Here is a 57,671-nt window from a genome sequence, read left to right as displayed (position 1 = left end):
AGTTGAAAATGATACCTCAGTGTGTCAATGGTTGTCGAAACCAGGAATATGAACAAGAGTGGAGGGAAAAATTACGGATATGTATCTTATTGAGTCCCCACACACTGCGGAGGAGTGTCTGGGAGCTCTGGATGAATTGCTTGAGATGGGGCCTGCTGTATTGGAACAGTATCATTTTGGCTGCCTGGTCGGGGTGCATATGGGCTGGGCTATAGTTAATGCTGAGAGTGAAGCGGGAGCCCTGAAAATTGTTCCCGGGTCCCTGCGCAGTAAAGCACGTGCAGTAAAGTTAAACAAATTCACCGCCGATCAAATCAAGGAAGCCCACCGGGAGATGGAAGAAGTACCGTCAAAAACATAACAGTGATTTTATTTTTTTATTGAGCTTCTATTTTTTTTCATTTTTCAGGTTCCGGCGTTCTCCCCAGCAGCAGAGTGAAGCGAATCTGCCTGTTTTATCTGTAAAATTCCAAAATGTAAAAAAAGAAATGAAAGAAAAAAACTAAGAATTAAGCAGGTTAACTATTCACGATTTTTTTAATTCAACTCGAATTATCGATGTTCTTTCCTGCGCTTCCCATCTGGGGAATTCCGTTGTATTTCAGGCGGTTGTAGACGGGCTGGGTTGGAGCGATCCACACATGTCCGGTGCCTTCGAAGGTCTGGAGCAAGCCTTCTCCACTTGTCATGGAACCGAGGAGTTTTTTGCTTGAGCGCTGGACACTGAAGGCTACAGCGCCTGAACGAAGCAGGGTGAAATTCCCGTCAACCTGGATTCTTTCATTATTAAGTTCGTATTTAAGCACTTCTTCCATCGGGATTGGGATTTCGAGAACCACGGCACCCGTACCGCTGATCTGGGTCTGGAACCAGCCTTCTCCTCCCAGGAGTCCAGATGAGAGGTTTTTCTGGGAAGCTACCCCGATTTCCATCCCCTGTTCACAGCAGTAGAAAATCCCTTTGTCCACGACTATGGACTCGTTTTCCAGGTTCATGATGATGTAGTGGCTAAAGGATGGTTCAAGGAAGATTTCTCCTGTCCCTTTGTATATGGGTTTGAAGGTGGACTCACTGGTAAGCTTGCTTTTGATCAACTTTTTAGCAAGTCCGCCAACTCCTCCTATATTTGACACGCAGTCGATACACCCTTTGTGGAAATAGAGAGCCCCTGATTCGGTAATAAGTCCGCTGTCTTCAAGGGTCACCTTGACCATTTTCAGGGACATACCTGCATTCCGTATATAGAACAGGTCTTCTGCGAGGGCTGCATCTTTACTGCCTTTAAGGTGGTTGCATTCGAGAATTTCGACTTTGAAACCGTCTTTTTGAATAGAATCGACGATCTTTATGTTTGAGTAGAATTTTTCATCCATCGGCAAACCTCATTAAGAGTTTCACTCTATTAGTTATTTGATATATTAAAATAGTTTTACATATGTAAAAAATTATGGTTCATTCGTGGCGCTTTGTTAATTGTGCTGTGAACCCGGTTCTCCTATTCTCTATTACGGTCCATACCCTCCCCAATACCAGCATACCGGTTTCTTAGGAAAGGGTTATATCCTTTCCTCATAAACATAAAAATGGGAGGTCTGTTTTGTATGGAGTACACTCGTGTATATTCGGATTCTGACGGCATGTCATATTTTGAGGACAGGGATATTGAATTTGCAGAAGTCGATTTTTCCCCTCCGGCTCCTCCGCTTTTCCTTTCGTCTTTCCGCCAGGCATCGCAGTTCGCTTTCTGCCGGTTTCCGGCTGGCTGGTTCGGGGACTGGCACCCGACTCCGCATCACCAGTTTTTCTTCTTCCTTTCCGGGGAAATAGAAGTCGGAGTGAGTGATGGGGAAATGCGCAGATTCGGGGCCGGCAGCATTGTGCAGCTTGAGGATACGGGAGGAAAAGGACACGTCAGCAGAGTAATAGGGGATGAGGATGTGCTGGCTGCGGTTGTGCAGCTGCCGGACTGAAGACATAGCTGTGTTTTTTCGGATTGATGGTGGGAATTTGGGAGGCCTGGATGTCTCCTGAGACCGGGCTGTTATTTATTCCCGAGAATTTCCCCTCTTACAACTACATCATCGATATACCAGCCGGAAAACCTGCTGATTGCTCTGTCAGTTCCGAACCTGAACCGGATCTTTACGTTTTTTCTGTCAAATGCTGAAATGTCGAAAACGGCTTCATGCCATCTGGCGCCGGTATAACTGCTATAGGCAGGAACCGGACCGAGTGGGTTGCCATTGCTGTCATCTATAATCGCCGGGTATCCTCCGGATGGTGTTACCTGTGTCCAGGAACTGCCACCGTCACTGGATATTTCGACAATTGCCCCATCATATCCTGTGTCTGTGTTGTAAAAATGCTGGAATGTTAACTGCGCTGACCTGATTCCACTCAGGTTGATTTGAGGGGATACCAGTGAAGCGTTCATGGACTCTGTTCCGTAATTCCCTGAAAGGTTGGTTGCCCACACATTGGAGCCCGAACAGGCACATCCGGGGCCTGATGTCGGACTTCCGTATTCCCAGTTGTCCCCGGCTCCCGAATGCGTCCATCCTCCTATTCCGTTTTCCATGGTGTCCTGAAATACTATTACCGGAGTTGTTGTCGTTTCGGATACTTCCGATAACTTTGAAGGATTGCCTGCATTGTCGATCACTTTAATTCCAAAGTAATAGGTTGTGCTGTTAAAGGTGCTCCTGTTCAAAAGTCCTGTCACTTTAAATGTCTCGGAAGAGCCCGCTCTTTGTGGTTTCGGCTCTCCTGATACTTTTATTGCCGAATTCCAGTTCAGATCGGTGAGGGGAGACGTAGAATACCTGATATCATACAGTTTTGCAATCCCGGCGTTTCCGTCATCTCCGCTAGCCGTCCATGCCAGGGTTACGGAATAAAACGTCCTGTTAACAACGGTTAGGCTGGCGGCTTCGGAAGGAGGAACGGAATCGGCTTCCAGGCAATTATAGGCATTTAGCCTTCCCCCCGTAACTGTTTTTTCTTCCAGGGACGGGATCGGGTCTACTGCCGCCAGTAACTTTTCTTTTAACTCTTCACAGGAGAGTTCGGGATCCCGGGCTTTGATCAGCCCGGCGACGCCGGCTACATGTGGAACTGCCATGGAGGAGCCGCTGTTATATGCATAGGAATTTCCGGGGGCGGTTGAATAAATTTCAACTCCTGGAGCACCTAAATCTACTGATGAAGCTCCGTAGTTGGATAAAAAAGACAGCTGATCATTGTGATCTGTTGCAGCAACCGAAACTATGCAGGGAACGTCATAGCTTGCAGGGTAATATGGTGAATGGTCGGTATCAAGCCTATAATCACCTGCAGATGTAACGAATAATATCCCTGAATCATTGGCAGTCGATATGGCATCTTTCAAGTCCCGGTTATATTCGAGCTCTCCCCAGCTGTTGCTTATTATATCTGCGCCCATCATGGTTGCGTACTTTATGCAACTTATAGCATCATCTGTTGTGCCGAACCCATTGCTATCAAAAAATTTGAGCGGCATTATTTTTACATTCCAGTTGACGCCTGCTATCCCGGCGCTATTGTTGCCTGAGGCTCCTATTATTCCCGCACAGTGTGTTCCATGCCCTGTGTAATCGTCGTCATAGGGGTCATTGTCATTGTTTGCAAAGTCCCAGCCGTGGACATCATCAACAAAACCGTTCAGGTCATCGTCTATCCCATTGCCGGGAATTTCTCCGGGATTTGTCCAGATGTTAGCGGCAAGGTCCGGATGGGTGTAGTCAACTCCTGTATCAATAACCGCAATTATTACTGCATTATTGCTTCCTGTTTGCAATCCCCAGGCTTCCGGAGCATCGATGTCAGCATTAGGGACACCCCCGGTCTGCCCCATATTATGCAAACTCCACGACCTGTTAAAATAAGGGTCATCAGGGATTCGAGCAAGATTAACTATGTGATCGGATACCGAATTTTCATCGTTCAAATCGCTTCTAACTTCATCGTTCAAATCCCTACCAATTTCATTATTCAGATTTATTTTAGTTTCATCAACGGTATTCTCTAAATTGCCGTTCCCGGACATACCCTGAAATACTGCCGTTCCGATTATTAAGGAAATTATGATGAATATTAAGGCTATTAACTTCATGTTACCCAAGTGATTGTATGTAAAAAAGAAAGGGGAAAAAGGTTCCTGCGGGGAGGAACCGATTTATACCTCAGGAATGGTGTGGTTATGACTTGGCATCTGTGCCTGAGATAGAGTTACAGTTTCTGCTCCACCTGTATCTCCAAGCCTTACAGTTGAGAGGCCAGGTCCTGATCCCGCATGTACCGGCACACGGCCGCGAAGGTCAGGCAATCCGAAAGTGGTTCGGCCGTCTCCGCCGTAGGTCGTACCCAGGATAGAGAAGAGAGCCGTGTTTTGTGAAATGGGAAGAAGTTGCCCATCACAGAAAGCCCAGCCTCGAGGAGCAAAATTTCCTGCGAACATTCTAATTTCACCTATAAAGGGTTCTGAACTTCGGCTTGGGAACACCCCAACAAGTGCAATGATGTAATTAACTCCTAAATAGGGTTGCCTATTATCGAAAGGTTGGCTACCTCCAGTATATGTTGTATATAACCTATGTGTGTTGTTATCACGGGCATCAAAGACATTTACTACACCGTCTTCGTTAATGTCTTCTTCCGGATCAGCTATCCCGTTTTCATTCAGGTCCCAGCATGAAATTCCTCTCGGTCCCTGAGCATCGGAAACGTTTATCACACCGTCTCCGTTAATATCTTCTTCCGGATCAGCTATCCCATTTTCATTCAGGTCCCAGCTTGAAATACCGTCTGCACCATCAGCTCCAGGTAATCCTTGTGGCCCCACCGGTCCTGCCGGTCCCTGCTCACCTTGCGGTCCTACTGGTCCTTGGTCACCAGTGTCTCCTTTTGGTCCCTGTTCACCTTGTGGTCCTACCGGTCCCTGTTCTCCTTGCGGTCCTGCTGGTCCCTGCTCACCTTGCGGTCCTGCTGGTCCCTGCTCACCTTGCGGTCCTGCTGGTCCCTGCTCACCTTGTGGTCCTGCCGGTCCCTGCTCACCTTGCGGTCCTGCTGGTCCCTGCTCACCTTGCGGTCCTGCTGGTCCTTGGTCACCAGTGTCTCCTTTTGGTCCCTGCTCACCTTGCGGTCCTGCTGGTCCCTGCTCACCTTGCGGTCCTACTGGTCCTTCACTACCTCGACTACCTTTTGAACCCTTTTCGCCTTTCTCACCCTGCGGTCCCTGTTCACCTTGTGGTCCTGCAGGTCCTTGTGGCCCTACTATACCTTCCTGATTTAGTTGATCCTGTTCTTCTGTTCCCGGAGTTTCTTCCGAACCGAGAACTTGGGCTAAGTTGTCTATTTGTTCTTGCTGATTAGCAATCTGCTCTTCTATATTACTTATTTTCGTCTGTATCCCAAGAACCCCGAGCCACCAGTTCTCAAAGGTCGAATGTGTATTCGTATCTTTGCCATCCTGTTCATGAGCCTGGGCAGCTGCCAGGCCCGGAATCGAGGATATCATTATAAAAGCCATAAGGAAAGCTAAAATTTTTCCTTTGCACGTTTTCATTTTTTTTCCACCCATTTGTTTTAGTACATAGTAAAAAAATTATAAAAAAGTAAATATTGTTTTTATACTTTACTACCTTATACACATGTGTTTAAATGTAATTGTCACTCTATATCTATAATAAATGTATTAAAGAGTTATTACTCTTCAATTATAAAAATAGTACATGTACAGGACTAAATAAATTAACATATGTTTACCAGAAAAGCTTCTAAATCTCTAAATCGCAAATCCTCATTTCAGATTGCAATTTTATTATATAACTTGCAGAAAATTATTTATAAAATGTTAAGTCCTAATGCCAATTTTTAATGTTAATTTTTTATTAACAGTGATCGGGATGTTATATTTAGGACCTGAAGTAAATTTTTTGTAAAATTCATTTTCAAATAAGTTTTAAATAAGTTTCAAATAAAAATTTTAGTATGAAGGGTATATGGAAGGAAATTATGAAAAATAATGCTAACAATTCATTCCAGAACACCCGGATAAGGGAAATTGATTTTTTAAGAGGCTTTGCAATCTTAGCAGTAATAGCAATTCACTCGTCCACAAACTTCTCAAAAATATTCTATTTAAATTCCCTGGTAATATTTAACCTGTTCATTGATGTTTTTTCCCAGTATGGGGTTCCTCTTTTCATTTTCATATCAGGGTTTGTATTGTCAAATAAATATTACGGGCTCTTTTCGGTAAAGGAATTCTATAAAAAAAGAGTGATATCAATTATCCCACAATATCTTCTATTTTCAATTTTATATATTTCATTCTTTGCGATTCTATCCAATAACCTTCCGTCGTTTTCGGAAATTATTTTAAAAATACTTACGGCAAATAGCGCTATTCATATGTGGTTTTTTTTAACCATAACGGGCTTTTATATTTTCTATCCGGTTATAATATGTATTTACAGCCATTTTGATGAGCGGAATAACCTCTTTACTTTTCTGATGCTTTCATTAATTATCCAGGTTACATGGTCCATATCGGCACTCATTATTGAAACCGGTGGATACGAGCCATTATTCATATATCTGGCAAAAAGGATCTTTATTCCGTATCTTTTTTACTTCGTTTTAGGAATCTATGTTAGTAAGAATTTTCATTTTGTATATGCTTACATGGAATCAATAAAAAAATATAAAGTCATATTACTTTTGATTTTAGCCCTCATCACAATAATTATCTCATTTTTCTGGATAGTTGGCTTCGGGTATTACGTAAAAGGTTTTGATTCCTTTTATTCCATGTCAACCCTATATTTTATCATTCCAGTAATTATCGAGGTCCTATATTATCCGCTTATCTTCTTCCTTCTCTTTGAAGCATCAAGTAAAATCATGAAAAGAGAAAATCTGCTGACATCAATAATGTATTCTCTGGGCAGGCATTCTTTTGGAATATATTTAGTCCATTTTTTCTTCATAACTTTGATAATTATCCAGTTAGAGCATTTTAACATTTACAGTGATAATTGGGTATTTTATCCGATCCTTTTCGTGGGGACAACTCTGTTGAGTTTATTGAGTGTCAGCCTGATATCCAATTTACCATTCGGTGAATTAGTTATCGGGGGGACGGGTAATAAGAAAAGTATATAACGGTATAACAATTACATTTTTAGACAATAGATCTGCCTGGTAATGGGCAGTTAATGGGCAGGTACTTCGTCAGGTAATCCCTTAATTGGCAAATATCTCTAACCAGCAAATATCTCTAACCAGCAAATATCTCTAAAACAGTGATCGACTTGGCCGAAAACGAGAAAACAAAAGAAACTTCCACAAATTCCCTAAATGATGAACGTGGCAGGGGAGCAAAACCGGGTAAAACACTTAAAGATTATATCCCGTATCTGATTATTTTTGCCTCACTGTTGCTGGTTATCTTATACCTGCTCTTGAGCGGAGTACTCAGCCAGGATTCTTCTTCAAATCCCAATCTTGAGGGAGACGTCTACATTGAGCCTGTGCTGTACTCCGGCGAGGTCCCCGAGCCTGTCCTCAAGCCTGAATTTGCCTCTCTATTTCTTGATAACGTCCCGGATACAAGGCGTGTAAAACTCCTGATGGACCCTATGAATGTGGAAACCGAAGGAAAATTTGAATCCCTGGTGCTGGATCAGGCCAGTATCCTGTATATCAGTGATTCTGTCCGGACTGATTACGAGGTTGAATATTCCATATACGAAATGGAGAGTCCCGAAGCAGCCAGTCAGGTCCTGGACTATTATACCACAGAGAAAGGGTGGAATACGGTACCGATGCAAATAGGAAACGTTACGTTCTGGCTCTGGGAAGGCTATAAAGAAAATGCCCGCAGGCCAGCCAACATGGAAATATACTGGGACAACAGCAGTAACGGAGCCTTTCTTCCTATTGACCGCCGCGGCACTTATTACATTGCCCGATCAAGTGAAGAACTCATGTGCCTTCACGGGGAATGTGCTAAAGACAAATATTTCATCATGGTGGATATCCACGCTCCCATGTGGAAAGTGAATGACTTTGGAGACTATTTTTTTACAGAAGCTGCAGCAAAGCTAAACGCCCTGGATACTGCCAGCACAAAATGAAAGTAGGGCATATCACAGGAGTGATAGGGCTTGAGGATGTGCTGGCGCCGGCTGTGCAGTTGCCGGAATGAAGACAGAACAGCATTTTTTCGGATTGCTTTTCGAGTACCGGCGTTCTCACCGGCCGCTAGCGTAGCGAAGCGGGCGGCTTTTCCCGTAAATGAAAGAGAAAGTGAGAATATAATGCATCTCAACCTTTTTCGTTGAATGTAGCAGGAAAGTAGTGGAAGAAAAAATGATAGTTTTTGAGTACAGATGAATTTTTGAGTACAGATGAGTTTGTGAGTAAAGATGAGCTTGAAATCAGGTGGCAGGGGTTTTCAATTAGAGGGTTTTTTCTGAATCACCTGTTCTGAAATCGCCTCTAAACAACCCGATTTATAGAAGATACCCATCCGAGAGCATCCTCCTGCCTGCGGGGTGAACTATACACTTTTTAAGCTCGCAAATCGGAATTCCTTCAAGGGTTTCCCCGGTACAGGCTCCTCCGGACCACGTAACGAAGATATCACAGGTCCCGGCTTCTTTATTTACCGCCGTGGCAATTCCCAGGCGGGTTTTTTGTACGCAAGGGGTTGAATATTCAGCCTGCAGGGGGAGTACGAGCTTTACACCCGAATCCAGTAACGGAACTACATCGCATGCATTATATTCCTTTGAAACACCGTCTTCCGGGCGGGTCAAAACGTATTTTTCCTGGTCTTCCGAATCTAAGTAGTGTTCTGATACGATTCCTATAAAGTGGTCCCATTTGACCTCTTTCAAATAGGAATCACTTGCGCAGGCCCAGGTGCCGGATTCCAGTTCCTCTCCTGCAGCCCCCGGGACTGCACATACTGCGAGCAACATGAGAAAAATTACTGACAGTTTTGCGATCCATGAATATACTTTTTTTGCCATTATTGAGATCTCCGAGTTCAAATGACTGTGTATTTTTTTTCACCGTTATACCAGGTTTTAATTTAAATAAAGATGGGCATATTTCAATAATTTATTATATATTTTTTGATTTTATTCTATTTTTAATGGTATTTTGAATTCTAATGGCTAGGTTCCTGGTAGATCCCGAGGCACTGGCATATAAAGGTAGCTTCTTTAGGTGGTCAATGAAGGATGTAGAAGGCGGTTCCAACGAAGTATTTATTTGCTATTATGTATTTTGATATAGGCGTTACACTTACTGATCTCATTTTATTCCGGAACCAACCAAAAACAGAAGGACATAACATTTTGTTAAATAGAAGGATGAAACAATGCGGCAACAGAACGTAAAAATGAATCAACTAGCACAAACAGTAACGGATTTTATCGAACCTGTAATCCCTTATCTGGTCATTGGATCTAAAAAAGCGGCTGAAGAAGCCGGCAAAAGAGTAGGGCCTGAGGTCTGGGAGCTTGAGAATCAATTGTGGGGTAAATTGTGTTCGAGAGTAAGGCCGGAGTTGAAAGAAGCCGCAGGAGACCTTGTTGTTGCTCCTTCCGACCCGGAGCTAAAGCAGGTCCTGGTCCGGGAAGTTCTGAAATCGTTTGAGATGAATCCTGATTTTGCTAAAGAAATTTCGGTTTTTATGGAAGAAGAGCTAATACGGAAGTTGACTGCTGAACAGAGGATGACAGCTTTTCAACAGAGTCCGGCTGATAAGACCGGAGTGCTTGAAGAATTCAATAAGTTGCTTGAAGAATTCGTGGCAAAATACAGTATTGTTCAGGATTCTGAGCGATTGGAAGCCGGGCCAGGCAAAGAAGAAATTATGGAAAAAGAAGCACTTATGCAAAAAACTCTTGACTTTGCCTCCCGGATTCAGTACGGAGATGCAAGGTCCCTGGCCCTTTCCCTGCTTGTCCCTCATCTGGAAGGCCCGGGAAAGCAAGAGCTCATCAAAAAAGCCCTTTCCTCTGCTTCCAATATCCATGATGAAGCCGAACGAGCCGCAGTCCTCTCTTCGCTTGTCCCTCACCTGAGCGGGCCTGGAAAAGAAGAACTTATTGAAGATATCCTTGACTTCGCTCCCTACATCCAGTATGGAGATACAAAATTTCAGGTTTTTTCCTCGCTTGTCCCGCATCTGGAAGGGTCCGGAAATGACGGATCTGAAAACGAAAGGCTTGGAAATGAAATACTTATGGAAAAAGCTCTTGAGATGGCATCCGGGATTCAATCGGAGTATCTGAGGGTGCAGGCTCTTTCTTTGCTGATCCCATACCTGAAGGGGCAGAGAAAAGAAGAAACTATAGAACAGGCCCTTGAATTAGCTTCCAATATTAAGGATAAGAATATGAGGTCCCTGGCCCTTTCATTTGTTGATCCGTATCTTAATGGGCCGGGAAAAGAAGAAGGAGTGGAGGGGGACCTGGTTCAGGATCTGTCATTTAATGAACAACCAAAAAGTAAGATGAATTAAAAAATGTAAAATTGATTATAGTCCCGAACATAAATATTAACACTTACATTAATAACCACGGAAGACACCGAAAGCACGGAAGGATTGTGCCCCAATTTTTCCTTTATTCCGTGTTTTCCATGTTTTCCGTGTTTTCTGTTGTTAAAACTTTAACTTGAGATTGATGAAGGAATTTGGGGTCTTGCCTATAAAAAAAGTAAATTAGTTACTGAGCTGGCTGTGAGCAGCCGGACTCAGGCCGTGATATCCCTGGCGAGAATGTAGGCAACCATCTCAGGGTTCAGTTTGCTTTCTCTTGCAACCTTTTCTTCTATTTTCTCGACGGGTGTGCCTACCAGTTTCAGGTCTCTGATATCTTTAATAACGGCAGGCGGGACGTTGTAGTATTCACTGATGTCCTTCCTGTGACCCCATACATCCCCTTCGATAAGCTGGATTTTTTGCATTTCAAAGAACATTTCGATTGACTTTGAGATGGTCCGGCGGTAAGAGTTAGGTAGTTGGATCGCTTCAATTTTTGGGCATGTTTCAATCAGCGCAAAGATGTCCTTGTTCGAAGGACGGAACGCCATATGAATCACTCTTTCATTAGGATTAAGCGTAAAAATCTCTTCCCTGGAACTAACCACACGTATCTTCATTCAATTCCCCCATTAACGAATTTTTCCTCTTTTTCCGTTTTATTTTTTTCCGTTTTATTTTTTTCCGCTTTATTTTTTTTCCGTTTTATTTTTTTCCGTTTTATTTTTTTTACGTTTTATTTTTTTCCGTTTTATTTTTTTCCGTTTTATTTTTTTCCGCTTTATTTTTTTTTCCGTTTTATTTTTTTTCCGTTTTATTTTTTTTCCGTTTTATTTTTTTTACGTTTTTACCTGTAGTAGATCTTTAATTACCAAATCCTGTTTTTTTAGCAACTTTGTTAACGTTTCCGAACAAATGCCAGCTTCCACACCTTATAATTATTCTTGCAAATTCCCGCACCTTTTTAAAATGTACAAAATATTTTTACATATATTAATTCTTTTGTTTGTTATATATATTTATTTGCTAAAAAGTATAATTTCTTAGTAAATCGGTAGCATTTCATTTCCTGACAGGATGAAAATGGGTTGGAGCGACTTGAAATACGGGGGACTTCCGGATAAATGGGAACTTACAGGTCGAATATCTTTAGTCCTTACATACCCGTTTCTTCTAACATTTAAGTGTTTCAAAACACCAATCATATAACACCGGATCACCAGGTTTTATATACTTTAATAATTTATTTGACAATGTGCAAAACAGAAACCTTTTTTACATCTTTGGAACCTTACAGGCACTCACTTTAGGATTTATTGTATTTTTCATTCTCGGAATAACCAGTATCGGAAAAGATACATCTGTCGTTTTGAGTATTTTGTTTCCATTGTTCACATTAATTATGGAATATCTTATCTATTCCAGAGAATAAATTCTTGATTTGATACTCTGTTTCAATCCTTGTTTTAGTGGATTATTGGAATATTGTAAACCTTGCAAGGGGATTTCAATTAGGGATATTTGATTCAAAAGCGACATCAATAAAAAATGTTCAAATTTTAATGTCGACCTGCAGAATATAAGTTTCTATATAAAGTATTGAATTGAGGAATATACCTTTTTTCATCTATAGTTCAATTCGGCAAATATCTGAGAAATAGCAAAACAACCTGACAACAAAAACATATAGAATAACTTTTTATATTTTCTTGATCTCTTCTATAATACTATTTAAGGAGGTTTATACTGTGGCAACCAGACGTATTACTAAAATCGGTGTGTTATCACTTGGAAAGATCCTTGGAGCGATTTACGCAATAATGGGCCTTATATTCGGAGCTATAATGACTCTCACGTCCATGGGGATGGGGTCCATAATGGGAAACGAGGGGGCGTTAGCGGGTCTGCTGTTAGGGACAGGAGCTATCATAACATTACCCATCTTCTATGGAATTTTAGGTTTCATTGGCGGTATCATCACAGCCTTCATATATAACGTAGCAGCCGGATTCATTGGTGGTCTGGAAATAGAAGTCGAATAAACCTATAAAGTTCCAGGCCCTGTTTTAGTGGACCTTGCTCTCGAATCAGCCGGACAGGTGGAGCTGCCGCTTAACGGCAGGCATTACCAGGGGGGAATTTTGAGGGAAAACCATCGGATGCCGAATCCACCGCCGGGGCAGAATCCCCGAAAGCCTGGTTGAATTCCCGCACCTGTCCGCTGCAAGCGGTGCTGGGCGGCTCAGGATCAAACTGCCACCGGACTTTCAGCTGAGCATTCGAATGATTATGAAAATTAAGAATGCCGCCAACCCACTCAGGTATATCCAGCGGATATAAATTCGCCGATTTACTATTCTCGAATCTAACAATTTACTGGTTGAGTACAGAATAACCGCATCCATCAGTAAAATGGGAAACAGATAAATCAACTCTAACCAGCCCAGGAAAAACGGCAGGATACTTGCAACAATCACCAGTAAGAAAATCGCTCCGCTAATTTTCAAGGCGTTTTCGCGTCCAAGTACCAGGGCAAGGGAACGGGACCCTGCCTGGCGGTCCCCTTCGATATCCATAGCATCTGCCGCAATTTCCTCTCCCAGGTCTACGAGCATTACTATGACCGCGAAAAACCAGACTATAGTTTCAAATGGTCTGCCTGTTGCTATGCCGCCAAAAACAAAAGTCATGCCAACCGAAAAGCTGACCATCAGATTTCCAATAAAACCAGCCCTTTTGAACCGCCAGTTGTAAAGAAAACCAACTGCCCATACTAAAATAACTACTAACAAAGCCTCCAGGCTAATCAGGTAGCCCGTGGTAAATCCAAGCCCTGTCACTGCAATGGAAAGTAAAACGACATCCTGCCCGGTAACAAGCCCTGCAGGGAGCGGCCTTTCCGGCGCGTTTATTCTGTCAATTTCTACATCAAAATAGTCATTCAGGATCAGAGCCGCAGCCGAAATGAAAAAAAAGCTTAGAAACCCCAGTACGATTTCTGTTGTGGTGGGGAGTTCGCCCAATGCCAGTAATTCCCCCAATACCACGCACACTCCCGCAGCAAATGGCAGTTCAAAACGGAATAAGCGAAACAGGCCTATCATTCTTGTTTTAAACATAACGTTCCTCTCACAATTTACTCAATATTTGCAGCCCAACTATTGAGTATACGGAGTTTCAATCCTTTTTTTAGTGGATTTTGATTGCAGACATATAAATGTTTTTATAAACTGAAAACTCCGCACATTTAATCTTGAAGATGAGTTCGTTTTGAAAAAAAATGACAACTTCTTTATATATTGACTTTTCATAATCTATAATAGGGTTGGTGGTTAGCTTTGCGAAGATGTAAACCTTATAACCTGGTGATCATCCTTATCTTATTAGCTGCCCAGTTCTACCCGGCAGCCGCATCAAGTAGCCAGGAATCAGTTCAAGAACCTTCTTACATTTCAACAGGCACTGCTGCTGCTCTGGCAATGGTGTCTCAACTTAGTGTTCAGAACCAGATAAACACCAATCTGGACATAGTCGGGCTTATAGATGTTTCAACAAACAAAACTGACACCGATAAAGACGGACTACCCGATTCTGTTGAGGCTGTTCTTGGAACTGACTTTAATAACACAGATTCTGATTTTGACATGCTGGACGACTATAATGAATCAGTTTTCTATGAGTCGGACCCGCTTGAACCGGATTCAAATCATGACGGGCTGTCGGATTACTTTGAAGTGACAGACGTCGACTCCCTTGATGCTGATGGGGATGGGTTTTCAAATGTATGGGACCTTGACAACGATGACGATAAAGTGATGGACTCAATAGACCTGTCCCCATACTCACATTCCGGTATTAATGACAGCTTCCTTTTTGATATAAGGACAAATGGAAACCCTACATATGTCACATTCCAGATAAAGCCCCGGAATCCTGACAATTTGAGGTTGCCGTTGCAGGATTGGGATTGGCCATACGATGATAAAGGTCAGATGAAGGACCTGGATGATTCAACTGATGACATCAAAATCATTCCCATGCTCGAATTAAGATCGAACGTGATCCCTGACCAGGCTGATTTGCTGGAATATGGTATTGTGGTTTCTTCTGACAGCCTGTACATTCCCCTGACACTCATAAAGGACTATGGCACAAACGTTGCTTTTGGGGGCAGGATGTTCTACCCGGCATCAGATCCTTCAGATATTTCTATTAATGCGAGCCTTGTCTGGTTGCTGCAGGGAAAGACCGATAAAATGACTGCAGGGGGGATAGAATCTGAAACTGTTACCCTTGCCAAATACAAAGAAGGGTGTATGCTAACAGGCTTTGAGGTTGAAGAGAACTATGGTACTGATGTTGGTATGTTCTACGGGGACAGTGTGAACCAGACATTGCTGGCAGGGTTTTTAATGGCCTTTTCATATCTCCGGGACAACCAGACGACATTATATGATATGCCTGCCGCGTTAATGGATTCGAATCTGACCATAAATTCCGAGATCGGATCGGTCTCTCATCGGGATATGGCAGTTTTTAACACTACATCGGAAATGAAAGAGCATGCACTCAAATCATTACCAGGAAATAAGATACTGCCATTACTTGCCGCTTATCAATTCAATTTTACCAGTAAGGGCATCGATGACCTTGTTTCTGGTGATGTGTGCGTCAACGGAAACGAATTTGATTTCGACCTGACGGCTTCCCCCTCTCCCGCCGTTACCATGAAAACAATCAAGATGAGCTGGTATGATACCACCACGAAAGAAAGTGTTGGCGTGGAGTCCTTTTTGCCTGAAGTGGAAAGTTGGGGACAGGCAAACGGGCTTGATGAAGATGCAATTAATTCCATGATGAGCATGGCGCTTTTATGGAATTTCGGTGAATCTGTGGTGACCAGGCTAAACGGGGCATATACCAGTTTCCATAATGCAATGGATGTGAAAGCTAAAATTAAAGCAGATGGATTCAGTTATCTGACGCCCACAATAAAGCTCGCCATTTTTGGTGTATATCTGTTCACCTCGATCAAGCTGGTCGGATTTGGAAAAGCCCTATGGGGTGCTATCAAAGTAACGATCGGAGCAAGTGTAAAAGCAGCTGCGCAGGCAGCCACTAAAACAATAAATGCCCTGAAAGTCGCAGGTAAGGTCGTTACTTTTGCAGCACTTGCACTTGAAGCCGCTTTTGCAGTTGTCGGTTTCATAATATTTTTGGATAGCGGTTCAACTTTACAGGCAACCGTCTATATTACTGCAATGACCATCTATCTTGTGATACTTGCAGTGCTTTTGCTAGCAGGACCAATAGGTGAGGTAATTGCTGCTATCATAATGGTAGCTGATGCTATAGCCAGCATATTTGGACATGGTGTTGCAGATCTGATTGGAAAACTTGTGGCACTTTTCATGGAAACGCATATTGCAACTACAGTCGATATGCAAATATTGAAAAACTCAATAAACATTCGGGATTATGACGATAACGGGCTGGATGTGGGGGATCATGTAGAGTTCCAGAGCCTTGTAAATTCCACAGTAACAAAAACCGAATACGGCGACTGGTACAGACACGTTGAGAAAAGTTATGTTATCCCATCATATACTTTACTGTGGAAGAATTCGTATTTTGCCTCATACGATGAGTTTACTGATGTTGTTTCATATGACCCGAAGTATCCTGACTCAACAAATACAACATATGATGCCAGGGCATGGCTGGAGCCTGTAAGACCAACCATCAATTTCGGGCAGGGAGCCATCTTTAAAGTTGACTACAAATACTATTACATCGAAGAAAAAATAGAATGGGATATGAGATGGCATACATACGATAGGGAAAAAACGGGTTCCCAGTCCCTTAAAATCCCTACTGTTTATTTTGACGTGCTGCCCGAAAATATTGAAGATTTCAAGGACTGGGCCCATATGGTCTATAAGATCTGCATACTTGGAAATGAGGACTGGTGTTTTACCCTGGATATGCCGCCAAACCCCTATCCTCTGGATAGCGATGGCGACGGTCTGAACGACTCGGAAGAAACGGTTACCGACATGATGAAATGGGATACTGACGGGGACGGGTTGAGTGATAAATACGAACTGGACATCGAGACAGATCCAAATAATTGGGACATTGACCAGGACGGATTGAATGACAAAATGGAGCTTTTCTACGGCACCAATACGTCGAGCTGGGACACTGATGGCGACGGACTTTCAGACTACATGGAACAAACCGGATGGGCGATCACCTTCAACTTTGACGGCAAGACAATCAACATACCCGTGCGCTCAAATCCGCTTTTGAACGATACGGACGGCGATGGCCTGGATGACCAGATGGAATACTACAGCAATCTTAATCCAAGGTCAAAGGATACTGACGGTGATGGAAATAACGATGTGGCAAATCCAAAACTTGTTACTGCCATGGAGTTCGTTACTAAATGGGGCAGCCAGGGAACAGGGAACGGAGAGTTTGATCACTGCCGTGACGCTGGAGTTGACCAGACCGGAAATGTATATGTCCTTGACAGGAACCGTGTTCAAAAATTCGATCCCAATGGGACCTTTATAAAAAGCTGGACGATACCGTATTATGGTTATGGAATTGCAGATGATATCTATAACGTCGTTGCTGTTGCCATGGCAGACCCCTATGGCGGATATAACGGAGTTTTTGTGTACGATTTGAATGGTAACTATCTATCGAAAACTGCCAGTTTTGCCACCCCAATATACGACGTGGCAAGCGATAAAAACGGCTATTTATATCTCACTGATGCTGTGAACCATCTGGTGAAAAAGTACTATGCTAACTGTGTCTACACTGGCATACAATGGGGAGGGCAGGGAACCGGGAATGGAAAGTTCAATTATCCGAGTGGGATTGCAACAGATTCCAATGGATATGTATATGTTGCTGACCTGGGTAACGATCGCATTCAGAAGTTCTCTAACAATGGTCTTTTTATCAGATCGATCCCCGGATATCCACCATGGACTTTTTCCTCCCCTTATGGAATGAGTGCGGATTCAGAAGGAAATATTTTTGTATCGGACCGTGATAACCACCGGATTTTAGGATTTGACACCAATGGTTTGTTCTTAGTGACATGGGGCAGCCAGGGTTCGTTCGACGGGCAATTTGAAGGACCGTGGGGAATTGGGGTCAGTCCGGATGGCTCTGTCTATGTTGCAGATGAGACGAACAATGTCATCCAGAAGTTCAATGAAACACTGGTCTACTACCCTCCGGACATATTTGACCCCGATAGTGATACGGATGGGGACGGTCTGAAGAACATTGACGAAATGACCGGCTGGAATGTTGTGTCCTTTGTAAATTCAACCGGTGTCTTTTATGTAAGCGTGACAAGTGAACCTTTGATCAATGACACCGATTATGACGGACTTACTGATTACCAGGAGTTCAACTTCTATACAAATCCCAGAGATGTGGATACAGACGATGATGGGTTGACAGATTATGTTGAATGGGTGCTCGGGACGAACATTAAAGGTTATGACAGCGAGGGCGACGGCTTGGATGATAACCTTGAAATGATATTTGGAACCGACCCCTGGCTAAATGATACCGATGGCGATGGGTTATCGGATTACTATGAGTATCTGAATTACTCCAATCCAAGAGATAGAGACACCGACGGAGACGGGCTTAGTGACTCCGAAGAACTCGCATTTAACTCGAGCATGCTTTCCCCGGATTCTGACGGGGATATGCTATCCGATGGGGAAGAATATAATCAGGGTAGCGACCCCCGAAACCCTGATACCGACGGGGACGGTCTGGACGATGGTAATGAGAGCCTGTATAATACCAGTTTGCTGCTTAACGATACGGATGGGGACGGTGTCGGCGACAAAGAGGAAATTGAAAACTGGATGGACCCCCTGAACAACGACACCGATGGGGACGGTCTCGATGACTATTCCGAACTCCAGAACGGCACAAACCCGGTATTCGGCGATACGAGGGGTAATGGCATCAACGACTCAGAAGATCCCTATTCACTGGCTCCAAACGTGGACGATATCTGGATGACCTGTGATCCGGATGAAGATTCCGGGAACTTCATAGAAAATCTTAATAAATACACTAATGTCACAGTATTCCAGCCGGAAGAACTGGCAAATTATTCAACCAAGCCGTACATCCTGATCGTTGGAAGACCGGGGCTTGAAAACAGCACTGCTGGCAATATAACCCACAGCATCCTGAATAGCCTGGCGCCGGATGAGCTGGCAAAGATGCAGGAATCGGACTTTGACAGGTTCTATACCACCTATGACATCTGGACCTCGCCCCAGACAGTTGTGATGCTCTCCAATCCCTATGTTTTCGACCACTACGCCGTATTGGATTCTTTCAAGACCCTTAACCAGACTATAGAATACCAGACACCTGTGAGCTCGATAACTGTTGATGCTGTCAAAGAGATGGATGCCTTTGTATGGATCGAACTTGAAAAACCTGTTAAACCCACTGTCAGACTGGGAGCCCACAACTCAACAGATTTTCCGCACGTATTGGCTCAGGTGAATGAAAAGGATGTTGGGAAATCTCTGGACATAAATGTCAGTGAAAATATCCTGAACGCTACGGCAGACAATATAGACTGGGCAAAGATTGTTATTTATTATACTGCTAAAGACCTCGACAGGACCGGTGATGGTTATTCGAATGACCTAGGGGATATCAATGAGAAATCCATAGGCATTTCCTGGTTCAATGAATTATCAGGAGAATGGGAGAAACTGTCAACTGATATGGACTGGGTAAACGATGTCGGAGTAAATACCACAAATGATGTCATTTACGGCAAAGAATACGAGGGATACGCCTGGGCAAATGTCTCTCATCTCAGCCTGTACGGGCTTTCAGGCAGTGAAATAAAGGAGCCTGTGGTTCCACCCCATGACGGGCACCGCAGAATCCCTATAATCACGGATGAAGAAAGCCAGGATGAGAACATTACAGTTGAAGACGTTCAGGCACCTCTGGAAAGCCCGGAAAATACTTCAAAAGAAACTCCTGCGGCAGCAGAAACAGATACTCTCCCTGAAACCCAATCCATATGGTTCTACCTGGCAGTAGCCATGATAATCTTACTGACGGGGTTGGGAGCTGCATATGTTTTAAAAAAGAAAATGTGAATAAAGAAAGAGAATGCGAACATGAGAAAAATTACACAAAACGGTCTTTAAGGTAGATTCACGATAATTCTTGTAATAATTATCCTGATCTCTGTTTTTCTGATTTATTCGTATTCCAATGGGCAGGTCAGGAACGAAGAGGATTTGGTATCCAGGACTTCCGATGCTTTAGAAAAAACCAGGTTTTATCGATTTGAGATGTATTCCAACCTTTCATGGATCAGGTTGAAGAAGCCGAGAAACCCGGTGTTTCAATCCTTGTTTTAGTGGATCTTGCTCACGGACTACATCCATAACCCTAATATCGATACCGCCCACAAGTTTCAATCCTTGTTTTAGTGGATCTTGCTCACGGACAGATCATCTTTCACGGCTGCGGCTGTTAACCCGGGTTTCAATCCTTGTTTTAGTGGATCTTGCTCACGGACCAGGAAAAAATGCATACCTCAAAGTGTATAATTTTTTGTTTCAGCCCTTTTAAGGTGGATTTTTTCCTCAGTTACCGGACATAGTATGGTTTGGGGATACGGGAGGAAAAGGACACGCCACAGGGTTGGTCGGGGAGGAGGATATTATGGCGGCGTTTGTGTGGCTGGCGGACTAAGAAATAGCTGCGTTTTTTCGGACTGCTTTTTGGGTACCGGAGCTCTCACAGACCGCAGAGCGCAGCGAAGCGGACGGCTTTTTCAGGAAAATAAAAAAGAATAAGAGAATAAACGAGAATAAAAGCATCTCAACACCTTTTTTTATACGAAGCCGGGGAGCGGAAAATTTGGTTTCGAGAGCTTGATACCGGGGTCCTATAAGCTTACTGGATTCTTATTCTCTCCAGTATTCCGGTTTGCTTAATGCATCTGCACACCTCACTTTACCTGTATAGAAATTGAAAAACCAATAATTGTTAGTAATAAGAGGCAAATGCATATAAAAATGACAAATTTAATGTTGCTGAGCGGTTGAATAAAATGGAATACTTATAAAAATAACATAGTTGGGTGATATAATGACTATTATAAAATACAAAGTACATCGATTCGACATCGACATGGATAAGGACCAGGTGAGATTAGAGCAATTTTTGAATAATCTAGAAGGAGAAGTTGTGACGATTATTCCCAATGTTAAACCTACATTTCAACTCATGGGAGCTACTGCTAAAGTAAATTTTCTTTTGATAGTGGAAAAGCTGACTAAATAGATAAAATGGTTCTCATTAACATCGTGTGGTTAACTCAGTTTACCTGCCATTAAGAATATAATTGTGTTCCTTTTTCGGATTGCTTTTTGGGTACCGGGGCTCTCACCGGCCGCAGAGCGAAGCGAGGCGGACGGCTTTTCCTTAAAAAATTGAAATGAGAGTATAGGTGTTTTATCCCCTTTTTAGTTGATTTTGCTCGCGGACTGCAATTTCTCTATTAACATCTTTTCCAATTTTGATGTTTCAATCCTTGTTTTAGTGGATTTTGCTCGCGGACAGTTTAGAGATATTGAGGCGTTTTCAGTTGATCCTGAAGTTTCAATCCTTGTTTTAGTTGATTTTGCTCGCGGACAGAAACTGCATTGCGTGGGAATCGGTCAACGTCTTGGTTTCAATCCTTGTTTTAGTGGATTTTGCTCGCGGACACCGATGTACTCAAAACTTCATACCTTGTGACCACATTTCTATCTCTTTTCATTAACCCTAAAGCGTATGCTATTGCTTTTTGTTCTTAAAAGTCAAGAGACTGATCTGCCCACTCAGTTTTATGGAAATCTAAAAGAAAAGAAAAAAGGAATGGTAGAGAATTACTCTCTCCATTCGTAAATGTATTTTGTTCCGTATATTTCGCCATTGTAGTATGTGTAAATTATTGCAAATGATCCACCATGTGCTTTTGCTCCCGGTACATTTGCTTTGAATATGCCTTCTTTGACGTCGCCAGTTGAATCTTGCCAGTCCATCGTGAAGAGATCCCCATATGTTTCATCTTCCAGGGAATAACCGCCTGCTGTGGTCCCACCGGGTCTAATATCTGCCATATCTATGTTAATATGGCTCGAATCAGACATTCCGAGGTTACCAGTTGCTATTAGTGCGCCTTCTTTTCTTACTTTGATAGCAATCTCTTCTTCAGCAGCATAGAAGTCTTTTGCTTCTTCACTGACTGTTCTTATCTGTAATGTTTTATCGCCATCTGATGATGTTTTAATAGTTAGGACATTACCTCTTTTGTATTCGAGACTGAATGTGTCGCGGTCGCCCACCTCACTGTAGTCTTCAACTTCTATGAGATACCAGCCAGGTGTTACGCCTGATGATGTTGAGGCTGTTGATTGTCCTGCTCTGCTTCCTGTCCAGCCACCGCTCCATGATGAACTATCTGAGCCGTATCTCCAGTTTCCTTCGAATGAATTACCGTCTTTGCTCAGTTTGAGTTCCACATCACCTGCATCGTTTGGTACTGAGTATGAAGGGCTTTCGGACCAGGTTCCTATGAATACGTCACCGTTAATAACACCTTCAAGTCTTCCCTTGTCGTGTGTGTACTCACCGACGATCTTATTTCCAGATTGTGTGAATGTCATATCACCCCAGTTTGAACTCCATTCTCCTACGAAACTGTGTGATGTGCTTTCAGATCTGAAACCACTCTGTGGAGTTGGTATTGCGTCAGTTGTTCCTGTGCTTCCGAAATCTTCCTGCTGGCTGCCCATTGTTGTACCGTCCAGCAGATCCAGTGGTATTGAGACTGTCGCTCCGTCTATTATCTCGAACTCGACAGATTCTTGCACTCCTGCTCCACTTATAATTACCTTATAATCTCCAAGTGGCCAGCCGTCATCTGGCTTCTCGAGTATGAATGTTCCACGTCCAAAGTCTTCGCCTGTTTCTGATTCGAAGGTGTAGATCGAGTAATCGTTGTCAAGGTAGATCCACTCTACGTTTATTATGTCGTATTCAAAGTTGTCGTAGATGAACCATGCGTAGAGCTTTTCTGAATCTTTTGAGTATTTCAATACCTTATCGACAGGTATGAAGTTCTGTGTTGATGATGTCATCATTACTTCAAGCAGCCTTGGCGCGCCATCGGCCGTCATGTCGCCGTATTTTTCTGTTACTGCGTCTACTATCTGCTGCTCTTCTTCGGTGGCTCCGAAACTTCCAGGTTTATAGGAGTCACTTATATCCGTACATCCTGAAAGTGCGACGATACCTATCAGAATTAGTACTAATAGTATTTTTGATTTCATTTTTTACCACCTACCCTTTTGATTTGTCCAATTTTTGGAGGGTTTTATTCTGTCAAAATTATATTTAATTTATTATAACTCTCTTTATTAATTATATAAATTAATAAGGGATGATTTTTGTATATAAAACCTATCTTTAGTTTCAATCCTTGTTTTAGTGGATTTTGCTCGCGGACAAATTAAGCCCTTCTCGCACCATTATTTCTTGATTTTTCCTTTGCTTATCCCGGGCAGGCTCATGGCTTTCCAGAGCTCTTCCGCTTCCCTGCGCTCCTCCTCGGTGATGGGGTCTGCTTTGTAAAATTTTATGCCTTTGGCTCCAACCCAAAAGCGGTTTTTTTCGCTCAGGTTTCTGTGTGAATCATTGATCAAATCTGAAAAGACTGCATATTCCGTTTTTGGAAGAAATATAAAGAGGCGTTTAAACCAATGGGTTTTAGTAAGCTCCCACGACCTAAAACCATACTCCCTGTTTTAACCTTCCAAAATATAATCTTTTAAACCTGTCATCTATATACGACAAAATTACTGAATTTTATCATTTATACACGACAAAATATGCAAATTTTATCGTCTATACTCGATAGCTATATAAACAAAAAACTCCTGATTATTCTTTGTGGATACAAGGGAGAAGCTGAAAAGTGTAATTATCGAGTGGCAGGGAAGAGCATTACCGCCATTTCAGAAGCGCAGGTATGAGGTTAACATTGCGGCTCCGCATGTAAATGACATCGTGGGTGTGAGGAGATGCGGCAAAACATATTATATGTATCAGCTGATCTCGGAACTGCTTGAGCGGGGTGTGCCGAAAAGCAATATATTGTACCTGAACCTTGATGATGACCGCCTGCAGCCGCTAAACGGGGATGAACTGCAGCTCTTGATAGAAACTTTCAGGGAAACACAGGAGATCTCCGAAGAAGCCCGTTTGTACCTTTTCCTTGATGAGATCCAGAACTTCCCTTCATGGGAACGGTGGGTTAAAGGCAGCTACGACAGGATGCAGAACGTGAAGATTGTAATCAGCGGGTCGAACGCATCCCTGCTTTCACAGGAGATATCCACCTTATTGACAGGCAGGCACCTGAGCACCAGGATGTTCCCTTTCAGCTTTGAGGAATTCCTGGATTATCATTCAGTCAGCTTTGATCTGAAAACCCTCCCTTACTCAGAAGAAAGGATAGTTATCAAACGCAGGTTCAACGAATACCTGAAAAAAGGAGGATTCCCCGAGACCATAGTCTATCCGTCTGTTCAGCACCGGGAAACCCTGCAGTCATACTTTGACGACATCATCTACCGGGATATCATTTCAAGGCACGGAATAAGGAATCCCCTGATATTCAAGGACCTTACCCTGTTCTGCATATCGAACATCGCAAAACCGCATACCTACAACTCTCTCAGGAAACTGTTTGCCAGTTACTCCTCCCTCAGCACGGATGCAATAATCAATTATATTGCGTACCTTGAAGATGCCTTCCTGCTCTTTGGCCTCAGCCATTATGACGAATCGCTGAAACGGCAAATGAGCAAACCCAGGAAACTATACTGCATCGACACTGGCATGATCAATGCCGTTTCTTTCAAGCTTTCCTCCGATACCGGAAGATTATACGAGAACCTCGTCTTCATCCAGCTCCTGCGCTCCGGAAACGAAATATACTACTGGCAGGACCGGAAGGGCTTAGAGGTTGATTTTGTAACAAAGGAAGGACTTAAACCCACCCGCCTGATACAGGTCTGCTCGAATTTGTCCGACCCGGAAACAAAAGAACGCGAGGTAAACGGCCTGCTTGCCGGGATGAAGAACTTCAAAATGAAAGAAGGGACTATCATCACATCGGACCTTTTTGACGAGGAGTTTGTTGAAGGGAAGAAAATAAGGTATGTTCCGTTGTGGTACTGGCTGCTTGAGGGGGATGGCGGGGAGAAGAGTGGTCGCTAAGGAGGACAGGCTAGCGGCGTTTGTGTGACTGGTGGACTAAGAAAGGTGCTTTTTTTCGGATTGCTTTTTTGGGTGCCGGCGCTCTCACCGGCCGCGGAGCGAAGCGAGGCGGACGGCTTTTCCCTAAAAAATTGAAATGAGAGTATAGGTTTTTTATCCCCTTTTTAGTTGATTTTGCTCGCGGACTTTCGTCCGTCTACGTCTATCTCTAGGATATCATTCAGTTTCAATCCTTTTTTTAGTGGATTTTGCTCACGGACCTTTTTTAGCACCTGAAGATGAAGATTTAATCTTAGTTTCAATCCTTGTTTTAGTGGATTTTGCTCACGGACTGAGGATTACCGAGACTTTATTGAGGAGCTTATCAAGTTTCAATCCTTGTTTTAGTGGATTTTGCTCACGGACCTTTTAATTGATCTTCCGATAGCTGATTTAGTTCAGTGGTTTCAATCCTTGTTTTAGTGGATTTTGCTCACGGACTAATTTTAAGGGGTGGATGACATGGACGCTTTTTGTTTCAATCCTTTTTTTAGTGGATTTTGCTCACGGACAAACGAAATAATGATTATATTGTTTATATGCAAATTGTTTCAATCCTTGTTTTAGTGGATTTTGCTCACGGACTAGAATCTATATCAGATCTTTACGCTGATACTTAGTTTCAATCCTTGTTTTAGTGGATTTTGCTCACGGACATACTGATCATATTTTTGAGGGCGATTGCTGGATTAGTTTCAATCCTTGTTTTAGTGGATTTTGCTCACGGACTTATTAGAAGTTCCCTCACATGCTATGTATACAGTATCGTTTCAATCCTTGTTTTAGTGGATTTTGCTCACGGACGGATCACGAGATCCAGATATAATAATCCCCAGGGAAGTTTCAATCCTTGTTTTAGTGGATTTTGCTCACGGACCCTGCTCTCAAAAAGCAAGCCTTGACCGAAGACCAATGTTTCAATCCTTGTTTTAGTGGATTTTGCTCACGGACCTTTCTGCCATCTCCGCATTTTTCATATCTTTTATAGTTTCAATCCTTGTTTTAGTGGATTTTGCTCACGGACTTCAGAACTTTGCGCCAGATCAAAAAATTCTCTATTGTTTCAATCCTTGTTTTAGTGGATTTTGCTCACGGACAGGAAAAAACGGAGTCCTGCAGATCGACACAGTGACAGTTTCAATCCTTGTTTTAGTGGATTTTGCTCACGGACTGTTGATTGTGTGGAGCCGTTAGGAGCGACAACGGTGTTTCAATCCTTGTTTTAGTGGATTTTGCTCACGGACTGGAGAATGGCGGAACAGTTGGACATCGAGAATGTGTTTCAATCCTTGTTTTAGTGGATTTTGCTCACGGACGTGTATGACTATTGCCATGATGTATAATGTGTTGTGGTTTCAATCCTTGTTTTAGTGGATTTTGCTCACGGACGTGTATGACTATTGCCATGATGTATAATGTGTTGTGGTTTCAATCCTTGTTTTAGTGGATTTTGCTCACGGACTTGTTTCCGGGTACTCATTTTATTATTGCTGTTGTGGTTTCAATCCTTGTTTTAGTGGATTTTGCTCACGGACACTTCCCTAACATGCCAGGTGCGACCGGTTGGTATTAGTTTCAATCCTTGTTTTAGTGGATTTTGCTCACGGACTTATGATTTCCTGACCAACAATTCAAACTCGGTTACGTTTCAATCCTTGTTTTAGTGGATTTTGCTCACGGACATTTAATTTCTTACCATTCTATTGAACAACAGAAGTTTCAATCCTTGTTTTAGTGGATTTTGCTCACGGACATTTAATTTCTTACCATTCTATTGAACAACAGAAGTTTCAATCCTTGTTTTAGTGGATTTTGCTCACGGACAAAACAAGAAATCACAAAAACACTTAACAATCCGGAGTTTCAATCCTTGTTTTAGTGGATTTTGCTCACGGACTTTTTATATGGATTACAAGCAATTTTTCAAAATTGTGTTTCAATCCTTGTTTTAGTGGATTTTGCTCACGGACCCGGTCATGGCATCGGCAACAGCTTCAACTCCCATGTTTCAATCCTTGTTTTAGTGGATTTTGCTCACGGACTGGCCGGTTTTCAAATTGAGTAGAGTCTTTTATCTCAAGTTTCAATCCTTGTTTTAGTGGATTTTGCTCACGGACTAAAAATTCTTGGTTGGTTTGGGGTGACTGTATGAAGTTTCAATCCTTGTTTTAGTGGATTTTGCTCACGGACTTAAGGATGTGTGTAATAGAAAATCATGAATATGATGTTTCAATCCTTGTTTTAGTGGATTTTGCTCACGGACTCCCCGCCGCAAGTTTCAAGAAAGGAGTATCCATAGTTTCAATCCTTGTTTTAGTGGATTTTGCTCACGGACATGGGGCTCATGACCGAGTACCAGATGGTACAAAAGTTTCAATCCTTGTTTTAGTGGATTTTGCTCACGGACCGCATTCAAGAGTGTAGCCTGATGCACCGTTTACGGTTTCAATCCTTGTTTTAGTGGATTTTGCTCACGGACATGCCTGTATTACGGGCTGTTATGTCTCCAAATACGTTTCAATCCTTGTTTTAGTGGATTTTGCTCACGGACGTTATTTTCTTCAGCCCATCCTATACCGGCTTCAAGTTTCAATCCTTGTTTTAGTGGATTTTGCTCACGGACTTGAATTCCTGGAACCTCTGGGCGGGGCACTCGGGGAGTTTCAATCCTTGTTTTAGTGGATTTTGCTCACGGACTTTGCAGGGGCTTTACTGGCTACAAAGGCCGCACTTAGTTTCAATCCTTGTTTTAGTGGATTTTGCTCACGGACGCTTCTGCACAGTTTTTAATTCGGGATAATAGATGTTTCAATCCTTGTTTTAGTGGATTTTGCTCACGGACTGCAATCTCGTAGATACATCATACCTTATACTTTTTGTTTCAATCCTTGTTTTAGTGGATTTTGCTCACGGACAAATCCCTTCAAGCCCGTTTTTTCATCGTGGACTTATGTTTCAATCCTTGTTTTAGTGGATTTTGCTCACGGACGAATTTTGGAGGGAAAGTAAGAACACAAATAGTAAACAGTTTCAATCCTTGTTTTAGTGGATTTTGCTCACGGACAGATACTTTTGGCATGGTTTGGACCTCTTAAAAATGTTTCAATCCTTGTTTTAGTGGATTTTGCTCACGGACCTCAGAACAGGTCACATCTCCCCCAACATCAGATTTGTTTCAATCCTTGTTTTAGTGGATTTTGCTCACGGACAAATCAATACATTCCCAAAATGTATAGCAACACTGTTTCAATCCTTGTTTTAGTGGATTTTGCTCACGGACGTAGATCCTCCGTAGGTACATTTACCTACAATACAAGTTTCAATCCTTGTTTTAGTGGATTTTGCTCACGGACAGTTTTACCACTCCGGGCAGGTTGCGAAACAATGGTGTTTCAATCCTTGTTTTAGTGGATTTTGCTCACGGACTATGTACGGTGAACGCCCTATAACTAACCCATTCAAGTTTCAATCCTTGTTTTAGTGGATTTTGCTCACGGACGACTGAACACAAAGCCGGAGAAGGGAGAAGGAGTATGTTTCAATCCTTGTTTTAGTGGATTTTGCTCACGGACACACCGGGATCATCTCAGAAACATTTGAGGGCGGGTAGTTTCAATCCTTGTTTTAGTGGATTTTGCTCACGGACCATATCCCAGGTTACGTAGGGTGTCCCAATATTTTTCGTTTCAATCCTTGTTTTAGTGGATTTTGCTCACGGACCCATTCGTCTTTGATTTTTTGGAGAATCCGCTTAAAGTTTCAATCCTTGTTTTAGTGGATTTTGCTCACGGACTATAAAAAAGCTATCAGAGCTTTATCTCTGATGGGTTTCAATCCTTGTTTTAGTGGATTTTGCTCACGGACCTTGTTGAATGGACCGGTTTTTCTGTGGATGAGGTGTAGTTTCAATCCTTGTTTTAGTGGATTTTGCTCACGGACTCGGCCAAAGCTATTTTAAGATTTGTTAGATAATTATGTTTCAATCCTTGTTTTAGTGGATTTTGCTCACGGACAATGTATAGCTTTGGCTATGTAAAAGATAGTGCTATATAGTTTCAATCCTTGTTTTAGTGGATTTTGCTCACGGACAAAACAATTGTAATATTTTAGAAATAATTGGTACTGGTTTCAATCCTTGTTTTAGTGGATTTTGCTCACGGACCACATTGGAAAATATATCAATCACTGGGAACGTCATGTTTCAATCCTTGTTTTAGTGGATTTTGCTCACGGACGATGGACAAAGAACTAATACAGAAGTTTGTAACTGTGTTTCAATCCTTGTTTTAGTGGATTTTGCTCACGGACGCGGGCTCAAATTTACACAGCCCACAATGAAAGAGGTTTCAATCCTTGTTTTAGTGGATTTTGCTCACGGACGCTGCCTGCAATTTCCCAGAAACTGCAGGATTTTGTTTCAATCCTTGTTTTAGTGGATTTTGCTCACGGACTTGTAATAGTTGGCCGTCAGCTCATGGATAACACAGTTTCAATCCTTGTTTTAGTGGATTTTGCTCACGGACCATCGACGCAACCCTCTACGGGGGCGCAGTCGAAATGTTTCAATCCTTGTTTTAGTGGATTTTGCTCACGGACGGGACCTGTTTGATTGCGTCAATCAGTCATTTTCCAAGTTTCAATCCTTGTTTTAGTGGATTTTGCTCACGGACTTACACTGTCGGGACAGGGGATTTAATTCTCAGACAGTTTCAATCCTTGTTTTAGTGGATTTTGCTCACGGACTTGAAATTACATACCCTAGGGTAGTTGGGTTTATATGTTTCAATCCTTGTTTTAGTGGATTTTGCTCACGGACCCTCAGAATCGGCTTTGAGTTCTTCTATCCATTCCTGTTTCAATCCTTGTTTTAGTGGATTTTGCTCACGGACCAGTGTCTTAATGTCGGTCAGTAACGTACCCATTTGTTTCAATCCTTGTTTTAGTGGATTTTGCTCACGGACAACATCCCAGGCTACGGCGGCAGGGTACACGGTAAGTTTCAATCCTTGTTTTAGTGGATTTTGCTCACGGACTCAGGGTGTAAAGAAGCATTTAACCAGTAAGAATCAGTTTCAATCCTTGTTTTAGTGGATTTTGCTCACGGACACAGATTTCAATATTTATAGTTTTGCGTTTTCGGGTTTCAATCCTTGTTTTAGTGGATTTTGCTCACGGACTACCCTGAGCAATTGCGTTGAGCATGGCGAGTTCACGTTTCAATCCTTGTTTTAGTGGATTTTGCTCACGGACCCCCCTTCACCGCCCCGACCATCACTAGCACAAAATGTTTCAATCCTTGTTTTAGTGGATTTTGCTCACGGACTGGTCAACTTGGCCGTGGTCAGGGTCGCGTATTTCGGTTTCAATCCTTGTTTTAGTGGATTTTGCTCACGGACTAATCATATATTTTTTTTTGATCTTTTACACTTTGTTTCAATCCTTGTTTTAGTGGATTTTGCTCACGGACTTTTATTTTACGCAGCAACATGAATATCGTCGAATTGTTTCAATCCTTGTTTTAGTGGATTTTGCTCACGGACTGGTGAAAGTTGGATACAAATATCCACAAATAATGTAGTTTCAATCCTTGTTTTAGTGGATTTTGCTCACGGACACCGCAAGTTTTTACCTCTTTTTAGGTAAATAAGGTATATTAAAGCTTCTTTTTTGGCATCAAAATTCTTGATGGTAATTTATCAAGTCCTTTATATAGGGAAGAAATATGGCGTGAAAAATAGCATCAAACACAAATATTTCTATAACAGCAATCTATGCACTTTCTTGAGGATCTTGTTGTTTTTGGATATACGCCTTTGTGCATTACGTCTAAGATTTCCTGTATGATTTTCAGGGATTTGTCAAAATCAGAAGTTTTGATTTCGATTTCTTTGACAAGGTTGTTGCTTCGAGTGAAGCAGATGTATCCCCTGTTTACTTCTATGTTATAATTTTCCTGGATTAAAAGGGCTTGCAGGATCAACTGGTTTTTATATGTCTTGAATATCTTGTCCTTGTATTCGGCAAATTTGTATTCTAAGGGAGCTGTAGTTCCGTCTTCCAGAAACAGGACTTCATCAACGATTCCTTTTATGTGGTTTTTACTGGAGGCTATGAACACTTCGCTCTCTTTTCTTGTGCAGTTCAACCTTTTTCTCGTATGGTCCCTATTTGTGAGTTTTCGGGTTTCATGCACTTCCCTGCCTTTCTGGACCTTGAAGCGGTTTTCTTCGTGCTGTGGAATATCAAGGCAATACATATAAAAGATGAATCTGGGGCAGAACAGGTATTCTAGCACATCTGAAATCGTGATTAAGGTTCCTTCCAGGGCTTCTTTTTGGTTTTCTCCTGCAGCCTGCATAAGTTCCTCAAAAGAATTTTGTAATAACTTCGTCACTGACAAGGTCTTTGTCAAAGGCTTGCCCGATTAGCTGGACTTTCTTGAATGACTGTTCGTCCATCGGGAAAACATATACTGAATCCCTGTCGGTATCAACCAGTTCTTCACATTCAACTGCTAGAGAATCTCTTTCATTTGAGTTCAGGTCTCCCAGAAAGACACTTTTCTGGACCCTGTAAAGCCCATAACTCTTGCAGCAATCACTGACCTTCTGACGAGGCCTGTTTTCCGTGATGTCGTATATTACCCAGACAAGCAGTTTAAATTCCCCCTGATTTACTTTCTTCTTCTGATTTACTTTTTATTCACCTTTTTCTATTTTCTTGTTATTTCACTTTCTTATAAGGCTGTTAGCTATCCTGTGGCAGTCAAACTGGATTATGTTCCCTATTTTTATGTTCCTGCCGTGGTACGTAATGCTTTTTTCAAAGGTTTCGTTTACTGCCGTTATGAGTACGGCTTTACCTTCTTTGTTTAGAGTCATCCCGTTAGGAATTTCATCAAAAAAGCTTTCTTTGACCTGCTTCCTTGAAAAAAGGTTGAATACCGTCCTATCCGCATAGACCCGGTACATCTCGATCAGGTCGAACACAAGAGATTTTTTGTTGTAATTATCCGTATGGTTGAAACCCACATAAGGGTCAAGTCCCGCTATGATGCAGGCCTTTTCAACCTTTGAATAGAGGACCCCATACCCATAGTTCAAAAGGCAGTTGAACCCGTCCTGAGCAGGGTTCCGGCTCCGCCCGTTAAATTTCCAATCATCAGGCATAAGAACGTTAAGGGCTTCAAAATAGTGCCTGGAAGCCATTCCTTCGAGCCCCATTATGCTGTTGCGTTTCTCTTCAAGAGTTCCCTCAAGCTCCTCAAGCTGGAGCTTCAGGGCTTCAACGTCAGAAATGTAAGCTTCGAGCTCTTCCTTTTGCTCAGGCCGGTTCTTTTTAAGGTCTTTCAACAATTGGACCTGGTTTTCGACCTTCTGTATGACCCAGCCTTTTGCCAGTTTGAAACCTTCCGGTTCATCTGAAATTTCAAGCTGCCTTCTCCGGATGTAAGTCGTGCTCCCTAGCTTTGAGTGCCAAACTCTGCCGTAAGGGTCCCCGAAGTTGTCAAGAAAAACGATGTCGATATTGTTTTCCACGGCAAACTTGATAGCGTCTGTGGTGATGGTTGCAGAAGTCGTAATCAGGATGCTTTCCACTTTCTTTTCGGAGACTTCAAAGACCTTATCGTCGTTTTTGACCAGGAAGCAGTTGTTCTTCTTTTTCAGGTAGGAACCACGGGTGTTGATTACGAGTTGCATCGTTTCACCGTTCCAAATCCGCGAGAAACGGATTTTCCAATGCCAAAATAGTCAGGGATAAGGAAATTTACCATGAATTCCCCCCTGAAGGTAGCAATCTGGACTCCTTTCATCTTACCTACACCTGGTTGAACGTTTGTTTCACATTTGATTTGTCCGGGGACTGTGTAGCCAAGGGATTTGGACATTGAAAGGATGTTGCCGACCAGAGTTCTTTGAAGGAGTTCTTTTTGCTCGTAGAGATCCATTTTTTTGTATCTATCAGTGAAATTTTCTTGGTTGAGGGCAAACCAGGGAGTTTCAAAACTGTAGGTGTGGAATTTGTCGGAAAGACCGAACTCCTGTTCTTTAAATGATACCTTTTTTTCCATTATTTCATATGTGGATTCATCTAACTTGATTTTGTCATATTTATTGTAAATTTCCTGAAGAACTTCTACACCCTCATTTATTCCGAAAACTAAAGGAATGCCATTCAAAATTTTATATTGGACTAAAGGATACATGTAAATTACTTTATCACAGTTATGTTGATGCAAAAGTATATATTCATTAAACCGAGTCGCGAAAAAACCTCGAAGTTTTGAGGCATTTGTTCCTACTTTTCGGTCAGGGACAAGAGTTAAAGTTAGCGTTTTGACTTTCATGTTAATCACACATCATGCTGGGTTTTAATTCAAAGACAAAACCGGTTTCAGGATCATAATAATGTTTTATTTGTTCAAAAGGAATATAGCCGATATTGAGATCCTCTGGCTCTTCGCAGGAAAAGTCTTTTTTAGGTACGGAAATTATATATTCATTGAATTTTTTTCTGATCGCCAGAAATCTCTCTTTTTTCTCCAGAGGATTTTTAAGAGATTTTATTAAGATGTATTCTTTCCATATTTCAACTGCCTCAACGTCAAGTTCAACAAATACATCTATTTTTTCATAGCCTGCTTTATCGTCTATTAGCCTGAAATCAGAAGTAAGAGTTTTGAATTTAAGCTCATTTATGCATGATAGTAGCTCCTTTGATTCATCTTCACTTGAAGTATCTTTAACTTTCCTGAAGTAGTTGTTATTTAAAAAAAGTAAGTCCGCCTCATAGATTTCCGAAGGGGATTCTTTCAATACTTCTTTTGTTTTGTCGATAAGAAAACTCGAATATATATATCGATGAAACTCTTTCCTTTCATCTTTCAGGACAACAATATTTACTTGTCCTCGATAACTTTTGGAAAAATTCCTGTTACATCGTCCTGACACCTGATTAATTGAATCAATAGTAGCAAAATCCCTGTAGACAATGTTTACATCTATATCCACTCCGGCTTCTATAAGCTGAGTACTAACGATAATTTTTCTTTTTTCCGACTTTTCTTTGATTTCTTTAATTTTACTAAGTCTCACTTTTGGGGCAATGTTGGTAGAAAGATAATAATAACTGCTATTTTCAAGTTTCAGGTCATTTAAATGCTTAAATATATCTAGAGAAGACTTAATTGTATTCAATACAAATAAGAAATCCTTTTCGGGATTTTCTTTAACTTTTGATTCAATTATTTCCTTAAACTCATTAAGATTCATTGGATTCAGGTTTATTTCCAGCTTAACTCGATCAAATTCCCTGAAATACTTATCTTTATTATTAACCAGCTCGATAATTTCCTTTTTTTCGGGATCGAAAATAAGTGGTTGAGTTGCTGTCACAAAAATGAAATACGTATTAAAATACTCCGCGAACCCCGAAATGAGCTGTTTTAACAATAACCAGTACTTATGAGGGATTGACTGGACTTCATCAAGTATTACAATCGAATTTGTAATGGTGTGAAATTTTCTGAGTGAGCGATTTTTATTAGATACAATTGTATGGAAAAACTGGACAAAAGTGGTAACGATTATTTCAGAGTTCCATCCCTCAATTAAAAATAGACTCTTAAGCCCTTCAAATTCTTCGTCATCTTGCGTTTTGTAAAAAATATCTGCAAGATGATGATGTTTAAGCAACACGTCTTCAGTAGGGTTAGCCTTTTCAACTGTTTTAAAAACGTCTTCAAAAACATCATAGTTCTGGTCTATTATGCTCAGAAAAGGTAGCGAATAAATAATTTTTGCCTTAATTCTTTTTTCCTCTCTTAATCTTGCTTTCAATTTTAATGCAAATGATAGCGATGTGAGAGTTTTCCCTGAACCTGTAGGAACGCTTATTGAATATATTTTGTTATCAAGGTCAAGCTTTTCAATACTTTCCGTGACTTCCTTGTAGATCTCATTACGTACCTTATTGATTGTACTTTCATTACTCTGGAAGCCCTTCTCCACCTTATACTTATCCACAAGTTCAGATGAAATATCGATTTCACTGAAAACATCAATAGAAGAAGCATCAATCTTATCAGAGTTTATAAGAATTGAATAAAGAGTTAGTGTAATTAGATAATAGCCTGTAAATTGCTCTTCCTTGAGCAATTTTACAAATTTTCTTCGATTTTTTAAAATCTCGCCAGCAATGGAACGATATTCATTACAGAAAGTTTCGATGTCAAAAGAAATATCATACCCATCAAATAACTTTTCATATACTGTTCTCAACTCGTTTATTTCTAACGACTTTATTTGAAGATCAATAACTTCAAGGACGTCTTTATCTATCAGTTCTCGAATTTCATCCTCAGCATCTTTTAAGTTTCCATGATGCCTTTTTACAATAAGATATCCTATAGTGGGAATAAATTTCAGACCATTTTCATTATTTAGTGAGTTTACATATTTTTCTAATATGTAATAAGTAAAAATAGCTGAAATAAGGCCATGATGGTATTCTTTTTTATTTTTTAAACCCCTCTGTATGGCAGGATCGGTCTCAAAAAGATACCTTTGAAAGTACTTCGTGCCTTTCCCAAAATCATGACAGATCCCTATAAGAAATGCTATTTTGGAAAAGGTATTTTCATCAATCCCAAACTTTTCTAGAGATAAGATTTTTTCCCTACTGGTCGAGATAGATTTGTTTCCTACATTGGATAAGTGTCTAAATAGTATTTTATCGGGATGGGAATGAAGATGGAAATCACATGAAGACAATTCCTTCTCCATTCTCAAGCCTCCAGAGATGATTTACATTCGCAACAATAATTTTTCCATTTTTTTCAAACAAAACTTTGCCGTATTCTGTAACTTCTCTATTGGGAAGCATTTCTATTGGAATAGTCTCTGAGAAATACTCTTTTCCTTCTTCGAAATTGATTTTTATGAGCTCTTTTTCGGGGATTACAGAATGGATTTCCCTTTCGGAGTCTGAAAGTTCACTGACAGCCTCCGTTTCCCCTATGAATTCATAATTGGCAATGTGTTCACTCAAACCGAGGCACAGAGTATACACCGACTTGTGTTCTTTTAACATAGAATGAAGTTTGTTATATACTTCTTCCGAGGAATGAGAAAAATATATCCTGTATTTTACATCTTTTAATACCTCGAATCTGATCTGGGTTCTGGTCTTTATTCTGCTCATCATAGGAGCAATTTTGGTATCGATTAGATTCTCTGCAATTCTGGTCTTTTTGATAGGACAGCATATTTTTACTGCAATATTTGCATCTTCTTTAGAGAAATAATTCAGGTATTCATCTTTTCCTAGCCCTTCTATTGCACCAATCATTCCAGTAATAGCTGTTCGAGGAGGAATGGAATACGTAAGGGGAGAAGTTGTAGTATAGTGTTTTCGGAAATGCCCAAATTCTCCCCATACATCGAAAACTAATACTTTCATGTTCTTAACTCACATTGATAATTGTTCAGTGCTGATCCCTGCTTCATTAAGACACTTCTCGATGTCAGTCTCTTCTCCGCCATATATGAATACAAGAGACCCATCCAGACATAACTGGATATTTTCAATTTTGTCTTTGTTTTTACCCAATACCTCAACCAGCCTCTGAACATCAATCCTTACCTGCGAGATGTCCCTAATTTCTTCATCAATCAGGTCAGATTTGAGATTGAAAAGGTTGTTCAGGTCTCCAATGTGATAATTTCCCTCTTTGTAGTTTACTTTAAACAAGAGACGGGGAACCTGTCCTACTTTTGACCTGGAAATCAGATTCTTAGTTCCATTCCACATTCCATCAAGAAGCAGATCTACATCTTCCTCAGAAAGTTTTGTATCCTTTGCCGCATTTTCATTGATAATTCCGTAAAAAATTATCAAAGAATAAGGCAAGAAATCTTCTTCTCGGAAGGTTTTCTGGCTGGCTCCTTCCTTGGACGCAAATGCTCCGGTTCCCCTAAAATGTTTCATGAACACTTTGTGCATTGATCTTCCAATCTTAAACTGTACAGGACCAGTGTGGGTTATTGAACCTGTTTTCTCTTTTTCTTTTTCTTTTTCTTTTTCTTTCTCTTTTTTGTTTTGGACTTTAAGTTCAAGAGGCACAGTGCAACCAAAAAGACGAACGTCGATACATTTATTTAAAATATTTTCATCGATGTTCTTTTTCCCTGTTTCAAAAGCATCGAGAGGCTCTTTAGTCGTTAAAAAATCTCTAGCTCTCAGTTTTGCATTTTGGATGTCTCCCCTCTCGTCTGAAATTTCTCTCACAAAAATTTCTTCATTTCTAAACTTATTGAGATAATCCCTAATGGTTCTCTTGAATCTAACATCTGTTACGAGGTTTATCCCTGTCTCTTCATCAATCCTTGGTTTGTTTTCATCAAGTGGGTCTCCATTTGGATTCCCATCTTTCAGATCATACAAAAATACAATTTCAGACCTTCTGTATACTTCAGTCATTTTTTTACCTCCTTCTCAGATTTAGGTGGCTTTAAAAGGTTTGACATATTCATACCTAAAACAAAATAAAAACTGATTTCATCGTTTGGCATTTTCCAATCAGTGCCTGATTGAATCATGTATTTAGAGATCAGATTTTCGAGTTCTTTATAATAATTTGAATCATACTCTTCTAGTTTATTTATGATTTCAGGGAAGATCCTTTTCACATAACGCTCATCAAGATTCAGGCCTCGAAGTTTTGTTCTGAAAGGAGTGCTTCCACGCTGGCTTTTTTGAATATTTAGTAGATACTGGACCAGTGTACCTTCTAAAAAAATAGCCTTCTTTGCGTCAGTATTGAAAAAGGATTCAAATTCCGAAAAGATAATATTTGTCCGTTCCTCGTAACCACTGTTTTCCTTTGGTGCTATATCATCTAATAAAACCGATAAATTCTTAGAATTCACACATTTACCTCCATTATAATTCCCAAGCAAATGCAGCTGACTTAAGAAATCTAACATTTGGAACCCTTGAAATAGTGAATACCTAATGGGATTTTCCTTCCTGAAATCTTTTCTAATACGCTGCATTATATACTTTAATAAAAAATTGTAATCAATTGATGTTCCCGTAAATATCCCATTTGCAACTTCTAAAAAATATTTGTTTGTATCAGGGTCATCTGGAGTATTCGGGAAAAAACACCTTACATTACCTAATGTGAATTGAATTGATTTTGTTTCAGTATCATTAGAGAAATAGTTACTGAATATTTTTCTCTTGTCAACTATTCCTTTGGATTTGAAAAGTTCTCTTAGCCTTGAAGGTCGAACCCCCTCTATATACAAAAGAATTCGATATGAAGAATTGGATTTTTCATAAAATTGAAAATTAAAATTAAGATAATCGTTCGTTTCACTTAGAATTTCAAGGATATCGTTTTCATTAGCCTGTAAGAAATTTTCATATTCCTTATTAAAAGCAAATTTTTTCTCATTGAAATTCTCAAAAACATCGAAAATAGCTTCTTTTGCACTCTTATTAAGTAACTTTGGGATAAGGAGAAAATTGAATCCATAAAAACCAAAAGACATGTATTTCTCAATATATTCTTTTCCCACTTTGATTTTCAAGGCGCATTCAAGGCAAATGGGATTGTTTCTCCATGCCTTACTTTGGTCAAACCCCCCGCTAACAAACCCCCGTTTATCTACGGTATAAAATTCATAAGGTGTAACGAAACCATAAACTTCTTTATGTGTTTTGCAAACCGAACATACTTTATCATCATCTCTAGAGATAATATCATATTTGCGGTAAAATTTAGAAGCCCCATTATTTTTAAGGATTTTTCGAAATACCTCAAAATCTCCAACATATCTGATGAAGCCATTTTCTTCAAGAACTAAGGTTAATATCGAATTTTCCTTTGCATCGATCGAGTTTACTTTAGGTTCAAGCTCCGAAAGTATTATATCTTCATTTCCTTTTATACACTTTCCAAGAAGCTCCAAAAATTGTACTTCTTCGCCATCCAATATAGGTTTTGCTTCTTTCAAAGGCTTTGAGAACCAGCCTATGATCTTGTTAGAAAAAGTTTTTTTGATTTCTGTGACTCTTGCAGTAGGAGTGATGTCTGGACCATTAGATGACCCTCTCTTGTAGAGATATTTTGCAATTTTTTCTTTTGAATACTCCTGATGTTCAATTCCTTTAAACTTAAAATTATCTTGGCTAGAAGCAAACTTGATGCAGAATACATGCTTATAAGTTTCATTGCTTGCAGGATTCTCAACTAAAATTGATACGAAATCGTTTAAATCCTTATTTTCTTTTTCGAGCGCATATTCACCAATTTCTTTCATCGCTTCGATCACAGAAGCTACACCCTCTTAAAATAATGCAATAGATGAATCTATTTAATTCATTATAACTGTTCCTCTTTGAAATTAAACCATTAACTTGTAAACAATAAAGATTAATTATCAATACTCTATATATACATTTCTAAATTTAATTATATTAATTAACACATAATGAAAACTAACCTATATCTCATATCGGAATACATATAAGCAACCCCTACAATACATAACATCTAATGCCAAAACTCACACTCATCTCCACCATCTACGCCCTCGAACCTGTTATTATCTGTGTGACCCGGCTTTCTCCTTCGAAGATCATAATGTTGTCAGAGGAAGGGGCAGGTGAAAAAAAGCTGTTGTCCGAGGAAATGATCGAGAAAACTTTTAAAAATGCACTAGAAGTTGAGAAAAAGTACACTGCCGTTTACGACACTGTGCGGGTTGCAAAAGATGTTGCGGAACTGATCGAAGAAGAGCATGCAAAAGGAAACCATGTAATCGTCAACGTCTCGGGCGGCAGGAAGCCACAGGCTTTTGGGGCGCTTTTTGGGGCGTACGCTAGGAATGACATGGTTCAAAGGATCGTATACGTGACCGAAGAGGATAGTTTTATGATTGATTTTCCGGTTCTTAGCTTTAACCTCTCGGAAACAAAAAAATTGATCCTTGAACAGATCCAGAACGGGGTTTCTGCAGTTACCCAGATTTCAGCAACTGCAGGGATCTCAAAGGGAATGACCTATAACCACCTGCGTGAACTCAAAGCAATGGGATATATCGCTGACGGGGAAAAAGGGTACGAAATCACAGATGCAGGCAAAATCGCTGCTATTTGAGAGGGTATTTTCTTCTTCAACTTCTTTTTTTTCACTGGAAAAGGCCTCTCGGCTTCGCGAGCGGGACAAAACCGAAACTTATTTAATTATTGTAATACAACAGCTAACTGAAAAGAAGGAATTAATAGCTTTAAAAATGGGCTATTAAAACAGGCTTGTGGTAACCGATTTCATGTGATTTTTTACTATTAGCTTTATAGTAAACGATTTCATGGGTTTTTTACTACAAGCCTGTTTTAATACCTTGTTTTTTTCGTTGTTGGTTCCTTGTGTTTAGCAACAGAAAATGAAGTTGAAAACATGAGGAAATTACATGAATAAATTGAACAGTGACTTAACTGTAAGTCTGGAATTTTTGGATGAAGTGCAGCACAAGATCAGTGTCACATTCAATAATCCTGCGTTTTTGATACAGGCTTTATTGCATGGAACTTTCTTTAGCGGTAACAAAATAAAACTGAACACTTTCAAACAAAAGAATTGTCTTGAAAATGATAATTATGAAAAATTAGAATATCTGGGAGATTCGGTATTAGGTCTTATTATTTCTGAATACACATATCATAATGAAGAAATAGAAGACTACGCCAAAACTGAAGGCAAAAAAATCGAAGGAGCGCTAACTGACGTAAAGCAAGTTCTGGTACCTAACGAAAGCTTGGTTCCATTGGCACGTAAGATAAACCTTGGCAAGTATATACTTCAAGACGGGCTAGTAAATGTTGAAGATGTTTATGCAAATGTAATCGAAGCGATTATTGGTGCTATTTTTCTTGACCAGGGGTACCCTCGAGCAAAGGGTTTTGTGAATACTTTTTTTGATATAAGAGGTGCTTTAGGAAAAGTAGATTCTTCAAATCCAAAAAGAAAACTGCAAGAACGATGCGACAAAAAACATTCGTATTTGGAGTATAATCTGATTAATGAAGAAGGACCTGACCATAAAAAACAATTTACATATTTACTATCTATCAATGGTGAGGAAGTTTCTTACGGATACGGTTTAAAGAAAAAGGACGCACAAAAAGATGCTGCTGAAAAGTATCTTCAAAGCTTAGATGAACCGGACGTTTCTTCGTAAAAACAACTCCGATTTTTAAGAATTTTCATGTGATGAAATATCATCACATCTTTTTTTCATTAGATGTATCCAAAGTAAAAAATTGAGTAAAAAAGGAAAAACTCCTTCAAAAGCAAATTCAATTTAGACCGGTATCATTCATATCTCACTGCTTCGGCATGATCTCTTGCGGGAACAGTTCCTGGATATCGGCTGGCATATTGCTTCTAACGTCTCCGAGTTCGCCTTCGCCCATATGTTTGTACATGACACGCAGGACTGCCCGGATAACCTCTTCAGGGTTAATTTTTTCATCAAAATTGAATTGTTCGTGGACAGTTCTTACAAACTCTTCTTTGTGTAATTTCTCCGGTTTGTCCCGAAGGGTCCAGCCGTCATAGTACACACCTTTAATCACAAGGGGCAGCTGGGTTGAAAGCTGGACTGCTTCTTCTATCCTGAGCCTGTCCCTGAGGGTGTGCAGTGTGCCCCGGAGTGCCTGGTATGCGCTTTTCTTGCTCTCCCACTGTAACTGGTCAAGAATTTCATTCAGCCAGACATTGGTAAGCTCAATACTTTTGTCAAGATTGGTTACACCTGTAGTCATTCCATAGCCCCCTTAATTTTGAAAAAATCAATATCATCTGACAGAATCAGGTTATGGGCTGTATTTATATAATTATATCTAGGACGAAAATTCAAGAGAGAAAAGAGGGGCAAAAGGGGCTTGGGGTTATCTCTCAATCCTTTTCGAGTTGTTTTCGGAAAAATGGAGTAAGGAGAGTTTGGATAGGAGGAAGATTTTGGGTTGGGGAGGGGTTTAAGGATTTTCAACAAGTTCTTAAACAACTTTCAATGGAACATACTATAAAATATGATAAAGTATGTATATGTTGTGCAATAAAATTTCGCCTAAATGGCGTATATTCCTGAAAATTTGAACCTTCAAAGTGTAGATAGACCAATCTTCATGACTTCACGAGAAGTTTATGGAAATATATTTGGAATGGAAAAAATTCTATGGGGAGAATCGTAATGAGTAATAATCAAGTTATGGCAAGAGTTCGGGTTACGGAGGACGGGCTTGAACATGTAGTGTATTCCACTCAGGTTGACTATGAGTTCGATTATAATAATGCGGCAAAAGTGGTCATATCCGCATCTCTCGGTAAAATTCCGGTAGTGGGTTTTGCTTTAAGTGCCCTTGTCGGGATCTTCTGGCCGGCATCGCATGTGGATGTGTGGGCGGAAGTTAAGGAGAAAGTGGAAGCACTCGTGGACCGGAAAATCAGTGACCTGGTTTACCAGCAGGTCCAGGAAGACCTCAAGGGCTTGCAGAACAACATGAATGAATACTTATGGGCTGCCAGGACCTCGAAGGTTAAAACGTACATATCCGAGAAATACAACATCGTACTGGGGGATTTTCTCCAGCAGCTCCCGCATTTCCAGTCGAAGGGTTACGAGCTTCCTTTGCTTCCGCTTTTTGCGCAATTTGCAAACATGCACCTGAGCCTCCTTCGGGACGGTATTTTACACGGGGCTGACTGGGGGTGGACAGAGGAAATACAACAGCATACCCGCGAGCAGATTGTAGACACGGTCAGCTCTTACATAAAATATTCTGAGAAGGTTTACAACGATGGTTTGCAGGATACGCAGAAAAAGGCTCCCGGCAATAAGCATTATACCGAACCGTTTAACACGGTAAATAAATACGTCCGGGAAATGACACTCACCGTTCTGGATTTCAAGGACATGTGGCAGTATTTTGATCCTGTGAAGTACCCCACACCTGTAAAGGTGTACCTTTCCAGGGAGATTTACTCTGATGCGGTGGGAACGGCTGATGACAGCGGTGGAATTAAACTCCCCTCTCCGCCAGGACAACCGATCTCAGCGGTTGAAGTCTGGGGCTGGGACCGGATTGATGCCTGCCAGGTTACTTATCCGGAAGGCGGGGGGCCTGCCGGGGTTACCCGGACAGAGCGCATGGGCAACGAGAGTGGTGGGAGTTCAAATCCACCTCATGGAGGGGTTTTCGACCTTTCCGGAACAGGGCCGATCGTGAAAGTTACAGCCCGGTCCACCGACATTCTAAATGCCTGGTGGTTTACCTTTAAAGACGGTTCTTCCAGCAACAAACTCGGAGGAAACTATCCCGGCGGGGCTGATTACGTCTTTGCCTATCCCGGCGAGGTTCTTTCAAGCATTAAAATTATGGGAATAAGCGACTTTTACAGGAGTGCAGACTGCGCTGTTTTTGGCTTCAAATTCGAGAAAGAATCAACCCTGACGGACCCGGCTGTTTTGCTCAGGATGTATGTTGCCTCTCCCTCTGCAATTGAACCGGAAGAACTGGCAGCCTATGTCGGACTGCAGCACTCCGAAGAAGCCAGTGAAAAGATCCGAGCCTGGATAAAGGACTACCACTGGGACGATATCCGCGAACGCCACTGGGCCAATATTCAGGAAAGTGTTGAAGCAAGAAAAGTTTGATGGTGGTTTCCGGGCTACAGGCTACAGTTTCTGATTTGATGTGGTCTGATCTACTTGATCTGATCTGACATGGTTTGATCTGAATTCCGCTGCGCTAATGGAATCCGGAGCATCAGCCCTGGTGTTCCGGACATATTTTTTCATCAGGTAATTCCGGCTTTTATTTGAATATTTTGTTATATATTGTAAAAACAGTGTTTGACAGATGTTCCTGCTTTACATTCCCGGCAGCGACGGGTTTGCGGGAATTTAGCAGCCAGTTATAAAAACTCTTTGACAATTTCGAGCCTGTCATGTCGATGTACCTGTAAAATAGGTAGCTTAAGGGTATTATTAAAAACAATGACGAGATGCATGAAATTAAAAACGCTTCTCCGTATGGTAATACCGGGTACAGGGCGAGGAACAGTGCACAGGTTAAACTGCCTATTACCGGGAAATGTACCAGGTAGAGGGAGTAGGATATTTTTCCGAGGAAGACCGGCACCGGGGAAGAAAAGACCTTTTGCAGCCCCTGGCTGTTCAACAGGACATACATTATCATGCCGGCGCCTATAATATGATAGGTAACCAGTGGTGTTCGGAAGAGGCTGTTATCGAGAAAGCCGTATAACGAATTTTCTGTGAGAGGGCTCATGGGGTAGGACCCGAGAAACAGTCCCGTAATCAGTATGATGGACAGGATTGCTTTGTTGCCTGCTTTGTTGCCTGTTTCATTTCCTTTACGATTACCTGTTTTAAATGTCGGCAGTTTACTGTTGAAAATGTCGGCTAGTACCATTCCTATTATAAAGGCCAGATAGTAAGTGTTGAGGAAAAGCACGGCTGCTGCAAGGTAGAACGTCCAGCGGCTGCGCAGTTGTCCGAAGAGGAGCGACATTGCAAAGACGAGCATTGAGCCGAAGAATTCTATTTTCATCGTCCATAAAACCGGGTTGTAAACGGTCTTGCCCCCTACAAAAAAAGCATCCCAGACAGCCTGTTTAAGTGCATCCAGAAGGTCGGGGGTAAAGGCCCAGTAGCCGCGGTAATTACTGCCTGCAGAAATCATCATGGTTTCGATATAATACCGGTATAGTCCGGCTGATGCCAGTAAGTATGATAACATTACTGCTGCGAATACCGGAATAAACAACCGTATATACCTGCGCATTGCGCTGCTTACAATTATGTTGATGTCCTTCATTTCAAAATATTTATGAGTCAATACGAACCCGCTCAGGATAAAGAAGATGCACACCGAAAAGTTGCCGGCTCCAATCAATCCCAGGGGTGTGCTCGAAAAAACAAGGTCAAGGTTTCCGAAATGCGACGGCAGCTTACTCCCGTAGATCATTGCCGGGGCTAATGCGACAAAGAAATGCATTATCATAACATTAATCGCAGCTACACCACGCAGCCCGTCAAGATAGGTGATTTTTCCGGTCATTTTTATCGCTCAAGAAGTATTTTATTCTTTATTTATTCTTTATTTAAACTGTCTGTCGCCGTCGCAATTTTCTGTTTCGATCCCTGTTTTAGTGGATCTTGCTCACGGACACCTCTGTATCTTCTAACTAAACAAAAATCTTGAGTCCTTTTATTTTTTTCTGTTTCTTCTTCGTTTTTGGAAATAAATCACGGAATCTCATCCTAATTTTTGGCAAATCAATCCAATCATTTTTCTTCCCGACTGCTTTATGCTTACTAATTTCTACGACAGTTTTTGTTCTTAAATTAATTTTCTTCCAATGTATACCCTTATATAATCCCAGACTTACCTTCCACCATGAACGCAGGCACTACCAGATCAAACATCAAACCCGGCCTGAAAGTAGGGATCGTCTTAAAAAAGGACCAGAGGACAGGAAAAATAACCCCGGGTATCGTAAAAAGAATTCTAACCAAATCCCCAAATCATCCGCACGGGATAAAGGTCCAGTTAGAAGACGGACAGGTCGGAAGGGTTAAGGAAATCCATTCCTGAAGCCGGGAAATATGCTCCTTTTCAACCCTTTGCGGAGTAAAACCACCGAAATGAAATTATTCCGCTTACCTTTTTTTCATATAAAAAAGAAGTTCAGGGGTTTTCAGCCCCATTTTTCAATCATCTGTTAATTCCCCACACTGGAGGAATCAGCTCATTTCACCCGTACAGGTCTTGGCATATTGTACGACCCGTCGACGATGGGTATCTTTGGCCCGTAGAACCTTGCTGTGAAGCGGAAACCGCCTTCGGGTGCCGGGAGCCAGTTCTGAACCCGGGCAGGGTCGGAGGGTTTTTCGTGCTGGATGTAGATGGTGAGCTTTCCGTCCTTGATGTGAAGGTCTCCCCTGTCGACCATGAAACTGCTGATCGTGTAGCGGTTGAGCTCGTTGGCAACGAAGTAGCCGTCGGCGTCGTAGATCGGGATGGACCAGAACTCGGTCACTGGCGGGAGCTCGTCCATGTCGAAGCTGAGGGTGTAGCTGTATTTGCCGTCCAGGTTCTTGCCGTCGGAATCTACGAACAGGAACCCTCCGACATGCGAAACATTGGAGTCGGGACCTCCCCAGCCCGCATCGGCCATGACCGCCCGTGTCAGGTACTCGGTGTCAAATCCCCCCTCGGCATTAAGGACCATCCAGCCGTTCATGTAAACCAGGTTTTCCTGCGTTGCTTTCTTGACTTTCTTGTGACCGTTTATGAAACCCTCGGTAAGTGAATTCTGCATTTTCCTGTCCAGTTCGGACCACAGAAAGTCCTTTCCGGGCCCTATTCCGATCTTCGCCAGGCGGGAGAGCATCTCGGCTTCCTTTCTGGAGTCCTTCATTAACGGCATGCCGGGGTCGTTGAGCACCAGGCTCAGGTAGGTAAAAAAGTCCTCTGCGGTCTGCCGGTCAACCTGTCTGCTAACAAGTTCGGCCATGCGGGGGAAGGTCCTGTACCTGCCTGGGACGAGCTCCTGGTCCTTTCCGGGAACTCCCCTGTGCCCGTTGTCAATCCATTTACTCAGCGGCGTGATGGTGCACTGGTCCTGCAAAGCGTTGATATGGCGCACTTCCTCTTCACTTCCCTCCATCATAGCGATCCGGATATTTGCAAAAGCCGTCCTGCTGGGCGCATGAATCACTTCGGTCGTGGCAAAACCAGCCGGGATTTTCCCGCCCCAGAACTCCGGTACGATGAGATAAGCCCTCGCCCGGGTGCCGTTGAACTGGTTTCCTGCGTACAGGAAGTAAATGCCGTACTGGTCCATGAGCTGCAGGCTGAAATAGCGGTCCGTGATCTCAGGCACTTCCATAACCACAGGCTCCTCCTGCAGGTCCAGGAAGGCTGTAGCGTAGAGTGTTGTTGCATTCGGCGTTACGACAGCTTTGAATTCGGGAGTAATCGGCTTTCCCTCGTTGACGAAGCAGTAGCGGTTAACCCCCACGTAGACATTGCTGTCCTCTGCCTGGGTGTAGTTGTAGCGTGTCTCGTAGAAAATGACCTGCTGCAAGCCGTAAAGATAAGCCTCTTCAGCGATTTCCGCAACTTCCGCCGTGCTGCTTGCTTCGGGCGCACTGCCCGATACTTCCCTGAACTTCTGTGCAATCATACTTCCCAAAAAATTACCTCCTATTTATTGACTCTCTGAACCCCAAATTCAGATCGTGTCACTCCATGATATTATACAACCGTTTTTATAAAGCCCTTTTCTGGAGTGAATTCCGTTTAGTGTCGAGAGGTTCTTCTTTTTTCCGTCCCGTGAAAAGCTGCTTCGCTCCGTGAACGGGAAAAAGGATTGGGAAACAAGAATTGGAAAAATGATTGGGAAAAATGGATTGGGAAACAAGAATGGGAAAAAGGATTGGGAAACAAGAATGGGAAAAAGGATTGGGAAACAAGAATGGGAAAAAGGATTGGGAAAAAGGATTGGGAAAAAGGATTGGGAAACAAGAATGGGAAAAAGGATTGGGAAACGAGAATGGGAAAAAAGATCATCAAAGGAAGTTAGATAAAAGAAAGGGTGAAATGAAACTATTTCGTTTCTTCCGGCTACTCCAGCTACTCTGTTTTCCCCGGTTCCTGATTCTGCTGTTCAAATCACAAGCTTGCCCTGCTGCCAGTCGTTGATTACCCTCACAGCCGCCCTCATTTCGTCAACTTCTCCTTTCTTTTTCAGGAAATTGCACTGGCTGCCTATCATTTCGAGCACATCATAGGAGTCCTGGCCTTCTATTGTGACGTTATAGAAGGTTTCCAGGGCCTTTTTGTTTTCAGTGCAGGTTTTTTCTATTATTTTCAGGGCCACACCGATGGGGTCCTTCAGGTGGGTCGTATCCTTTACTCCTAGCAGGCCCTGGACGTATTCGTCATGCTCGTCAAAGGGTATCACGCCAGGGGTGTCGATGAAACGGATTCTTGAGCCTGCGTTCACAAGCTGCACACCTCTCGTATGACCGGAAATTGCGGAAGTACTGGCTTTGTTTCTCCCGGTCACGCCGTTTATTACCGAGGATTTGCCTGTGTTAGGGTAGCCAAGGGCTCCTACCAGGATGTCCCGATCCTTTATGCTTGCGACCTCCAGGATCTTGTGTCTCAACATCGTTGTCCCGTTCTTATCCTTGCTGGACACAAAAACCGTAGGGGCTATTTTCGAGAGGCGGGCCTTGCTTTTCTCAAGTTTTTCATTTGAAACGAGGTCGCATTTGTTGAGGACTATTATAAAAGGCTTCTTTGCCCGCACCATATTCCGCTCGACCTCGCTGTTCCGGGTCTCGTCCGGAAACCGGGCGTCTACGACCTCAAGAAGGACGTCAGCTTTTTTTATGACGCCCTTTACCATCAGCTTATAGCTTGTCATGAGGGGTGCTACGGTGCATTAGGATATAAGGGTGTGGGCGGTGTGAGTATAGCAGCGGGGTTGCAAATATAATGGTAAAAAGGAACGTCCAGGGTTCGCCGAATAGGCAGAACCAGGGGCATGTGCCGCTGCTCTCTGGATGTAACTGTCCCTGTGGGCTGTAAGGGAAAGGAGGTTGGCCCAGGCCTTCACCTGAAAACCATGCTTCAGACCTCTTTATAGATATGTAAACACCTTTGACAGTCTAAAGTCAATGCATGAATCGATAAATATTAACCATAAGTGTATATTTATAGTAGTTAACTCGATAATCGTTCTTTAGATGTTTTAATGGTAGATGAACGTGGTTCATAGAAGGGGACCGAAATACGAGATTAAAGCTCATCAGAAACGAATAAGCAATACGATCAGAATTAAGTCAATCGTGGTAAACAGCTAAATCCTAATCAGAAAACAGGCACCAGGGGCGGAAATCAAAAATGAGTCATCAGCAAGCAAATATTTCCATGAAAAAGAGAGTTACAGATTTAATTGTTATCCTTTCTGATGGACTGTACGAACGAGAAGAGATCGTTGCGGTTTCTCTTCTTTCAGCCCTTTCCGGGCAGTCAATTTTTTTATATGGCTTGCCAGGCACAGCGAAAAGCCTAATTGCCCGTCGTATCTCAAAGGTGTTTAAAGATACAACTCATTTTGAGTATCTGATGCAAAGATTTAGCACTCCTGAAGATGTTTTTGGACCGGTAAGTATTCGAGAACTAAAACAGGACAATTACATTCGCAAAACAGAAGGCTACTTACCCACTGCTGACTTTGCTTTTCTTGATGAAATATGGAAAAGTAGTCCAGCCATTTTAAACACACTCTTGACTATTATAAATGAACGAATTTATCGCAATGGCGGAAAAGACGAAAAAGTCCCATTAAAAGCATTGATTGCTGCAAGTAATGAGACTCCACCGCCCAATCAAGGATTAGAAGCTCTCTATGACCGTTTTGTAATGCGAATAATAGTAAATCCTGTGGAAGAACGAGAGAATTTTGAAAAACTACTTGAGGGCGATGCTGCCTCGATTGATATTGAAATTCCGGATGGACTACAGTTTTCTCACGATGAGTTTGAGCAACTTTCCAGTGAAATCGTTAAAGTACAAATTTCCAGAGAGGTATTTACCATCATAAATTCAATCAGAGTTTCACTTGATGAATTTAATAAAGATAATCCCAAAGTTGCAGTTTATGTTTCTGATCGTAGGTGGCAGAAAATTGCACTCATTTTGAAAACATCTGCATTTTTGTGTGACCGCACCGAGGTAATACCCGTTGATACCCTTATATTACGGCATTGTTTGTGGACACTTGAACAAAATAGAGAGCAGATTAATGAAATAATTGAAAAATGTGTGAAAGAGTTTAGCTGCGCTAACAATGAGATGTTAAATAGCTGGGAATTGAACCATAAGGACCTTGAAAAAGGTGTATCTGATACCTTCTTTTATAAGGAAAATATTTATGACACCGAGAAAAAAGAAGACGTGTTAAATTATGGGGGGAATTCCGGTTATGACAACGATGCATTTCTCAAATGGTTTGATTCGACTCCACCCATAAAAATTAAAAAGGGAACACAAAAGGCTGTGAACCCAAGGACTAAAGATACTTTTGTTAAAGCTTGTGAAGATTCTTTGAGTTCACTTATGGAAATTATTGATGAAATGAAATCTTATATTGCTATTCAAAAAAAATTGAATGAAACACCATTTGTACCTTCTGGAAAAAGTGTATTAGTTTTTGATGCATCCAACTCTCATCTCAAAGATTTAGAAAACCACAGATTGAATGCCGAGCATTTGTTGGAAAAGGTGCAATCTTATGCAATCTCTGACTCGTGAAATTGCTAAAACAAAAGAATTAGTCAGTACTCTTTATTCAAAGGATTTTCCTGATCTAACCAGTGGAGAACTTGAAAAAAAATTGAGTAGAAAAGTTAGTAACTGGGAAAGATCAACTCGCATTTATTTAGAGAAAACAAACCCTTTTGAAAGACATCGGTCTAAATTGGTCTCTGCGGAATGGGATTTTAAGGCACATGGCGGGTGTGAAGAATCAATTGTGAGCGATTTAGAGGAATATAAATCACTCCAACCATCCTCAAATGTTATGTTTTGGGAAGAAAAGACACTTGCTTTGAAAAAAAAGATAGAGGAAAAGAAGAAAGAGTCAATCATAGAAAGCCTTAATGCTATTCGCAGGAATGAACAAGAAGCCTGGAGAAAGGAGTATGAAAAACAATTACTTGAATGGCAACTCGAAGAAATCCAGAATCGCCGGAAACAATTGTTAAAAGAGTTAAAAGAATGGCTTGAACCTATACAGCAAATGAAAAAGGTATTTGATGATTTGGGCATTGAGCCTGGACTTTTGTGGGATTCAAGTGTTGGCAAATTATGTACGCAAGACATATCTTTCCTTAAACAATGGGCAGAATATCTGAAAAATAATGAAAGCGTTCGTAATTTATGTGAATTAATGGGAAGATTACATAAAGAACAACAGTCTCACCGCACAGAGATTATTAATTCAACCGTTCAATACTCTGTTATAAAACCGGATATACATTCCAATGAAGAGATTGTTGGTATTAAGCTTGGTAGAGATTTTGAAAATGTTATACCACAGGAATTGGCTCTATTAAGTGACCCTGATATTGCATTGCTTTTTGACTTGAAATATGTTGAAAATCGACTGATGTGTTTTTCTAAACAAGGCGACAATACAGAAATCGTTGAAAAAAACATTCGTAAAACCGTAAGCGTTGTTGATGAAAAGACGGGTCCGATAATTATTTGTGTTGATACTAGTGCGTCTATGTCAGGTGCTCCGGAGAATATAGCTAAAGCATTAACCCTTAGTTTGTCATCTCGAGCGGTTTCTCAAAAGAGAGAATGTTATTTGATAAATTTCAGTACCTCAATAGAGACCCTTGATCTTACCCCTCCGAAAGGCATCCAGGATTTGATAGACTTTCTTAAAATGAGTTTTCATGGGGGCACCAATGTTGCACCGGCTTTACACGAGGGGGTACGGATGATGTCGGAAGCTGATTACAAAAAAGCGGATTTACTGGTTATTTCAGATTTTGCTCTTTATGGTTTATCTTCTAATATTGTTTCCCAGTGCAAAAAGCAAAAACAAGAGGGAAATCGCTTTTTTTCATTGTCCATCGGTAGTTTTGACACTCAGCGTGTTGATGAAGATGTTTTTGACCGGAGTTGGACATATGACCCTCTAAGTGGTGGCATTTCTGAAATCAACAGTGTGGTTGAAGAGGTTACCCGGAAATGATGGAAGCAGAAAAAATCGCCTTTCTTCGTCCATAATTTAAGAATTATTTCTTCTATGTAGGATTCAAAAAACAAGAATTGTAGACCCTAAGGCTCGGATTTTGACCCCATCTATCTGCTAAGACATAATTTCTTTTTTAATCTTCAAAAAGTCTCGTTTTAAAATTCACGTAACCGAGTAAAAAAAGAAAATTCTAGGGCATATTCGGGGCCCTTTCATTAAACTTTCAATGGGCTTTCAAAAGCCAATCGCCCTTTCGGCCGGGATCATAGCCATTGGCACCTGGCCTACGAGGCGGGCTACTATCCTGCAGCGGGAAAGGAGATATTTTTCTTTCCTGATGTCCTCAAGGCGGTCGAAGATGTGGCTGTTTTCAGGGCTTTCGGGAATATTTTCCCGGATGATTGTTTCGAGAGATTCCATTTTTTGCATGAGGACTTTTTTGTCGGCTGAGCTTTCGAAGGCCCAGTCCCTGACTTCACGGCTGACTGCAGAGGCGATTTCTTCGGAGGAAGTGCCTTTTACCAGGAAGCAGGCAAAACGGGCTTTTGCCCTGATTTCCTCAAGGGTGTCTTTCATCCTCTGTTCCGAAACCTTCTGCTTTAGGGCAGGATGTCCTTTTCGCTCAAATTTCTTTGCAAGGACGGCTCCTTCTTCAGCCCGCTCGAAAAGGTCACGGGAATCCTCAAAGATCTGGAGAGAAGATTCAAGAAGCTTCTTCTCGGAAGCAAGGTTGATTGAGCTGGGTTCGGCAGCGTCCTGAAGGATTTTTGCAAACTTCCTGAACTCCCTGGAGAGGTCGTCGATTTCGTCTACATCTCCCATTTCACAAACCATGGCTGAAAAGTACTTCTCGGACTCTTCCCTGCCGGTCTCGGAAGGATCGGAAGAAACGGAGACTTTTCCGGAATATCCAGCAGACAGAAGGTTCAGGAAGACTTCGTAGAAGTTCAGGTAGAAACCTGGAAGGGGATGGTTGGAAGCTGTTTTGGCCGAATTCCCGAAATCCAGGACGGCTTCTTTAAGCCCGCTCATGTATTCGGCTTCAGATCTTGCCTTTGCCGCGGCATGGAGGGAGGCTATGCCGAGGGAGCGGAAAGCATACTTCCGCACGTAAGTACACTCTGAACCTGTTAGTTTCTCAAGGCTTTCCAGGGCCTGATGAGGGTGGGGATGCACCGTATGGGCAGACTCAAAGGCCCGGGCAGCTGCCCTCTGGACAGAACTGTCCCTGTGCTTTGTAAGGGACAGGAGATCAGCCCAGGCTTTCTTTTTGTCCGGGACCAGCGGGAAAGAAGGAGCAAAAGCCTTTGCGGCTCCTTTCCGGACATCTTTGTCCCAATGGGATGTAAGCTGCACAAGTCGGCCCCAGGCGTCCTGTTTATCCTCTGCGAAGGGGAAGGCCAGAGCAAGCAGGTCCGATGCACTTTTCCGGAGGTAATTGTCCGGTCCTGAACAGAGATCGGAAAGGTTGTAAAAGATACTCGTTTTATCTTCCACCTTGGGGAGAACCAGGGAGAGAAGGTCGGCAGCATCCTTGCGGACAGAGGATTCATGGTCGACACCCATCCGCAAAACCTCCTCCCAGACGTTTGTCATTATTTCCTGTCCCAGGCTTACTTCTATGTTCTTTTCTGAACTTACTTCTATGTTCTTTTCTGAACTTACTTCTATGTTCTTTTCTGAACTTACTTCTATGTTCTTTTCTGAACTTACTTCTATGTTCTTTTCTGAACTTACTTCTATGTTCTTTTCTGAACCTACTTCTATGTCCTTTTCTGAACCTTCGTTCATGCCTGTATTTTGGTCTCCTTGCAGGGAAAAGAGAGATCGGAGGGATACGGATGCACCCTTCCGAATTATAGGATTGGGGTGTGCTGAAAGGTTTAGCAGTCTGTTACAGATCATTCTCTTTTCCGGCAGGTGCGGGAAAGCCGATGCAAGGGAGTCGGCAGCATCCATCCGGACATAACTGTCCTCATCGATCGCCAATTTTAAAAGTTCGACAGAAAGCTGTTTTTCCGGGTTTCCCGGTCCTTTTGCATTTCCTTCTTTGAAGACAGAAGCGAGGGAATAAGCTACACTCCTGCGGGCAAAGGCAGGATTTCTTGTAATTTTCGAGAATTCTTCAGAAGCTTCCTCATCGAAAGCAAGGTAAGGGTAGGCAGAAGCGAGGGCATGCATTGCCCTCCTGATCACATAACTGTGGCTTTCGGCTGTCAGGCGGAGGAGGTCTTCCCAGGCTTTTTTCTTGTCGGATACATGCGGAAAAGCCTGGACAAGGGTGTCGGCAGCTCTTCCCCGTATATAGCTGACTTTACTTCCCGCAAGTTCGGTAAGGTCTATCCAGGCACCATCTTTATCCTCAAGGTGCGGGAATAATGAAGTAATGGAGTCCGCTGCCCTGTTCCTCACACGACTGTCTGCGGCTCCGCTGAGCCTTAGAAGGGTAGACCAGGCTCTATTCCTGTCGGGAAGGTGAGGGAAAACCAGAAACATGGTATCTGCCGCATGCCGCCGGAGAGTTCCCTTTTCAGAGTCAATTAGCCCTAAAAGGTCTTGCCATTCCGTTTCTTTATTCCTGGAACTGATAAAAGCGGAAGCAAGGGCTTCAAAAGCTTCTTTCTGGAGAGTTCCTCTCTCTTCCAGAGCAAGCTTGAAGAGTTCTTTCCAGGCTTTATCTTGGTCTTCAACGTGCGAAAATACCACCCCGAGAGTTCGGGTAGCCTCAACCCTGGTGTTCATATCCGCAGACTCCCTCAGCTCAAACAGGTCTTTCCATGCCTGTGTTTTATCAGGGACCAGGGGGAAAACCGATTTGAGGCAGGAAAAAGCATATTCCTTTACGGAATCGGTTCCGGAACCCGCAAGTTTCAGAAAGTCGTTCCAGACCCTCTGTTCTCCGGGCATAAGGGTATAAGAGGAAGCAAGGGCATGCACCGCTGCCTTCTGCACCCCCGGAGCCTGGTTGGCCGTGAGGCCTGCAAGTTTCGTCCAGAGTCTTTTCCTGTCTGACACATGAGGATAAACCAATTCAAGGGTTTTGACTGCAGTTTCAGCTACAAGTTTGTCCTTATCCGAGGAGAGCCTGAGCATATCATCGAAAGCCTGCTCCCTATCAGGAAGGAATTCAAAATTAGTACTCAACTGGTTCAGGGCATCGATTTTCTCTTCCATAAAGGGATTTAAAGTTCCGTCGTGTAGGGTTTCCTGGTCGATCACGTTTTCACCAACTTATTCCTGCTGTCGATATAAATCCGGTCAACTGTTCCTGCTGTTGATTTAAGTCCAGCCGACTGTTTCCGGTATTGGGCTTCGTATCTGCAAGTCGATTATACCGTCGTTTATACCGTCGTTTATACAGTCGTTTACAGAGGTTAGTTACAGTATCCACTAGCGGGTTTTGCCATCTATTGCAGCATCACCTATTCATCCCGCCAGCAATTTCAGGTTTAAAATATCAGGTCCACCAATTATCCTGATGCCAACTATGTATTCCTTTATTATCAGTTTGTGCTATAGCTTATTAAATATTTTGTTTTTTATTTAAAATTTCTGACGTGGGAGAGTTTAGAAAAGTTTATAAATAGTATTCTTTCTAATTTTTCATTCGTGTCATATGAATCGGATTTTAGCAGAATAGTGGGCATTTTTATCTTGAACTTGAGTTTTCAAACTTATCAAATTCCCTTACACTTTTTTAAAAAAATAATAATAAGTGCCTTTATACATCCATTATTATTTTTTGAAAATGGAGTGCCTATTATAAGGCACTCCGTTATAGTAAGCAGGTCTGTAGTTAGTAGGTCCTCTCCTTATCCATGAGCTTAGCCCCTTGGTGCGGTCCCCATTCCCGGAGGCAGCTTGAATCTGATTCATTCATGCTGCGGTTTTACGATATTGTTTAACTCGCGCCGGGAGTTTTCCCCGTCTTCCATAGTGAACAATATTTATTTGAGGAAATTCTATTGGTCTTACATGCCAGGCTCACACTGGACAAGAATTGCAGGGAAAGAAATTCCCTCCAGCCTTGAACTCTTCCCTGTAATTTACGATTACCTTGAAGGCGGTTGGAATATCCTGGACATCGGGTGCGGGACCGGAAATGTAAGCATCAGTCTTGCTTTCCGGGGCTGTTCTGTTACAGGAATTGACCTTAACAGGGAAGGCATTGAACTTGCAAAGGAGGCTGCAAGCCGCCTGAACCTGTCCGGGAAGCTAAAATTCAGGGTGGAAGATGCGGCTGAACTGCCTTTTCGGGCCGGAGAGTTTGACCTGGCCATCATGCAGGCTTTCCTGACTACTATTGTGGAGAAGGAAAAGAGACATCTGATCATTCGGGAAGCCTGCCGAGTCTTAAAACCCGGAGCTTTCCTCTACATTGCGGAATTCGCCCAAAACTGGCACCTGAAGCTTTACAGGGAACGCTACCTTCGGGATTTCTCCTTTACAAAAGAAGAAGGCTCTTTCCTTGCCAGGAACCCGGAGACCGGGGAAGTCGAGTTTATCGCACACCATTTTTCCGAAAAGGAGCTTTTTTTCTTGCTGCTGGAAAACGGGTTTGAGATCGATTATTTTAAGGTTGAGGAGTTTAGCACCAGGACCGGGAACAGAGTGAACGGTTTTGTCATTCTGGCTAAAAAAGTTTGATAAACCTTCCCCAGGTTCGGCGTCCTTTCTAAGGCTTTTTTCGTATCCGGTTTAAGATGATATTTATATTTCATAAAAATATATATCCAGTATTCATTCCTGATTACCGCATATTATGCGTTCCAGGCAGTAAATACATCTTTATTTTTAATTTAAGATTTTTTTAACCTTTAATCAAGAAATATAAAGTTTCATAAAGTTTTAAAACCATTTTTCATATTCTACCCCTTTACTGTTTAAAAAAGTATCTTTATATTTTCTCTTTTCCAAGGAGGTTTTGATCACGGCATATTACCCTGGTCTTACGTGATTGGTGAAGGATGTTACTTCAAAGGAAAAATGAACTGAAAAAAGGGAATAATAAACTAAAAAAGAGTAAATTGGACTTACAAAGGGATTAATTAACTTATAAAAGGATAAATTGGCTTATAAAGGGATTTATTAACTCAAAACGGGATAAATTAACTTAAAACGGGACTTAAAAATAGAAAAAAGGAGGAAAAATGAATCTAAAAGGAATGTCAATAGTAAAGTTTGTTGCATCGGTGTCTGCTATCCTGATGCTATTAACTTTACTTCCCTCTGCAGTCTCTGCTGTAGCAGATATTAATGAATACCAATCCGGAGTATGCTCCGGTGAGTGTAATAGGAGCTGTTTCAGGAACTGCACCGAAGCTAGCAACATGTTTTCCGGTGACTGTGAATGTGACGGCGCCGGAAACTGTGACTGTGAAGGAGATCAGCTAAAAGACCAGGTCCGGTCTTCAGATCAGATCCGGAACCAGACCCAGGCTCGCACCAGAGACTGTGACAGGGACTGTGTAAATCAGGTGTAATAAATAAATAAATAAATAAATAAATAAATAAATAAATAAATAAATAAATTGATAGTGAAAAACATTGTCTGGAAAAATGTATAGCAGGCTGGGGTGAGGGTAAGTTCCAGTGTATAATAAAGCCACACCAATTTGTTAAGTGCATAGACCAACTGAAAGGCTTTCTTACAAGATCCGATCGAAAACTTACCCTCATTATCAGTATTTCATTGCTCTGCTCGTTTCATTGATCTTTTTTTCCTATTCTGGATTTTCTCACGAAGCAGACTTATTATACCCGAAGCTCTTTATTTGTGGATATTTCTTGCTGGTGGAAAAT

The 57,671-nt window shown here is 41.8% G+C and carries 39 protein-coding genes and 1 CRISPR repeat array; of the genes, 18 read left to right on the top strand and 21 right to left on the bottom strand.

Features of this window, described 5'->3' with window-relative positions; translation table 11 throughout:
- Window positions 1–79 precede the first annotated feature (79 nt).
- Complete coding sequence (locus MSMTP_RS11670) at window positions 80–361, top strand: hypothetical protein (RefSeq protein WP_156153815.1); 282 nt, start codon at window positions 80–82, stop codon at window positions 359–361.
- 181 nt (window positions 362–542) lie between these two features.
- On the opposite strand, the gene MSMTP_RS11665 is transcribed toward MSMTP_RS11670, so the two are convergent.
- Window positions 543–1,373 carry an AIM24 family protein gene (locus tag MSMTP_RS11665; protein WP_048179547.1) on the bottom strand — a complete coding sequence of 277 codons (831 nt, stop codon included), beginning with the start codon at window positions 1,371–1,373 and terminating at the stop codon, window positions 543–545.
- Between the two features lie 228 nt (window positions 1,374–1,601).
- Here MSMTP_RS11665 and MSMTP_RS11660 point away from each other — a divergent pair, with 228 nt between their 5' ends.
- Window positions 1,602–1,970 (top strand): cupin domain-containing protein, encoded by a 369-nt coding sequence (locus MSMTP_RS11660; protein WP_156153814.1) that lies wholly within the window; start codon window positions 1,602–1,604, stop codon window positions 1,968–1,970.
- 71 nt (window positions 1,971–2,041) lie between these two features.
- Here the strand turns inward: MSMTP_RS11660 and MSMTP_RS18065 are convergent, their stop codons facing one another.
- Together MSMTP_RS18065 and MSMTP_RS20010 are read right to left on the bottom strand one after the other, a co-directional pair.
- Window positions 2,042–3,874, bottom strand: coding sequence for a S8 family peptidase (locus MSMTP_RS18065; protein WP_052718391.1), 1,833 nt, complete (start codon window positions 3,872–3,874; stop codon window positions 2,042–2,044).
- 321 nt (window positions 3,875–4,195) lie between these two features.
- Window positions 4,196–4,861, bottom strand: coding sequence for a tail fiber protein (locus MSMTP_RS20010; RefSeq protein ID WP_231582767.1), 666 nt, complete (start codon window positions 4,859–4,861; stop codon window positions 4,196–4,198).
- On the opposite strand from MSMTP_RS20010, the gene MSMTP_RS20005 reads away from it, so the two are divergent.
- From MSMTP_RS20005 to MSMTP_RS11640, 3 genes are all read left to right on the top strand, one after another.
- Window positions 4,852–5,391 carry a hypothetical protein gene (locus MSMTP_RS20005; RefSeq protein ID WP_231582766.1) on the top strand — a complete coding sequence of 180 codons (540 nt, stop codon included), beginning with the start codon at window positions 4,852–4,854 and terminating at the stop codon, window positions 5,389–5,391. The two genes, MSMTP_RS20010 and MSMTP_RS20005, sit on opposite strands and share 10 nt — an antisense overlap.
- A 642-nt stretch (window positions 5,392–6,033) precedes the next feature.
- Entirely contained in the window at window positions 6,034–7,185 is a 1,152-nt protein-coding gene (locus MSMTP_RS11645; protein WP_048179542.1) for an acyltransferase, read from the top strand.
- 149 nt (window positions 7,186–7,334) lie between these two features.
- Entirely contained in the window at window positions 7,335–8,159 is an 825-nt protein-coding gene (locus MSMTP_RS11640) for a hypothetical protein (RefSeq protein ID WP_048179541.1), read from the top strand.
- A gap of 378 nt (window positions 8,160–8,537) precedes the next feature.
- Here MSMTP_RS11640 and MSMTP_RS11635 read toward each other — a convergent pair whose 3' ends face one another.
- On the bottom strand, window positions 8,538–9,059 hold the full coding sequence (locus tag MSMTP_RS11635) for a hypothetical protein (RefSeq protein WP_048179539.1): 522 nt from the start codon (window positions 9,057–9,059) through the stop codon (window positions 8,538–8,540).
- A 374-nt stretch (window positions 9,060–9,433) separates the two neighbouring features.
- Between MSMTP_RS11635 and MSMTP_RS11630 the strand changes: the two genes are divergently transcribed.
- Window positions 9,434–10,561, top strand: coding sequence for a hypothetical protein (locus MSMTP_RS11630; protein WP_156153812.1), 1,128 nt, complete (start codon window positions 9,434–9,436; stop codon window positions 10,559–10,561).
- Between the two features lie 233 nt (window positions 10,562–10,794).
- Here the strand turns inward: MSMTP_RS11630 and MSMTP_RS11625 are convergent, their stop codons facing one another.
- Window positions 10,795–11,202 carry a DUF1699 family protein gene (locus MSMTP_RS11625; RefSeq protein ID WP_048179536.1) on the bottom strand — a complete coding sequence of 136 codons (408 nt, stop codon included), beginning with the start codon at window positions 11,200–11,202 and terminating at the stop codon, window positions 10,795–10,797.
- 1,128 nt (window positions 11,203–12,330) lie between these two features.
- Between MSMTP_RS11625 and MSMTP_RS11620 the strand changes: the two genes are divergently transcribed.
- Window positions 12,331–12,624, top strand: a complete 294-nt coding sequence (locus MSMTP_RS11620; RefSeq protein WP_048179533.1) for a hypothetical protein — start codon at window positions 12,331–12,333, stop codon at window positions 12,622–12,624.
- 225 nt (window positions 12,625–12,849) lie between these two features.
- Here the strand turns inward: MSMTP_RS11620 and MSMTP_RS11615 are convergent, their stop codons facing one another.
- Window positions 12,850–13,701: a UbiA family prenyltransferase gene (locus MSMTP_RS11615; protein ID WP_048179532.1), complete on the bottom strand. Its 852-nt coding sequence runs from the start codon at window positions 13,699–13,701 to the stop codon at window positions 12,850–12,852.
- 219 nt (window positions 13,702–13,920) lie between these two features.
- On the opposite strand from MSMTP_RS11615, the gene MSMTP_RS11610 reads away from it, so the two are divergent.
- Entirely contained in the window at window positions 13,921–19,764 is a 5,844-nt protein-coding gene (locus tag MSMTP_RS11610) for a hypothetical protein (RefSeq protein WP_156153811.1), read from the top strand.
- A gap of 1,785 nt (window positions 19,765–21,549) precedes the next feature.
- Here the strand turns inward: MSMTP_RS11610 and MSMTP_RS11600 are convergent.
- Both MSMTP_RS11600 and MSMTP_RS19325 read right to left on the bottom strand, forming a co-directional pair.
- Window positions 21,550–22,995, bottom strand: a complete 1,446-nt coding sequence (locus MSMTP_RS11600) for a hypothetical protein (RefSeq protein WP_048179528.1) — start codon at window positions 22,993–22,995, stop codon at window positions 21,550–21,552.
- A gap of 198 nt (window positions 22,996–23,193) precedes the next feature.
- A complete protein-coding gene (locus MSMTP_RS19325; protein ID WP_156153810.1) occupies window positions 23,194–23,367 on the bottom strand; it encodes a hypothetical protein in 174 nt (57 codons plus the stop codon).
- Between the two features lie 247 nt (window positions 23,368–23,614).
- Between MSMTP_RS19325 and MSMTP_RS11595 the strand changes: the two genes are divergently transcribed.
- The gene (locus MSMTP_RS11595; protein WP_048179524.1) at window positions 23,615–24,946 is read left to right on the top strand and encodes an ATP-binding protein; all 1,332 of its coding nucleotides are present in this window, start codon (window positions 23,615–23,617) and stop codon (window positions 24,944–24,946) included.
- A gap of 149 nt (window positions 24,947–25,095) precedes the next feature.
- Window positions 25,096–30,599: direct repeats of the CRISPR family, unit length 37 nt; unit sequence GTTTCAATCCTTGTTTTAGTGGATTTTGCTCACGGAC.
- 126 nt (window positions 30,600–30,725) lie between these two features.
- On the opposite strand, the gene cas4 is transcribed toward MSMTP_RS11595, so the two are convergent.
- From cas4 to MSMTP_RS11555, 8 genes are all read right to left on the bottom strand, one after another.
- Window positions 30,726–31,343 carry a CRISPR-associated protein Cas4 gene (gene cas4, locus MSMTP_RS11590; protein ID WP_048179520.1) on the bottom strand — a complete coding sequence of 206 codons (618 nt, stop codon included), beginning with the start codon at window positions 31,341–31,343 and terminating at the stop codon, window positions 30,726–30,728.
- 7 nt (window positions 31,344–31,350) lie between these two features.
- Window positions 31,351–31,626, bottom strand: a complete 276-nt coding sequence (gene cas2, locus MSMTP_RS20215; RefSeq protein ID WP_255351047.1) for a CRISPR-associated endonuclease Cas2 — start codon at window positions 31,624–31,626, stop codon at window positions 31,351–31,353.
- Between the two features lie 87 nt (window positions 31,627–31,713).
- Window positions 31,714–32,685, bottom strand: coding sequence for a CRISPR-associated endonuclease Cas1 (gene cas1 / locus MSMTP_RS11580; protein ID WP_048179513.1), 972 nt, complete (start codon window positions 32,683–32,685; stop codon window positions 31,714–31,716).
- Window positions 32,673–33,332, bottom strand: a complete 660-nt coding sequence (locus tag MSMTP_RS11575) for a CRISPR-associated endonuclease Cas6 (protein ID WP_048179511.1) — start codon at window positions 33,330–33,332, stop codon at window positions 32,673–32,675. The genes cas1 and MSMTP_RS11575 overlap by 13 nt, the downstream gene beginning before the upstream one ends.
- A 1-nt stretch (window position 33,333) precedes the next feature.
- Entirely contained in the window at window positions 33,334–35,769 is a 2,436-nt protein-coding gene (locus MSMTP_RS11570; protein WP_048179508.1) for a CRISPR-associated helicase/endonuclease Cas3, read from the bottom strand.
- Complete coding sequence (gene cas5b, locus MSMTP_RS11565) at window positions 35,744–36,445, bottom strand: type I-B CRISPR-associated protein Cas5b (RefSeq protein ID WP_048179505.1); 702 nt, start codon at window positions 36,443–36,445, stop codon at window positions 35,744–35,746. The genes MSMTP_RS11570 and cas5b overlap by 26 nt, the downstream gene beginning before the upstream one ends.
- A 9-nt stretch (window positions 36,446–36,454) precedes the next feature.
- The gene (gene cas7b, locus MSMTP_RS11560) at window positions 36,455–37,465 is read right to left on the bottom strand and encodes a type I-B CRISPR-associated protein Cas7/Csh2 (protein ID WP_048179503.1); all 1,011 of its coding nucleotides are present in this window, start codon (window positions 37,463–37,465) and stop codon (window positions 36,455–36,457) included.
- Window positions 37,462–39,327, bottom strand: coding sequence for a TIGR02556 family CRISPR-associated protein (locus MSMTP_RS11555; protein WP_048179500.1), 1,866 nt, complete (start codon window positions 39,325–39,327; stop codon window positions 37,462–37,464). The genes cas7b and MSMTP_RS11555 overlap by 4 nt, the downstream gene beginning before the upstream one ends.
- Window positions 39,328–39,551: 224 nt before the next feature.
- Between MSMTP_RS11555 and csa3 the strand changes: the two genes are divergently transcribed.
- Both csa3 and MSMTP_RS11545 read left to right on the top strand, forming a co-directional pair.
- The gene (gene csa3, locus MSMTP_RS11550; RefSeq protein WP_048179497.1) at window positions 39,552–40,154 is read left to right on the top strand and encodes a CRISPR-associated CARF protein Csa3; all 603 of its coding nucleotides are present in this window, start codon (window positions 39,552–39,554) and stop codon (window positions 40,152–40,154) included.
- A gap of 313 nt (window positions 40,155–40,467) precedes the next feature.
- Window positions 40,468–41,235, top strand: a complete 768-nt coding sequence (locus tag MSMTP_RS11545; protein WP_048179496.1) for a ribonuclease III family protein — start codon at window positions 40,468–40,470, stop codon at window positions 41,233–41,235.
- A gap of 145 nt (window positions 41,236–41,380) precedes the next feature.
- On the opposite strand, the gene MSMTP_RS11540 is transcribed toward MSMTP_RS11545, so the two are convergent.
- A complete protein-coding gene (locus MSMTP_RS11540) occupies window positions 41,381–41,821 on the bottom strand; it encodes a DUF2267 domain-containing protein (RefSeq protein ID WP_048179492.1) in 441 nt (146 codons plus the stop codon).
- Between the two features lie 428 nt (window positions 41,822–42,249).
- Here MSMTP_RS11540 and MSMTP_RS11530 point away from each other — a divergent pair, with 428 nt between their 5' ends.
- Complete coding sequence (locus tag MSMTP_RS11530; RefSeq protein WP_197076078.1) at window positions 42,250–43,713, top strand: insecticidal delta-endotoxin Cry8Ea1 family protein; 1,464 nt, start codon at window positions 42,250–42,252, stop codon at window positions 43,711–43,713.
- A gap of 160 nt (window positions 43,714–43,873) precedes the next feature.
- On the opposite strand, the gene MSMTP_RS11525 is transcribed toward MSMTP_RS11530, so the two are convergent.
- Window positions 43,874–45,142, bottom strand: coding sequence for an acyltransferase (locus MSMTP_RS11525; RefSeq protein WP_048179483.1), 1,269 nt, complete (start codon window positions 45,140–45,142; stop codon window positions 43,874–43,876).
- 339 nt (window positions 45,143–45,481) lie between these two features.
- Here MSMTP_RS11525 and MSMTP_RS11520 point away from each other — a divergent pair, with 339 nt between their 5' ends.
- Window positions 45,482–45,679 (top strand): YwbE family protein, encoded by a 198-nt coding sequence (locus MSMTP_RS11520; RefSeq protein WP_048179480.1) that lies wholly within the window; start codon window positions 45,482–45,484, stop codon window positions 45,677–45,679.
- Between the two features lie 154 nt (window positions 45,680–45,833).
- Here MSMTP_RS11520 and MSMTP_RS11515 read toward each other — a convergent pair whose 3' ends face one another.
- Window positions 45,834–47,273 carry a DUF1254 domain-containing protein gene (locus MSMTP_RS11515; RefSeq protein ID WP_048179478.1) on the bottom strand — a complete coding sequence of 480 codons (1,440 nt, stop codon included), beginning with the start codon at window positions 47,271–47,273 and terminating at the stop codon, window positions 45,834–45,836.
- Window positions 47,274–47,442: 169 nt separating this feature from the next.
- Between MSMTP_RS11515 and MSMTP_RS11510 the strand changes: the two genes are divergently transcribed.
- Entirely contained in the window at window positions 47,443–47,676 is a 234-nt protein-coding gene (locus MSMTP_RS11510) for a hypothetical protein (protein ID WP_156153809.1), read from the top strand.
- A gap of 80 nt (window positions 47,677–47,756) precedes the next feature.
- Here MSMTP_RS11510 and MSMTP_RS11505 read toward each other — a convergent pair whose 3' ends face one another.
- Entirely contained in the window at window positions 47,757–48,521 is a 765-nt protein-coding gene (locus MSMTP_RS11505; RefSeq protein WP_048179473.1) for a GTPase, read from the bottom strand.
- A gap of 479 nt (window positions 48,522–49,000) precedes the next feature.
- On the opposite strand from MSMTP_RS11505, the gene MSMTP_RS11500 reads away from it, so the two are divergent.
- Window positions 49,001–50,413, top strand: a complete 1,413-nt coding sequence (locus MSMTP_RS11500; protein ID WP_048179471.1) for an AAA family ATPase — start codon at window positions 49,001–49,003, stop codon at window positions 50,411–50,413.
- Window positions 50,394–51,866: a VWA domain-containing protein gene (locus tag MSMTP_RS11495; RefSeq protein WP_048179469.1), complete on the top strand. Its 1,473-nt coding sequence runs from the start codon at window positions 50,394–50,396 to the stop codon at window positions 51,864–51,866. The genes MSMTP_RS11500 and MSMTP_RS11495 overlap by 20 nt, the downstream gene beginning before the upstream one ends.
- Window positions 51,867–52,103: 237 nt before the next feature.
- Here the strand turns inward: MSMTP_RS11495 and MSMTP_RS11490 are convergent, their stop codons facing one another.
- On the bottom strand, window positions 52,104–55,088 hold the full coding sequence (locus tag MSMTP_RS11490) for a HEAT repeat domain-containing protein (protein WP_048179466.1): 2,985 nt from the start codon (window positions 55,086–55,088) through the stop codon (window positions 52,104–52,106).
- 756 nt (window positions 55,089–55,844) lie between these two features.
- Here MSMTP_RS11490 and MSMTP_RS11485 point away from each other — a divergent pair.
- Together MSMTP_RS11485 and MSMTP_RS19320 are read left to right on the top strand one after the other, a co-directional pair.
- Window positions 55,845–56,516 carry a class I SAM-dependent methyltransferase gene (locus tag MSMTP_RS11485; protein WP_048179464.1) on the top strand — a complete coding sequence of 224 codons (672 nt, stop codon included), beginning with the start codon at window positions 55,845–55,847 and terminating at the stop codon, window positions 56,514–56,516.
- A 503-nt stretch (window positions 56,517–57,019) separates the two neighbouring features.
- Window positions 57,020–57,352, top strand: a complete 333-nt coding sequence (locus MSMTP_RS19320) for a hypothetical protein (RefSeq protein ID WP_156153808.1) — start codon at window positions 57,020–57,022, stop codon at window positions 57,350–57,352.
- Window positions 57,353–57,671: the final 319 nt, after the last annotated feature.

Origin of the sequence: Methanosarcina sp. MTP4, from assembly GCF_000970045.1 — an archaeon.
In the GTDB taxonomy this organism is placed as follows: Archaea; Halobacteriota; Methanosarcinia; order Methanosarcinales; family Methanosarcinaceae; genus MTP4.
Note: the sequence above shows the minus strand (reverse complement) of the source record. Positions and strands in the feature narration are given on the sequence as shown.

Coding starts and splice junctions, on each gene's coding strand:
- MSMTP_RS11670 (WP_156153815.1), top strand. CDS start 80: ATGTATCTTATTGAGTCCCCACACACTGCGGAGGAGTGTCTGGGAGCT.
- MSMTP_RS11665 (WP_048179547.1), bottom strand. CDS start 1,373: ATGGATGAAAAATTCTACTCAAACATAAAGATCGTCGATTCTATTCAA.
- MSMTP_RS11660 (WP_156153814.1), top strand. CDS start 1,602: ATGGAGTACACTCGTGTATATTCGGATTCTGACGGCATGTCATATTTT.
- MSMTP_RS18065 (WP_052718391.1), bottom strand. CDS start 3,874: ATGGGGCAGACCGGGGGTGTCCCTAATGCTGACATCGATGCTCCGGAA.
- MSMTP_RS11645 (WP_048179542.1), top strand. CDS start 6,034: ATGAAAAATAATGCTAACAATTCATTCCAGAACACCCGGATAAGGGAA.
- MSMTP_RS11635 (WP_048179539.1), bottom strand. CDS start 9,059: ATGGCAAAAAAAGTATATTCATGGATCGCAAAACTGTCAGTAATTTTT.
- MSMTP_RS11630 (WP_156153812.1), top strand. CDS start 9,434: ATGAATCAACTAGCACAAACAGTAACGGATTTTATCGAACCTGTAATC.
- MSMTP_RS11625 (WP_048179536.1), bottom strand. CDS start 11,202: ATGAAGATACGTGTGGTTAGTTCCAGGGAAGAGATTTTTACGCTTAAT.
- MSMTP_RS11615 (WP_048179532.1), bottom strand. CDS start 13,701: ATGTTTAAAACAAGAATGATAGGCCTGTTTCGCTTATTCCGTTTTGAA.
- MSMTP_RS11600 (WP_048179528.1), bottom strand. CDS start 22,995: ATGAAATCAAAAATACTATTAGTACTAATTCTGATAGGTATCGTCGCA.
- cas4 (WP_048179520.1), bottom strand. CDS start 31,343: ATGCAGGCTGCAGGAGAAAACCAAAAAGAAGCCCTGGAAGGAACCTTA.
- cas1 (WP_048179513.1), bottom strand. CDS start 32,685: ATGCAACTCGTAATCAACACCCGTGGTTCCTACCTGAAAAAGAAGAAC.
- MSMTP_RS11575 (WP_048179511.1), bottom strand. CDS start 33,332: ATGAAAGTCAAAACGCTAACTTTAACTCTTGTCCCTGACCGAAAAGTA.
- MSMTP_RS11570 (WP_048179508.1), bottom strand. CDS start 35,769: ATGGAGAAGGAATTGTCTTCATGTGATTTCCATCTTCATTCCCATCCC.
- cas5b (WP_048179505.1), bottom strand. CDS start 36,445: ATGAAAGTATTAGTTTTCGATGTATGGGGAGAATTTGGGCATTTCCGA.
- cas7b (WP_048179503.1), bottom strand. CDS start 37,465: ATGACTGAAGTATACAGAAGGTCTGAAATTGTATTTTTGTATGATCTG.
- csa3 (WP_048179497.1), top strand. CDS start 39,552: ATGCCAAAACTCACACTCATCTCCACCATCTACGCCCTCGAACCTGTT.
- MSMTP_RS11545 (WP_048179496.1), top strand. CDS start 40,468: ATGAATAAATTGAACAGTGACTTAACTGTAAGTCTGGAATTTTTGGAT.
- MSMTP_RS11540 (WP_048179492.1), bottom strand. CDS start 41,821: ATGACTACAGGTGTAACCAATCTTGACAAAAGTATTGAGCTTACCAAT.
- MSMTP_RS11530 (WP_197076078.1), top strand. CDS start 42,250: ATGAGTAATAATCAAGTTATGGCAAGAGTTCGGGTTACGGAGGACGGG.
- MSMTP_RS11525 (WP_048179483.1), bottom strand. CDS start 45,142: ATGACCGGAAAAATCACCTATCTTGACGGGCTGCGTGGTGTAGCTGCG.
- MSMTP_RS11520 (WP_048179480.1), top strand. CDS start 45,482: ATGAACGCAGGCACTACCAGATCAAACATCAAACCCGGCCTGAAAGTA.
- MSMTP_RS11515 (WP_048179478.1), bottom strand. CDS start 47,273: ATGATTGCACAGAAGTTCAGGGAAGTATCGGGCAGTGCGCCCGAAGCA.
- MSMTP_RS11505 (WP_048179473.1), bottom strand. CDS start 48,521: ATGACAAGCTATAAGCTGATGGTAAAGGGCGTCATAAAAAAAGCTGAC.
- MSMTP_RS11500 (WP_048179471.1), top strand. CDS start 49,001: ATGAGTCATCAGCAAGCAAATATTTCCATGAAAAAGAGAGTTACAGAT.
- MSMTP_RS11495 (WP_048179469.1), top strand. CDS start 50,394: ATGCAATCTCTGACTCGTGAAATTGCTAAAACAAAAGAATTAGTCAGT.
- MSMTP_RS11485 (WP_048179464.1), top strand. CDS start 55,845: ATGCCAGGCTCACACTGGACAAGAATTGCAGGGAAAGAAATTCCCTCC.
- MSMTP_RS19320 (WP_156153808.1), top strand. CDS start 57,020: ATGAATCTAAAAGGAATGTCAATAGTAAAGTTTGTTGCATCGGTGTCT.